Source organism: Streptomyces sp. WAC03905, assembly GCF_057371075.1.
The window spans coordinates 3,542,501-3,597,266 of the sequence record NZ_JBXYDZ010000003.1 but is presented as its reverse complement, the minus strand read 5'-3'; the positions used below and the strand labels follow the sequence as shown (position 1 = coordinate 3,597,266).

Below are 54,766 nucleotides of genomic sequence, written 5' to 3'. Positions count from 1 at the left end.
CTCACGACCGCCGACCTGGTCGACCTGAACCGGAAGGTGGACGCCGAGCGCGCCAAGCCCGCCGACGTCGCGAAGAGCTACCTGGAGTCCAAGGGCCTTCTGAAGAAGTAGTGCCTACGGGTTGGTGGAGGAATGTGGGGTAACTGCCCGGGAACAGATTGCCGGGTGGGTATCCCACACGACCTCTACGCCCTGTAAATTTCAGGCCATGCCCCGAGGACGCCACCGCAATCCCGAACCCCTGCACCGGCTGCTCACCCCGACGGCCGTCGCCGCGGTCTCCGTCGCCAGCGCCGGATCGGCCTGGCTGCTGGCCGGCCCCGACGACGCGACCGCGCTGAGGCTGCTCGTGGCCGTCGCGGCTGCCGCCGGGATCGCCGGCGCCGTCATGATGCGGTCCTGGGACCGCGCGGCGGGCCGCCGGGTCGCGGAACTGGCCCGCGAGCGCGTGAAGGACGAGTGGCGGACCGACGAGCGGATAGCCGAGCTGGAGTCCGACCTCGAAGAGGCCCGGATGCTGCGCGCCCGGCTCGACGCCAAGCTGCGCGCCAAGCGCGTCGAACTGGCCGGCCTGCGGGGCGAACACGCCGCCCTGCTGCGCCGGTACGCGACGGCCGAGACCGAGCGCGCCAGCGCCCTGGAGAAGCGCCGGCTGCTGGCCATCGAGGCCGCCGCGGCCCCGGCGACGGCCGATCCCAAGCAGCTCCCGGCCGTCTCCGAGGAGCGCACCTCGGCGGGCGCTCCCACCTCCCTCGGCTATGCCCGGGCCCACGCAGCCATGGCCGCCCTGGCCCGCAAGGCCCAGGAGCGGGCGCTGCCCACCGCGCGGGCGGTGGGCGAGCTGCCGGTGTCGGCGACCGGCACGGGCTCCGTCCCGGCACGCCGCCAGGCGGCGGCCGTGGCCCCGTACGCGGCGCAGCGGCGCACGGCCTCCCGCGTCGAGGGCGGCTTCGACTTCTTCGGCACCAAGAACTCCGCCCAGGCCCGCGCGGCGATCGAGGCGGTCCAGAACGAGGACCTCGCGGACGTGGTGGGCGCCGAGGCGCTCGCCGTGCACAAGGCGGAGGCCGCCCAGGTGACGGCCGAGCCGGAGTTCAAGCCGCCGACCGAGGAGACCCGCGCGGTGGGCCAGGTCATCGACCTGACGGCCCACGACGAGACCGAGCCGATCGACGTGGTCCGCCTGCGCACCGCGATCTCGTAGCGGCTCCCTCAGAAGAGCGGCAGCTGCCCGGGGAATTCGGGCAGGACGAAGCCGTCCAGCGTCGGGGCGGCGGCGCCGAGCACCACCCGGGCCCGGGATCCGGGGCAGGACACCAGGTCCGCGCGGTCCCGTGGGGCGGGAGGGTCGTGGCGGGCGATACGGCCCGCGGTGACGGCGCAGTCGCGTCCGCAGACGGGGCAGGCCCGGCGGGGGGAGTGGGACATGCCCCCCAGTCTGCCCTGTCGTACCGACCATCAGTCCCGCACGGGCTCCGTGTCCGCCCGCCGCCGGGCCAGCCACACTTCGTGGACCCGTTCCACCCGGGCCCACAGGGCGGACCGGTCGGCGGAGGTCAGGTCGCGGAGGTCCAGCCCGAAGAGCCCGCCCAGGACGGCGAGCAGCTCTTCCGGTCCGGACAGCACCCGTTCGTGCGCCTGCTTCCCGTGCTCCAGGCGGGTCAGGACCTTCCCGCGCAGGGCGTCCGCGCCGCCCGCGTCCCGGCGGAACACCGCGAAGACCCGCACGAACGGCGACTCCTCGTGCGTGGACAGCCACGTGTGCATGCCCTCGAAATCGGCCGTGGTCGCGGGGGCGTCGCGGAAGTTCATCCGTCGCGCCCCTCCCGCGGAGGCGAAGAAGGACCAGCCCGGGCCTTCGCCCTCCAGCGGGTCCAGCCGTTCCAGGGTGTAGGTGAAACCACTGCGGTCGTACGTGCCCGCACGCAGCGGCAGCGGCTCGTGCGGGCCCATGTCCCCGAGCCCGGCGTCCACCCAGTACTCCTCGCCCCCGACCCGGACGGTCAGGGCGAGGTGGTCGCCGCGGACCTCCCGCGACGAGGCGTCGGCACTCACGGCGCCGACGTGCCGGGTCACGTCGTAGCCCAGGGATTCCAGGAGGAGGGCCAGGGCGCCGTTCAGGTGGAAGCAGTAGCCGCCCCGCCCCGCGGCGAACCTCCGCACCGACAGCTCGGGGTCGATGCCCGGCGGCCGGCCGAGCTGGATGTCGACGTTCTCGTAGGGGATGCGTTCCAGGTGTGCGCGCTGGAGGGCGAACAGCCCGGCGGCACTGGGAGCACCGGGGGCGGTGACGCCGAGGCGGCGCAGGTAGCCCTCGAAGGAGTCTGGGATCATCCGGCCACGCTACGGGCGGAATGCTCTACTCCCTTTGAATTGAGGCTACTTGTCGATGTCGCCGACCACGAAGAACAGCGAGCCCAGGATCGACACCATGTCCGCGACCAGCTGCCCCGGCAGCAGGACGGCCAGCGCCTGGATGTTGTTGTAGGAGGCACTGCGCAGCTTCAGCCGGTAGGGGGTCTTCTCGCCCTTCGAGACGAGGTAGTAGCCGTTGATGCCCAGCGGGTTCTCGGTCCAGGCGTAGGTGTGTCCCTCGGGCGCCTTCAGGACCTTGGGCAGGCGCTGGTTGACCGGGCCCGGCGGGAGGGCGTCCATCCGGTCCAGGCAGGCCACGGCGAGGTCGAGGGAGTTGTGGGTCTGCTCCAGCAGGCATTCGAAGCGGGCCAGGCAGTCGCCCTCGGTGCGGGTGACGACCTTCAGGACGTCCTGCAGCTCGCCGTAGGCCAGGTACGGCTCGTCGCGGCGCAGGTCGAAGTCGACGCCGGAGGCACGGGCGATCGGGCCGGAGACCCCGTACGCGTGGACGGCCTCGGCGGGCAGGACCCCGACGCCGCGGGTGCGCCCGCGGAAGATCTCGTTGCCGTGGACCAGCTTGTCGTACACGTCCATCCGGGTGCGGACGTCCGCGATCGCGGCGCGGGCCCGGCCGAGCCAGCCGGCCGGGAGGTCCTCCTTGAGGCCGCCGACGCGGTTGAACATGTAGTGCATGCGGCCGCCGGAGATCTCCTCCATGACGGCCTGCAGCTCCTCGCGCTCGCGGAACGCGTGGAAGATCGGAGTGATGCCGCCCAGTTCGAGCGGGTACGAGCCGAGGAACATCAGGTGGTTCAGCACCCGGTTCAGCTCGGCGAGCAGCGTCCGCATCCACACCGCCCGCTCGGGGACCTCCATGCCGAGCATCCGCTCGACGGCCATGACCACGCCGAGCTCGTTGGAGAACGCGGACAGCCAGTCGTGGCGGTTCGCGAGCATCACGATCTGGCGGTAGTCGCGGGCCTCGAAGAGCTTCTCGGCGCCGCGGTGCATGTAGCCGACGACCGGCTCGGCGCTGGCGATCCGCTCGCCGTCCAGGACGAGGCGCAGGCGCAGCACGCCGTGCGTGGAAGGGTGCTGGGGGCCGATGTTGAGCACCATGTCGGTGCTCTCCGCCGCGCCGCCGATGCCGACCGTGGTCTCCGTCATGCGGGCATTGTCTCAGTCCTAAGGTGGGGGAATGGATACGGGGACGAAGGGTGGGACGGGCGACCTGCGGTGGGTGGGACTGCCCGGTGGACTGCTCACCATGCGGCGGACGCTGCTCGTGGTCTGGGCCGGTCTGCTGGCGCTCGCGACCGCGCTGCCGCTCGGGCTGTTCGCGGGCCCGGGGTGGGCGGCGGTGGGCGGGGTCTGGCTCGCCGCGGGCGCCTGGGGCTGGGTGCTCCTCGGCCGGAACTGGCGGTCCTGGCGGTACGCGGAGCGTCCCGACGACCTGCTGATCAGCCGGGGTGTGCTGTGGCGGGAGCAGACGGTGGTCCCGTACGGCCGGATGCAGCTCGTCGAGGTCACCTCGGGCCCGGTGGAGCGGCGATTCGGCCTGGCCTCCCTGCAGCTGCACACGGCCGCGGCGGCCACCGACGCCCGGATCCCGGGTCTGGTGCCGGCCGAGGCGGAGCGGCTGCGCGACCGCCTCGCCGCCCTCGGCGAGGCAAGGTCGGCGGGCCTGTGACCTCCGGTCCGGCGGACGACGAGCCTGTGACCTCTGGTCCGGCGGGCGACGAGCCGATGCCCTCCGGTCCGGCGGGGGACGAGCCGGTGTGCCCGGGGCCGGTGGGGGGTGGGTCCGTGACCTCGGGTTCGGCGGGCGACGAGCCGGTGACCTCTGGTCCGGCGGGCGACGAGCCGGTGACCTCTGGTCCGGCGGGCGACGAGCCGGTGACCTCCGGTCCGGCGGACGACGAGCCGGTGACCTCTGGTCCGGCGGGCGACGAGCCGATGCCCTCCGGTCCGGCGGGGGACGAGCCTGTGACCTCCGGTCCGGCGGGCGATGACCCGGTGACCTCCGGTCCGGCGGGCGACGAGCCGATGACCTCCGGTCCGGCGGGCGACGAGCCGGTGGGCCCGGGTTCGGTGGGCGGTGGGCCGGTGACCTCTGGTCCGGCGGGGGACGAGCCTGTGACCTCTGGTCCGGCGGGCGACGACCCGATGACCTCCGGTCCGGCGGGCGACGAGCCGGTGGGCCCGGGTTCGGTGGGCGGTGGGCCGGGGAGTTGTGGGGCGGGTGGGGAGTCGTCGGCGGCGGTGGCCGAGCGGCGGCTGCATCCCTTCACGCCGTTGCGGCGGGCCTGGGTGCCCATCGCGGCGACCGTCGGCGTCCTCGCCCAGCAGGGCGACCGGGCGGCGCGCTGGGTCGCGGACCTGTCCTCGCTCCTGCGGTTGGCGACCCTGGTCGGCGTGATCCTGATGTTCGGCGTCTACGGCTTCCTGAGCTGGTGGTTCACCCACTACGCGGTCACCGACACCGAGCTGCGCATCCGCACCGGGCTGCTCTTCCGCCGCACCGCGCACATCCGGCTGGACCGGCTCCAGGCCGTGGACGTCACCCGGCCCCTGCTGGCCCGGCTGACCGGTGTCGCCAGCCTGCGGCTCGACGTCATCGGCACCGAGGAGAAGGACCGGCTGGCCTTCCTCGGAGAGCAGGAGGCCGTCGCCCTGCGCGCCGAGCTCCTGGCCCGCGCCGCCGGCTTCGCCCCCGAGGAGGCGGTGCGCCTCGGGGAGGCCCCGCAGCGCGAACTGCTGCGCGTGACCCCGCGCGAACTCGCCGTGTCGCTGGCGCTCAGCCTCGGCGTCTGGGCGGCGCTGGCCGGCGGGATCGTCGCCCCGTTCGTCGTGTGGTGGTTCAGCTCCAGCCCGTGGGTGGCCGTCGCCACCCTGCTGCCGATGCTGGGCGCGGTCTGGGCGGGCACCGTCGGCCGCTTCCTCACGGAGTACGACTGGCGGGTCGCCGAGTCCCCGGACGGGCTGCGCCTGGACCACGGGATGCTGGACCGGGCCCACGAGACCGTGCCACCGGGGCGCGTGCAGACCGTACGGATCGTGGAGCCGCTGCTGTGGCGGCGCTCCGACCGGGTCCGGGTGGAGCTGGCCGTGGCCGGTTCGAAGAACGAGGTCCTGGTGCCGGTGGCCTCGCGGGCCGCCGCGCACGCCGTGATCGCCCGGGTGCTGCCCGGGGTGGACCTGGCCGGCCTGTCCTTCTCCGGCTCCCCGGGCACCGGTTCGCGCTGGGTGGTCCCGGTGTGGTGGAAGGGCTACGCCCTGGCGGTCTCCCCGGAGGTGTTCGCCGCCCGGCACGGCCGCCTGTGCCGCCGTACGGAGATCGTTCCGCACGCCAAGGTGCAGAGCGTCCGGTTCACCCAGGGGCCGTGGGCCCGCGCCCGGGGCGTCGCCGACGTGCACGTGGACACCGGCGCGAACGGCACGGTCACCGCGCGGCTGCGCGAGGCCTCCGGGGCCGCGCGGCTGCTGTACGAGCAGGCCGCCCGCTCGCACACCTCCCGCGCGGCGGCCCGCCCGGACCGCTGGATGACCGGGTCGGGCCCGGAGGGGTGACGCCGGGCGCACCCACCGTTCACGTCAACGGAACCTTGACAAGGTGATCATGTCAAGGTTTTCTTGACGCATGCTGATCTTGCGATCGAAGGACCGCGGGGACGACCGCCCCGCCGGCCCGTCCACGGCCGGCGCCCTGCCGCTGGGCGTGCTCCTGCCCGCCGTGTCGGTGATGTTCGGCGACCGGCTCGGCACCCCCGCCACCGTCGCCCTGATCCTCGCGGGCCTCGTGCTCATCGCCGGCACGGCCGGCCTGGCCGCCCGGGCCCACGCGCACTCGGAACGCGCCCGCCGGGACGAAGCCGTCCTCGACGCCCTCGAACCGCTCACCGGACTGCGCCGATGAGCGACGCACCCCTGCTGCGGCCGGCCGAGGCGGACCGGATCCGGGAGGGGATCGCCGCGGCCGTCCTCGGCGCCCCCGAGGGGCTGGCCGAGTCCCTCGAACACGACCCCCGCGGATACCTGCGGCTGGTGGACGCCTCGCGCGTCGGCGCCGAGGAGTCGAGCCGGCTGCTGCGCGAGGCCGTCCAGGGCGCCAGGGCCGCCGGCCACAGCTGGGACGCGGTGGGCCGGGTCCTGGGCGTGAGCCGCCAGGCCGCCCAGCAGCGCTTCGCGGGCAAAGCGGCGCCCGGCCCGGGCGCCCCGGCGGCGTCCGCAGACGGCCCGGACGCCCCGGAGCGGCGCACCCTCTCCGGCCTGTCCGCCTTCACCGAGATGGCCGCCCTGGAGGAAGCCGGACGCGACGGCTGGCACACGGTCGGCTACGGCCCCTTCTTCCACGAGGTCGAGGCGTCGAACCGGTCCTGGGAGCACTGCCGGGTGACGCTCCCCTCCGCCGCGCGGCACCGGCGGATGGAATCGGAAGGCTGGATCCCGGTCGGCGCGGGCTGGTTCCCCTGGCGCTACTACAAGCGCCCCCTCGAACCGGGCGCCTGAGGGCGCCGCCGAGGCGCACGGCCGGACCGGGGGTGCCCCCCTATCCGGCCCCGCCGCCCGCGCGGACCAGGCCCGTCTCGTACGCCAGGACCACCACCTGGACCCGGTCGCGCAGCCCCAGCTTGGTCAGGATGCGGCCCACGTGGGTCTTCACCGTCGCCTCCGACAGCACCAGCCGCGCCGCGATCTCACCGTTCGACAGCCCCTGCGCCACCAGCAGCATGACCTCGCGCTCGCGCTCCGTCAGCCGCTCGATCTCCTTGTGCTCCGGCTCCTGCGTCGTCGTCGGCAGCATCGGCGCGAAGCGGTCCAGCAGGCGCCGCGTCGTGGACGGCGCCACCACCGCGTCACCACTGTGCACCGAGCGGATCGCGCCCAGCAGTTCGGCCGGCGGCACGTCCTTCAGCATGAACCCGCTCGCACCCGCCTTCAGACCCGAGAAGGCGTACTCGTCCAGGTCGAAGGTGGTCAGGATGATCACCTTCGGGTGCTCCGCGGGCTCGCAGATCCGACGGGTCGCCTCGACGCCGTCGAGCCGGGGCATGCGGACGTCCATCAGCACCACGTCCACCTTCGTGGCCCGCAGCACCTCCAGAGCCTCCAGGCCGTCGCCCGCCTCGGCGACCACCTCCATGTCCGGCTGGGCGGCGAGCACCATCCGGAAGCCGGTGCGCAGCAGGACCTGGTCGTCGACCAGCATCACTCGGATGGACATCAGTTACCTCGTCCTCGTCCTCGTCAACTCTTCTTCAGGGGGAGCAGTGCGCTGATCCGGAAGCCGCCGCCGGGCCGCGGCCCCGCGTCCAGGGTTCCGCCGACCATACCGACCCGCTCGCGCATGCCGATCAGCCCGTGTCCGGCGCCGTCCGCGCCGCCGTCCTCGTACAGCTCGTGGGCCGCGCCCCGGCCGTCGTCCTCGACCAGCAGGCCGAGCCCGTCGTCGAAGTAGACCAGCCGGACGCTGGCCCTGGCGTCGGGGCCGCCGTGCTTGCGGGTGTTGGTCAGGGCCTCCTGCACGATCCGGTACGCCGTCAGCTCGACGCCGCTGGGCAGTTGCCGCGGAGCGCCCTCGACCTCGAAGTCCACCGTGAGCCCGGCGGCCCGTACCTGCTCGACCAGGACCTCGATCTGCTCGACGTCGGGCTGGGGCACGTAGTCCTCGGACTCCTGCGGCTCGCCCGTGCGCAGGACGCCGAGCAGCCGGCGCATCTCGGCGAGGGCCTGGCGGCCGGTGCCGGAGATGGTCTGGAGGGCCTCCTTGGCCTGCTCGGGCGCCACGTCCATGACGTACGCGGCGCCGTCCGCCTGCACGACCATGACCGAGACGTTGTGCGCGACGACGTCGTGCAGCTCGCGGGCGATCCGGGCGCGCTCGGCGGCCACGGCCACCTTGGACTGGGCCTCGCGTTCCTTCTCCAGCCGCTGGTTGCGCTCGACCAGCTGGGCGTAATAGGCCCGCCGGGTGCGCAGGGAGTCGCCCAGCACCCAGGCCAGGACGAAGGGGACGATCATGAAGACGGCGAAGAGGACGTTGTCGACGTCGTTGCTGCCCTTGTCCACGCCGTGCCGCAGGAAGTACAGCGGCGCCGCCGCGAGCCCCCAGCCCAGGGCGGTGCGCGAGACCCAGCGCGGGACCTCGCTCGCGGCCACCGTGTAGAGGATCACGAACATCGCGATGTCCCAGAACCCGGCGATGATGCCCGCGCCCAGCTGGAGGAGGCCCGCCCCGAGGGTGAGCCAGAACGTCCCCTGCGTCCACTTCCGGCGCAGGGCCAGGGCCGCGCTCAGCGCGAGCACGACGGGAACCGCGACGATCTTGAGGGGGCGGCTGATGTCGGGCTCGCCCACGACGTTCAGCATCGAGACCCCGAAGAAGAGCACAGCCCAGAAGCTGTCGACGCCCGTCGGGTGTCTGCGGAGGAAGTCGTAGAGGCGCTGCACGTGACCCAGCGTAGGGAACGGCGATAGGTGCTGGAGTCAACCAGAGGTCCGAACCTGGCACCGGGGACATACTCCCCAAGGTGGAGGGTGAGCATAGCCTTCGGAGATGAGCACTCCTGGTGGACCCCGCGCGGCGGTCCGGTGGCGCAGCGCGATGGAAGCCGCGCTGTACGGTCCCGGCGGCTTCTACGTGCGCCCCGGCGGCCCGGGTCCGGCCGGCCACTTCCGTACTTCGGTGCACGCCTCGGCGCTCTACGCGGGGGCCGTGGCCCGGCTGCTGCTCCGGGTGGACGCCGACCTCGGGCACCCGGCGGAGCTCGCCCTCGTGGACGTGGGGGCAGGCCGGGCGGAGCTGCTGACCGGGGTGCTCGCCGCGCTGGACCCGGCGACGGCCGCGCGGGTGCGCCCGTACGCCGTGGAACGGGCGCGGCGGCCGGAGGGGCTCGACCCGCGGATCCGCTGGACCGGGGAACCGCCCGAGGCCGTGACCGGTCTGCTGTTCGCCAACGAATGGCTGGACAACGTCCCCCTGGACGTCGCCGAGGACGGCCACTACGTCCTGGTCGCGCCGGACGGTACGGAGGACCGGGGCGGCCCGCTGGAGGACGCGGACCGGGCCTGGCTGGAGCGCTGGTGGCCGGGCGGCGGCCGCGCCGAGATCGGCCGGTCGCGCGACGAGGCCTGGGCCGCGGCCGTCTCGACCCTGGAGCGGGGCCTGGCGGTGGCGGTGGACTACGCCCACACCCGGGAGGCGCGGCCCCCGTACGGCACCCTGACGGGATTCCGGGACGGCCGGGAGGTCCCGCCGGTCCCGGACGGCTCCTGCGACGTCACCGCCCACGTCGCGCTGGACGCCTGCGCCGGGCCGGACGCGGTCCTGCTGACGCAGCGCGAGGCCCTGACCGCCCTCGGGGTCTCCGGCGCCAGGCCACCGCTGGCCCTGGCCTCCTCGGACCCGGTGGCCTACGTCCGGGCGCTGGCCTCGGCCGGTGAGGCGGCGGAGCTGACCTCCCGGTCCGGTCTGGGCGCCTTCGGCTGGCTGGTCCAGCCGGTGGGCATCCCGCCCTGGCCGGAGCCGGAGCCGGAACCGGAGCCGATGCCTGGGTGGTGACCCGGGCTCCGGCATGCGGAAGGGGCCGGACGCCCTTCGGGAGTCCGGCCCCTCCGCACACCACCGCGCTACGGCGGCGGAGCGACTACTGGGTCACCTCGTCGTGGCCGGTGTGCAGGCCGCCGCCACCGCCGCTGCCGCCGGGGGTCGGCTTCGACACGACCGGCTTCGACAGCGGGGCGAGGTCGTGCGCGTAGTGGCCGACCGCGTTCGCGATGACGTCGACGTTGATGTCGAGCGCCTTCTGGTCGATGTTGGTGATGTCGTCGCCCGCGCCGTGGTAGTTCACGTCGTAGGCGACACCGGCCTGGCCGCCGAACTTCGCGGCCTCTTCGGGCGTCTTGATGCCCTCGGCGCCGGTGAAGGTGCCGCCCGACGGGATGCCCACCTCGATGAACGGGCCGTAGTCCGAGCGGCCGGAGAAGTCCGTGCCCGCGTGCGGGATCTTCTTGGAGTCGAGGAAGTCGGTGATCCCCTTCTCCAGCTGGGCGGAACCCTCCGGGCCGGGGCCCGAGCCGACGCCGTCGGAGTCGTCGCCGTCGTAGACGAAGTAGGCGGCGTTCGGCGAGGCGATCATGTCGAAGTTCAGGTACAGCTTGATCTGCTTCTTCTGGGCGTCCGTCAGGCCGGCGACGTACGCCTCGGAGCCGAGCAGGCCGAACTCCTCCGCCGACCACCAGGCGAACTTGACCTTGTTCTTGACCTTCTTCTGCTCGCTCGCGAGCCGCTGGGCGACCTGGAGGATGCCGGCCGAGCCGGACCCGTTGTCGTTGATGCCGGGGCCGGCCGCGACCGAGTCGAGGTGCGCGCCGAGGAAGACGGTGTTGTTCGCGTCGCCGCCCTTCGTCTCGGCGACGACGTTGAAGGTCTTGCGGTTCTCGCGCAGCTCGCGGATGTCGAGGGTGACCTCGACCGGCCCGGCGGCGGCCTCGGCGGCCAGCTTCTCGCCGTCCTCCTGGGTGATGCCGCCCGTGGGGACCTTGCCCGCGGTGGGGTCTCCTATGGTGCCGTTCAGGGCACCCGCGGTGTTGTTGTAGATGACCGCGCCGACCGCACCGGCCGCGGCCGCGTTCTGCTGCTTGATCGCGAAGGTGCAGCCGCCGCGCTTGACCAGCGCGATCTTCCCCGTGAAGGCGCCCGCGGCGAAGTCGCCCGGCTCGCAGCCGTTGGTCCCGTCCGCGTCGACCGGGGCGACGGCCACCGGGGCCGTCACACCGCCCTCCGGGGAGTTCGCCGTGTAGGTCATCAGGTGGATCGGCACGTCGCGCCCGCTCGCACCGTTCACCGTCAGCTTCTCTTCGATGGTCTCGACGAAGACGAAGTCGAACTCGTTGCGGCTGACCTGGTAGCCGGCCGCCTTCATCACGGCCTCGATGTACTTGGCCGACTGCTCGTGGCCCTTGGAACCGGCCGCCCGGTTGCCGTTGTTGTAGTCGGCGATCGACTGCAGGACCTTGAGGTGGTTGAAGGCTCCCTTGCCGGTCGCGTCCTTGACCAGCTTGCGGGCCAGCGCGTCGCCCTTGGCGGCGTCGCTCTGCGGGCTCCCGGTGGCACCGGCCGGTCCGGCGAGCAGCAGGGGCGAGACGAGGGCCGCGGCGGCCAGGGCGGCGGTGGCTGCGGCTATACGGCGTGAGGGCATGAAGGTCCTTCCACGACAAGGGCGAGCAGGGCAGGCGGAGCTGGGCACGACAGGGCGGAGCAGGGCGCGGCACGGCGGGACGCGAGTGCCGGGCCCCCGGATGCGGTGCGCGGTACGTGGGGGAACAGTGAGCGCACGTTAGACAGCAAGCGGCCATCCTGGCCAGAGTTTTCGCTGTTTTCGGTTTATGAATTCCGTATATCGGTGAATCCGGGCCGGTCACATCCTGCCAACCGCAGGCCCGTTGCTCCCCCCGGGCCGGGACGGGGCTACCGCAGGACGCCCTCGATGAAGTCGGAGCCGATCCGGGCGACCGCGGTCAGATCCAACTCGTGCTGGGCATAGCGGCCTTGCCTTCGCGTGTGCAGCAGACCGGCCTTCTTCAGGACGGCCAGGTGCCGCGAGACCTCCGGCGCGGTGATCCCGTACACGGTCGCCAGTTCGCTCGTCGTGTACGGGGCGCGGGCCAGGCTCCGGCACAGCTTCATCCGCATCGGGTGCGCCATTGCCTCCATCCGCCGCTGGAGCAGCTCCACCGAGCCCGGACCGGAGGCCGGTTCGGGGGTGCCGAGCGGATAGTGGACCACCGGCCGCCAGTGCGGTGCGTGCAGCACCAGCAGGTGCGGCCAGCCGAAGTTGGTCGGCACGAAGACGAGGCCGGCGCCTATTCGCGGATCGGTGGCCGTCGTCGTCCCGTGGACCATCTTGTCGGCGGTGATGGTGGTGAGAGCCCCGTCGACGTCCAGCGCCGAGGAGACGTCCTTCAGCGCGGCCGGCAGGCCCTTGCGGCGCAGCAGCTCGGCCTTGCGCCGGGCGTCGGCGCTCTGCCCCGGCTCCAGGCGCTTCCACGTCTCGGCGAAGAACGCCTCGTCGCAGTCCTCCAGGAGCCGGCGCAGCCACACCCGCACGGCCGCGGGGTCGTCCAGCAGCCGCACGGAGAAGTCCAGCCGGCGCGGGCCGCGGGCGGCGGCCACCTCCAGCGCCCTCGCCCGGGCCGCCGGGTCCTTCAGCGGCGAGGGCCCGCCGCCCTCGTTGTAGAGCGCCGGCCAGCAGTGCTCCAGGGCCGCCGCCACGAACCGCTCGTCGTCGAGGCGGTCCAGTACGTCGAGCTCCTCGGCCAGCGTCCCCGCCGGCCGCCCGGCGCCACCGGGGATCCCGGCGAAGGGCATGAAGACGTCGGAGAAGGAGCTGCGCCACATGAAGTCGGCCTCCAGCAGACGGTCCGCGAGAGTCGGGTCGAGCGCGGCCGACGTGGCGGTGGTCCAGGAGGCGAGCCGCGGGTGGTGCCCCGGCTGCGAGAGCGCGTGGAGGGCCATGCAGAGCTCCGCGAGCGGGGACGGCGCGAAGGTGATCCGCTCGTGGGGGAGACCGGCGATGTCGATGGTGACGCTCATCGGGCCATTCTGTCCGTTCCCGCACGTCGGGAGCGTCCGGCCCGGTCGCCCGGCGCCGCCGTACGGGTGGCCGGGCGGGGCCCGGCACGACGGCCGGACGAGTGGTCGTCCGCGCCCGGAGCGGCTTTCGGCCGGGACGGTTGACGCGGAACGTCAACCGTCGTGCGGGACGGGGCCGACGGGGTGAGGGTGGATGCATGACAGCGATCGAGCAGTACCTCATCGACACCTACCGCGCGTCCCAGCACGGCGCCCCGATGCCCCCGCCGCCGGGCCGGGACGACGTCGCCGTGGTCCGCGCGGCCCGCTCCTACCAGCAGTTCCGGGCCGTCGTGGACGGCGGCGAGGCCCGCCACCCCTGGAGGGCCGCCCTGCGCCGGATGCTGACCCGCCCGCGCCCGTGCTGACGCCCGGACCGCCCGCCCGCGGCGCCGGCACGGGCGCGGCCGGACGGCCCGGATCCCGCCCGTGACGGGAGGAAACCGGACCGTGCCGGCCGGGAGCCGGACCGTGACGGCCGGGAGCCGGACCGTGACCGCCTACTCGAAGTTCGGCGCGTTGCGCTGGTACACCAGCCGCAGGCCGATCAGCGTCAGCCACGGCTCGTGGTCGTCGATCACCGACGACTCGCCCAGCACCATCGGGGCCAGACCGCCCGTGGCGATGACGCGGACGTCGTCCGGGTCGCCGTTCGGCCCGGCCAGCTCCTTGGCCATCCGGGCCACGACCCCGTCGACCTGGCCCGCGAAGCCGTAGATCACGCCCGACTGCATCGCCTCGACCGTGGACTTGCCGATCACGTGGCGCGGCCGGGCCAGCTCGATCTTGCGCAGCTGGGCGCCCCGTACCCCGAGCGCCTCCATCGAGATCTCTATCCCCGGCGAGATCACCCCGCCCACGTACTCGCCCTTCGCGGACACCGCGTCGAAGGTGGTCGCCGTACCGAAGTCGACCACGATCGCCGGGCCCCCGTAGAGCTCGACCGCCGCGACCGCGTTGATGATGCGGTCCGCGCCGACCTCCTTCGGGTTGTCCATCAGGATCGGCACGCCCGTCTTGATGCCGGGCTCCACCAGCACCGCCGGCACGTCGCCGTAGTAGCGCCGGGTGACCTCGCGCAGCTCGTGCAGGACCGACGGCACCGTCGAGCAGATCGCGATGCCGTGGATCCCGTCGCCGAGCTCGGTGCCGAGCATCGGGTGCATGCCCATCAGGCCCTGCATCAGCACGGCCATCTCGTCGGCGGTGCGCCGCGGGTCGGTCGAGATGCGCCAGTGCTCGACGATCTCGTCACCGTCGAACAGGCCCAGGACCGTGTGGGTGTTGCCTACGTCGATGGTGAGGAGCACGGGTTACACCGCCTCGCGCAGATCGAGACCGATGTCCAGGATCGGCGAGGAGTGGGTCAGCCCGCCGACCGCCAGGTAGTCCACGCCGGTCTCCGCGTACGCCCGCGCGGTGTCCAGCGTGAGGCGGCCCGAGGACTCCAGCACCGCGCGGCCGGCCACCAGCGTGACGGCCTCCTCGGTCTCCGGGACGGTGAAGTTGTCCAGCAGGATCAGGTCGGCGCCCGCGTCCAGGACCTCGCGGACCTGGTGCATCGTGTCGACCTCCACCTCGATGGGGACCTCCGGGAAGGCCTCGCGCACCGCGGTGAAGGCCTGCGCGACCCCGCCCGCGGCGACCACGTGGTTGTCCTTCACCAGCGCCGCGTCCGACAGCGACATCCGGTGGTTGACGCCGCCGCCGCAGCGGACCGCGTACTTCTCCAGCGAGCGCAGGCCCGGCGTGGTCTTGCGGGTGTCGCGCACCTTGGCCTTGGTGCCCTCCAGGACGTCCGCCCAGCGGCGGGTGGCCGTCGCGATGCCGGAGAGCCGGCACAGGATGTTCAGCGCGCTGCGCTCGGCGGTCAGCAGGTCGCGGGTCCGCGCGCGGAGCGACAGCAGCACCTGGCCGGCCTTGACGGCGTCGCCGTCCTCCGCGTGCCGCTCCACCTCGAACGCCTCCGTGCAGACCACGGAGAACACCGCCTCGGCGATGCGCAGGCCCGCCACGACGCCGTCCTCGCGGGCGACGAAGTCGGCGACGGCCTCGGCGTCCTCGGGGACCGTGGCCACGGTGGTGACGTCCACGCCGCCGTCGAGGTCCTCGGAGAGCGCCATGTGGGCGATGTCCTCGACCTCGACGGGGTCCAGGCCCGCGTCGGCGAGCAGCTCGGCGAGCGCCGGGTCGAGGCCGCTCTCCTCGCCGTCGCCGCAGGCGCAGTCGTCGCCGCAGCCGCCGTCGTTCTGGTCGATGAGGGGGAGTTCGGGGGTGCTCACGGTCACTGCTCCAGGCTCGGGGTGCTCAGGGGGTGCACGGACGGGAAGTCCGCGGAGTCGGTGGGTACGACGACCAGGGCTCGCTTCTCGGTGGCCGAGAGCCGGACCACCAGGTGGCGGCGCCACCGGGCATCGTCCCGGTCGGGGTGGTCCTCGCGCCAGTGGCAGCCGCGGGTCTCCTCGCGGCGCTGCGCGGCGGCGACCAGGACCCGCGCCACGCACAGCAGGTTCGTGGCCTCCCAGGTGTCCACACCCGGCTCGGCGGTCTTGCCGTGCGCTTCGAGTTCGTTCAGGGCGGTCGCGTACAGCCCCTCCAGGGCCTCGGCCGCGGCGGCCAGCGACGCGGCGGAGCGGAGCACGCCCGCGCCGTCCGTCATGATCCGCTGGACCTCGTACCGGGCCCCCGCGGGCTGCAGCGGACCGGTCGCGGGGACCGGGACGCCGGGGCCGCCCCCGCCGTACTCCTGCGTGGCGATGTCCTCGGCGATCCGCTCGGCGAAGACCAGGCCCTCCAGCAGGGAGTTGGAGGCGAGCCGGTTCGCGCCGTGCACGCCCGTGCAGGCGACCTCGCCGCAGGCGTACAGGCCCGGGACGGTGGTGCGTCCGTGCAGGTCGGTGCGGACGCCTCCGGAGGCGTAGTGCGCGGCGGGCGCCACCGGGATCGGCTGCGTGACCGGGTCGATGCCGTGCGAGCGGCAGGCGGCCAGGATCGTCGGGAAGCGCTGCTCCCACATCGCCGCGCCGAAGTGCCGGGCGTCCAGGTACATGTGCTGCGCGCTCTGCTCCTGCATGCGGCGCATGATGCCCTTGGCGACGATGTCCCGCGGGGCCAGTTCGGCGAGTTCGTGCTGGCCCACCATGAAGCGGACGCCGTCCGCGTCGACGAGGTGGGCGCCCTCGCCCCGCACCGCCTCCGACACCAGCGGCTGCTGCCCCTCGGCGTCCGGGCCGAGGAACAGCACCGTCGGGTGGAACTGGACGAACTCCAGGTCGGAGACCTCCGCTCCGGCCCGCAGCGCGAGCGCCACGCCGTCGCCGGTGGACACCGACGGGTTGGTCGTCGCGGAGAAGACCTGGCCCATGCCGCCGGTCGCGAGGATCACGGCGGGGGCGTGGACGGCGCCGACGCCGTCGTGCTGGCCCTCGCCCATGACGTGCAGCGTCACACCGGCCGTACGGCCCTGTGCGTCCTGGAGGAGGTCGAGTACGAGCGCGTTCTCCACCGTCTCGATGCCCGCGGCGTGCACGGCCTCGACCAGCGCCCGCGAGATCTCGGCGCCGGTGGCGTCGCCGCCCGCGTGCGCGATCCGCCGGCGGTGGTGGCCGCCCTCCCGGGTCAGCTCTATCTCGCCGGTCTCGGCGGAGGTGTCGAAGACCGCGCCCGTGTCGATCAACCGCCGCACGGCGTCCGGGCCTTCGGTGACGAGGAGCCGTACGGCCTCCTCGTCGCACAGGCCGGCGCCCGCGACCAGGGTGTCGTCGAGGTGCTGCTCGGGGCTGTCGCCCTCGCCGAGGGCCGCGGCGATGCCGCCCTGGGCCCAGCGGGTGGAACCGTCGTCGAGCCGGGCCTTGGTGACCACGACGGTACGGCGGCCCGCGGCCGCGCAGCGCAGCGCGGCGGTCAGGCCCGCCACGCCGGATCCGACGACGACGACGTCGGCGTCGAGGGACCAGCCGGGCGCCGGCGCGTGCAGCCGTATGCCCGTGCTGCCGGCGGGGCCTCTGCCAGGGGTGCTCACGAGTGTGCTCCGAATTCCAATGGGATGTTGTCGATCAGCCGGGTCGAGCCCACCTTCGCGGCGACGGCCAGCACGGCCCGCCCGGTGAAGTCGGGACCGGCCTCGGTGAAGTCCTGGGGGTCCACCAGCGCCAGGTAGTCCAGCACGAGCGGCGGCTCCGACCGGGCCGCGTCCGCCAGTACGTGGCCCGCCGCGGCCCGCACCGCGTCCGGCAGGCCCGTGCAGGCCGCCGAGACGGCGTGCGCGTCCGCCGAGGCGCGGATCTCGCCCAGCCGGGCCAGGGCGGTGGCCCGCTCGTCGCTGGCCGGGGCGGCCTCGGCGCGGGCCCGCAGCGCGGCCTGCGCGGCGAGCCGGTCGCGCCCCGCGAAGAGGGCGCGCGACAGGGCCAGCGCGGTCTGCCGGTCCGCGGGGGAGAGGTAGCGGTTGCGCGACGACAGCGCCAGCCCGTCCTCCTCGCGGACGGTCGGTACGCCGACCACCTCGACGGGGAAGTTCAGGTCGGTCACCATCCGCCGGATCAGGGCCAGTTGCTGCGCGTCCTTCTGGCCGAAGAGGGCCAGGTCGGGGCTGGTCAGGTGGAGCAGCTTGGCGACGACGGTCAGCATCCCGTCGAAGTGCCCGGGCCGGGTGGCGCCTTCGAGGCGCTCGCCCATCGGGCCCGCGGTGATCCGCACCTGCGGGTCGCCGCCCGGGTAGACCTCGTCGACGGCGGGGGCGAACACCGCGTCGGCGCCCGCCCCTTCGGCGATCGCCAGGTCCGCGTCGAGGGTCCGCGGATACCGGTCGAGGTCCTCGCCCGCCCCGAACTGCAGCGGGTTGACGAAGACGGTGACGACGACCTGGCCCTCGGGCCCGGCCAGTTCCCGGGCGGTCCGGACCAGGGTGGCGTGGCCCTCGTGCAGGGCGCCCATGGTCATCACCACGGCCCGCCGCCCGGTGCGCGGAAGCTTGTGCAGCTCATCTGCGGTGTGCAGCAGCAGCTCGGTCACTGGTCGCCCCCGTCAGGGTCCGTGTCGGCGAGTACGCCGAGCAGGTCCTCGGCGAGTTCGGGCTTGAGCAGACCGTGCGCGAGGGCCCGGTCGGCGGTGGTGCGGGCCATCGCCAGGTATCCGGCGACCGTGCCCGGCGCGTGCCGGCGCAGCTCCGAGACGTGCGCGGCGACCGTCCCGGCGTCACCCCGGGCCACGGGCCCGGTCAGAGCCGCGTCGCCGGAGCGCAGGGCGTTGTCGAGGGCCGCGCCGAGCAGCGGGCCGAGCATCCGGTCGGGGTGCCCGACCCCGGCCTTGCGCAGCAGCTCCAAGGACTGGGCGACCAGCGTGACCAGGTGGTTCGCCCCGAGGGCCAGGGCCGCGTGGTACAGCGCGCGGTTCTCCTCCGCGATCCACTCGGGCTCCCCGCCCATCTCGATGACCAGGGCCTCCGCGGCCAGCCTCAGCTCGTCGGGGGCGGTGACGCCGAAGGAGCATCCGGCCAGCCGCTGCACGTCGACCTCGGTACCGGTGAAGGTCATGGCGGGGTGCAGGGCCAGCGGCAGGGCGCCCGCACGGCGCGCCGGGTCCAGCACGGCGGTCCCGTACCGGCCGGAGGTGTGCACGAGCAGCTGGCCCGGCCGGACCGCCCCGGTCTCCGCGAGCCCCTCCACGAGCGAGGGCAGCGCGTCGTCGGGGACGGTCAGCAGGACCAGGTCGGCCAGCTCCAGGACCCGCCCGGGCGGCACCAGCGGCACGTCGGGCAGCATCCGCGCGGCGCGGCGCACGGAGGCGTCGGACACTCCGGACACGGCGACGGGACGATGGCCCGCCTGCTGGAGCGCGCGGGCCAGAGCCGGGCCGACGCGGCCCGCCCCGACGACGCCGACGGCGAGCCGGGCAGGACGTGGCTGCTGTGAATGATTCACGCGGGGAATGCCTTCCGTTCCAGTCCGCGGGGGTACCGGACGATACGCCGCCATGCTAGCCCGTGGGGGTCTTGGCCGGTCGGGGGACGAGGGGTGAGGATCGGGGGTCATGAGCGACGGCAACGAGGAAACGGAACGTACGGCGCGGCTCGTGGCGGCCTGGCGGGCGGCGGAGCGGACCCTGACACGCAGCCCGCGCGAAGCCACGGTCGGCGAGTTGCTGGCGCGTCTCGCCGACGCCCCGTACGACATGGACGCGCCCGGCGACGTCTACGGCGACGGGATCGTCGCCGAGCTGGAGCGGCGGGTGGCCGAGCTGCTCGGGACGCAGGACGCGGCGTTCTTCCCCAGCGGCACGATGGCGCAGCAGATCGCGCTGCGCTGCTGGGCGGGCCGGACCGGCAACCCGGTCGTGGCGCTGCACCCGATGAGCCACCCGGAGATGTGGGAGGGCGAAGCCCTCTCGACGGTCTCCGGGCTGCGGGTCGTCCACCCGACGACCGAGGCGCGCCAGCCGACCCCGGAGGAGGTCGGCGACATCGGGGAGCCGTTCGGCACGCTGATGCTGGAGCTGCCGCTGCGCGAGGCCGGATTCCTGCTGCCCACCTGGGAGGAGCTGCGGGCCCTGGTGGAGGCCGGCCGCGAGCGGGAGGCCGCGATCCACTTCGACGGCGCCCGGCTGTGGGAGTCGACGGTCCACTTCGGCCGCCCGCTGCCGGAGATCGCCCGGCTCGCCGACTCCGTGTACGTCTCGTTCTACAAGTCGCTCGGCGGCCTGAGCGGGGCGGCCCTGGCCGGGTCGCGGGACTTCGTGGAGGAGACCAGGGTCTGGCGGCACCGCTACGGCGGCCAGGTCTTCCGCCAGTTCCCGCAGGCCCTGGCGGCGCTGGCCGGCCTGGACCGGGAACTGCCCCGGCTGCCGTCGTACGTGGCCCAGGCGCGGATGGTGGCCGGGGCGCTGCGCGAGGCACTGGCCAAGGCCGGCGTCCCCTGGTCGCGCGTCCACCCCGAGGAGCCGCACACGCACCAGTTCCAGGTGTGGCTGCCCTACGAGCCCGACCGGCTGACGGACGCCGGTCTGCGGCAGGCCGAGGAGACCGGCACGGTGTTCTTCCGCCGCTGGTCGCCCGGGGGTCCGCCGGGCCTCGCCGTGACCGAGGTGGACGTCACCGAGCCGGGCCTGTCCTGGACCGGGGCCGATGTCCACGACGCGGTCTCGGCCTTCGTGGCCCGTATCTGACCCGGCCCGCGGGGCGGGTACCGGCCGCGGTGACCCGTGTCCGGCGCTGCCCGCGGGCCGGAGCCGGCCCCGCCGCGGCCCGTCGGCGCGGGCAGGGCCGGTCCCCGCCGAACGGCCGTCGGCCTGCGACGGGCCGGCGCCGCCGATTACCACCCGCACCCCCGGAGGGAAGCGGCGAAACGCCGAATTGCGCGAAAGTCGCCGGTGAGGACCGGCCACGGAGTTACCGTCCCTTGACCGCATTTACCGGCCACCGTGCCCGGAGGAGACACCATGACCGCTCAGCCCGCGTGGCGGAAGTCCTCGTTCTGCGGCGACGGCGACGCCTGCGTCTACGTCGCCGTCACCCCCGGAGCCCTCGTGAAGGTCGCCGACCGGGTCGACCCGGCCCACCTGGTCCTCGCCACCACTCAGGCGGCGTGGGCGGACTTCCTGCGGGCGGTCAAGCAGACCGGCTGAGGCCCGGCCGCCGGGGGGCCCGCGCCGCGCCGGACTTGCCCCTCCTGAGGGGATTTTGTCCGATTAGCGCGTATCTTCGGCCTCATGCCCACGCCCTACGGATCCCGCGGCGGCATGGCGTTCAGCGCCGCCGAGCTGCACGTGCTCAGGCGTTCGCTCGCCCACGCCCTTCAGTCCTCCTCGGTGCCGCTGGCGGCCGAGGAGGTCCAGGACTGCCTGCGCCTCGCGCAGTCGGTGGACGAGGCGGTCCGGGAGGCGGGACGGCTCAGAGCCTTCCTCCTGGACGATCTGGCCCGCTACCGGCACGCCCTGCCCGGCAGCCTCCCGGGCTACCTGGAACTGCTCCGGGAAGCCCTCGCCGCGGGCTACGAGCCGACCCCCGACGACCTCGCCGCCCTGCGCGCGCTCCGCGCCGACCCGGCCGCCGCGGCGCTGCTGGAGCGGGCCCGGGTCGTCGCGGAGCGCTCCGTGCGGCGCCGCCTGACCACGACCCCCGGGCACCGCCCGCGCCGGCTGACCCTCGCGGGCGGCCGCGAGGAGCCGCCGCGGCCGACGCCCTCGCCCAAGGAGCGCCCGCGGCCGGAACGACCGGTGCCCACCCCCGGCGAGGTCTTCCCGCCGCGCCGCAAGCCCACCCCGCCCCCGCCGTCCGCGCCGTCCGGGCTCGCCGTCGTGTGAACGGGCCCGGGCCGCCCGGACCGGCCCGGGCCCGGGTGGCTACGCTGGGGGCATGGACTACGTCTCCGCGCTCGTGCCCCCCTTCGTGATGGCCGCGTTCTTCATCGCCCTCGTCGTGACGATCGTGAAGAGCCAGGGCGGCTCCAACAAGTCCAAGGAGGACGCGGCCGTCGACGCCGTGATCGCCCGGGCCGAGGCCGCCCGCCAGCAGCAGAACTAGGGGATCCCGCCCACGGGTGCGCGGCCGTACGGGCCGTGCGCCCGATTTTGTTGCGCGTTGCCGGGTGAATGGTCGGGCAATTCCGCACAAACCGCACTATCGTGCTGGTGTGCCTCGCCCCTTGGGAGAACTCGAAGACGCCGTCATGACGCGGGTGTGGCAGTGGAACCGCCCGGTCACCGTTCGGGAAGTCCTGGAGGACCTCCAGCAGGAACGGTCCATCGCGTACACCACGGTCATGACCGTTATGGACAATCTCCATCAGAAGGGCTGGGTCCGCCGGGAAGCCGAAGGCCGCGCCTATCGATATACGGCGGTCTCCACCCGCGCCGCCTACTCGGCCGCACTGATGAACGAAGCCTGGTCGACGAGCGACAACCCCGCCGCCGCTCTCGTCGCCTTCTTCGGCATGATGTCCGCGGAACAGCGCGAAGCCCTCCGCGACGCCGTCCGCGTCGTCCAGTACGACGGCGAGTCCGCCCCCGACACCTCCGCCGAACCCCCCTCCCCGCCGTCCGGTGAACCTCCCGCGGAACCTTCCCCGGAACCACCCGCGGAACCTTCCGCGCCACCGGAAGCCGAGGGGCGGTCCGCCGAGCACCCGGGGTCCCCGGGGCGATAGCGTCCGCAGCCATGGGAGAGTTTTCCTCTGCACACGCAGAAACAGTGACGATCCGTCGTGCCCGCACACGCGATGTTCCCGCGCTGCGCCGCCTCCTCGACCAGTACGTGCAGCAGCGGATCCTGCTCGACAAAGCGCCCGTCGTCCTTTACGAGGACATCCAGGAGTTCTGGGTCGCGGAACGCGACTCCGACTCACAGGTGGTGGGCTGCGGTGCACTCCACGTGATGTGGGAAGACCTCGCCGAAGTGCGCACTCTCGCCGTCGACCGCGACTTGAAGGGCGCCGGCGTCGGCCATCGGGTGCTCCAGCAGTTGTTGAGCACCGCCCGCACGCTCGGGGTGAGCCGGGTTTTCTGCCTCACCTTCGAAGTCGAGTTCTTCGCGAAGCACGGCTTCGTCGAGATCGGCGAGACCCCGGTCGACACCGATGTCTACATGGAGCTCTTGCGTTCCTATGACGAGGGCGTCGCCGAGTTCCTCGGTCTCGAACGAGTGAAGCCGAACACCTTGGGCAACAGTCGGATGCTTCTGCACCTCTGATCGATGGCCTCAGCTTTTCCGGCGCTCCGCGCACCTGTGGCCTATGTCCGAATCGCGCACGTTTCCCGCCCCGTAGCGGTCTCGAACCTCTCCCGGGGGGTTTGTGTTTTCCAGGCAAAAGCGGTTTCCTTTCCGCGTACTGCTTTTCGATGAAAGGAAATCCCGGTGGCACAGAAGGTTCAGGTCCTTCTTGTCGACGACCTCGACGGTGGCGAGGCGGACGAGACGGTGACGTTCGCTCTGGATGGCAAGACCTACGAGATCGACCTCACCACCGCCAACGCTGAAAAGCTCCGCGGTCTGCTCGACCCGTACACCAAGGGCGGCCGCCGCACCGGTGGCCGTGCCACCGCGGCCCGCGCCAAGGGCCGCGCCGCCGCTGCGACGGGCAACCCGGACACGGCCGAGATCCGCGCGTGGGCCAAGGAGAACGGCTACAACGTGAACGACCGCGGCCGCGTCCCGGCCGAGATCCGTGAGGCCTACGAGAAGGCCAAGGGCTGACGGACCCCGTTCGTACGCCGCCCCAGCCGCGCCCGGTGGCACTCCGTCGCCGCCGCCGCGACCAGGCGTACGAGATCGGGCCCGCGAGCGGGTCCTGCGGCCCGTCCGGGACCGGGCAGGGCCGGCAGCAGCGCCTCACACCCCTGCTCGGGGGGTCGCAGCCACACGGCGGCCCCCCGGGGGCTTCCTCCCAGGGGCAGCCCCGGGGGAGCCGGGGCGGTGATCCGTCCGCCCGCACCCAGGGCGGCCAGATCGAGGGCGACCCCGCCCCACTCCAGCCAGTCGAGCAGCCCGTCGAGCTCCTCCGCGCTCCCCGGGGCCACCAGGAAACGCATCCGGCGCCCCATCACGGCCACCGGACCGGTGGCGACCGGCCGGCGCAGCAGCGCCGTGCCGGCGTCCGACGGCAGCTCCAGCACGTCGAAGCCGATCCCGGTGACCAGCTGGACGGGCGGCCCGCCCGTGACGGTCCAGCCGAGCACCCTCCCGTACCAGGCGGCGTACGCGTCCTCCTCGGGCGCGGCACGGGGCGGCGGGACGGTCGGCAGGACGGTTGCGGCCATACCCGGAGCAACTGCGGAATCGCGCGGGGGTTACGGTAGGAGTCACGTTCCGCACTCGAAGATGTGCGGAACGTAAACCTCCACGGGGTGGAGTCCCACATTCGAGACGGAACTCTGTTCGCCCTCAGCGGAGGGAACCGGCGCCACCGGCATGGAGTGTCAGCCCTTACGGGTAAGACATTCCTAGTGGATCGGGGCGACACGCTGATTTGACCGGCTTCCGTTCGCCGTCGGCGTACACGCATGACGGGTATCTGCCTGGCCTGCGGGAACATCGTCTCGCACCATCGAGTTGGAGCAGTTGTCGGCTCTTCAAGCCGGTTTTCCCGCTGATGCAGGGGTGAGCCGTGGACGGATGTCGGCAGTTGGAATGAGCTGTCCCGCCCCACGGGACTAGCATGCGGAAGGACAGGGCGGGGACCGACCCCGAACTGCCCGACCGCTCTGAGGAGCGATAAACGATGTTCGAGAGGTTCACCGACCGCGCGCGGCGGGTTGTCGTCCTGGCTCAGGAAGAAGCCCGGATGCTCAACCACAACTACATCGGCACCGAGCACATCCTCCTGGGCTTGATCCACGAGGGTGAGGGTGTCGCCGCTAAGGCCCTGGAGAGCCTCGGGATTTCGCTCGAGGCTGTTCGCCAGCAGGTTGAGGAGATCATCGGCCAGGGCCAGCAGGCCCCGTCCGGCCACATCCCCTTCACCCCGCGGGCGAAGAAGGTCCTGGAGCTTTCGCTCCGAGAGGCCCTCCAGCTCGGCCACAACTACATCGGCACCGAGCACATCCTGCTCGGCCTGATCCGCGAGGGCGAGGGCGTCGCCGCCCAGGTCCTCGTGAAGCTGGGCGCCGATCTCAACCGAGTCCGGCAGCAGGTCATCCAGCTGCTCTCCGGCTACACCGGCGGGGGCAAGGAGTCGGCCACGGCCGGCGGCCCGGCCGAGGGCACGCCCTCGACCTCGCTCGTCCTGGACCAGTTCGGCCGCAACCTCACCCAGGCGGCCCGCGAATCCAAGCTCGACCCGGTCATCGGGCGCGAGAAGGAGATCGAGCGGGTCATGCAGGTGCTGTCCCGCCGTACCAAGAACAACCCGGTCCTCATCGGCGAGCCCGGCGTCGGCAAGACCGCCGTCGTCGAGGGCCTGGCGCAGGCGATCGTCAAGGGCGAGGTCCCCGAGACCCTCAAGGACAAGCACCTCTACACGCTTGACCTCGGCGCCCTGGTCGCCGGTTCCCGCTACCGCGGTGACTTCGAGGAGCGCCTGAAGAAGGTGCTCAAGGAGATCCGCACCCGCGGCGACATCATCCTGTTCATCGACGAGCTCCACACCCTCGTGGGTGCGGGCGCCGCCGAGGGCGCGATCGACGCCGCCAGCATCCTCAAGCCCATGCTGGCCCGTGGTGAGCTCCAGACCATCGGTGCCACGACGCTCGACGAGTACCGCAAGCACCTCGAGAAGGACGCGGCCCTTGAGCGCCGCTTCCAGCCGATCCAGGTGGCGGAGCCTTCCCTCCCCCACACGATCGAGATCCTCAAGGGCCTGCGCGACCGCTACGAGGCCCACCACCGCGTCTCCATCACGGACGAGGCCCTCGTCCAGGCGGCGACGCTGGCCGACCGGTACATCTCGGACCGCTTCCTCCCGGACAAGGCGATCGACCTGATCGACGAGGCCGGCTCCCGGATGCGCATCCGCCGGATGACCGCGCCGCCGGACCTCCGCGAGTTCGACGAGAAGATCGCGGCCGTCCGCCGGGACAAGGAGTCGGCCATCGACTCCCAGGACTTCGAGAAGGCGGCTTCCCTCCGCGACAAGGAGAAGCAGCTGCTCGCGTCGAAGACCAAGCGCGAGAAGGAATGGAAGGCCGGCGACATGGACGTCGTCGCCGAGGTCGACGGCGAGCTCATCGCCGAGGTCCTCGCGACCGCGACCGGCATTCCCGTCTTCAAGCTCACCGAGGAGGAGTCCTCGCGACTGCTCCGCATGGAGGACGAGCTCCACCGTCGGGTCATCGGCCAGAAGGACGCCATCAAGGCGCTCTCCCAGGCGATCCGCCGTACCCGTGCGGGTCTGAAGGACCCGAAGCGCCCGGGTGGCTCGTTCATCTTCGCCGGCCCGTCCGGTGTCGGTAAGACCGAGCTGTCCAAGACGCTCGCCGAATTCCTCTTCGGCGACGAGGACGCGCTGATCTCCCTCGACATGTCGGAGTTCAGCGAGAAGCACACGGTTTCCCGTCTCTTCGGTTCGCCCCCCGGTTACGTGGGCTACGAAGAGGGCGGCCAGCTCACCGAGAAGGTGCGCCGGAAGCCGTTCTCCGTCGTCCTCTTCGACGAGGTCGAGAAGGCCCACCCGGATATCTTCAATTCCCTTCTCCAGATCCTGGAGGACGGTCGCCTGACCGACTCCCAGGGCCGGGTCGTGGACTTCAAGAACACGGTCATCATCATGACGACCAACCTGGGAACCCGGGACATCTCGAAGGGCTTCAACCTGGGCTTCGCGGCGCAGGGCGACACCAAGACCGGCTACGACCGGATGAAGGCGAAGGTCAACGAAGAGCTCAAGCAGCACTTCCGGCCCGAGTTCCTCAACCGTGTCGACGACACGGTCGTCTTCCACCAGCTCACCGAGGAAGACATCATCCAGATCGTCGACCTCATGATCGCCAAGGTCGACGAGCGCCTCAAGGACCGCGACATGGGCATCGAGCTGAGCGGTGACGCCAAGCTCCTGCTCGCCAAGCGCGGCTACGACCCGATCCTGGGTGCCCGGCCGCTGCGCCGGACCATTCAGCGCGAGATCGAGGACGTGCTGTCGGAGAAGATCCTCTTCGGCGAGCTGCGCCCCGGTCACATCGTGGTCGTCGGCAAGGAGGGTGAGGGCGAGGAAGCCAAGTTCACCTTCCGCGGCGAGGAGAAGTCGGCCCTGCCCGACCTCCCCCCGATCGAGGCCACGGGCTCCGGCCCGGACCTGTCGAAGGGCGCGTAACGCGTAGGTGCCACCAGGCACCGCAAAGGGGCGGCCCCGGAACCGATCGGTTCCGGGGCCGCCCCTTTGCGCGCGGTCGGTACGGGCGCAGGGTCCGCAGCGACGGCGGGCGGACGTGTTCCATGACGCCCGCCGGCGTCCCGTTCGGCGCAGCGAGGCGGGTGCGTCCCGGAGGTCGAGGCGTAGCGCCGGTCACATTCACGCGGTCCCGAGTCGCGGGGCCCGGTGACAAGCCGCACAGGATAAATCGGACATACTAGGGGGTTTCGTAGGTGGGAGGGGCTGCCTGGGGAGGGCTCCGTCGCAGGTGAACCCAGTCAACGGGCCACGTCACCCCGGCACGGCTACGAGCCCCGGTAGTAAACGGGGAGGTTTGGGTTACTCCGGGCATCCGGGTTACCAAAGATGAGCCAACCCGGCACATGGCTGAGCGTGCCGGGTCACTTCATGCCCGAGACGGGCGTGATCGCCCATGTCCCCGGCCCCGGAGGTCTGCTCTATGTCCGCGAAGCGCGTCATCACCCGTTCTACCCGTATCACCGTCGGCGCAACCCTCGGTGCTGTGCTGGCTCTCGGGGCCGGGACGACCGCCGCCTTCGCCGACGCCCCGCAGGCGGCTCCCGCCGCGGCCACCGCCGACGCAGCCGCGGCGGCGAAGAAGAAGGCCGGTCTCTGGGACAAGCCGCTGGAGAAGTACACGCTGTCCGCCACCTTCGGCAAGGGCGGCAGCATGTGGGCCCGCAAGCACTCCGGCCAGGACTTCGCCGTCCCGGTCGGCACCCCCGTCAAGGCGGCGGCCGCCGGCGTCGTCGTCAAGGCCGGTCCGAACGGCGGCGGCGACGGCCCCGCCTACGGCAACGCCATCGTGATCAAGCACGCGAACAACACGTACTCGCAGTACGCGCACCTGTCGAAGATCCAGGTCAAGGTCGGCCAGAAGGTCACCGTCAAGCAGCGCATCGCCCTGTCCGGCAACACCGGCAACTCCAGCGGTCCGCACCTGCACTTCGAGATCCGTACCACCCCGAACTACGGCTCGGCCCTCAACCCGGTGGCCTTCCTGCGCACCAACGGCGTCAGCATCTGACCCGCGCGCCCCGCACCTGACCGACGCCGACCGGCCCCTGTGGCCGGTCGGCGTCGTCGTGCGAGGGATCGGATCCGGCCTGGCCCGGCCCGGCCCGGCCTGGCCAGGTCAGGTCAGGTCAGGTCAGGTCAGCAGCCAGGCGTGGGCCGGCTTCGGCGACGGGCCGAGCTTGCCCTGCTTGTACGCGGCGGCCTGCTCCGCCGAGAAGGCCGCGTTGTAGACCTTGATGTTGTGCAGCGCGCCCTGCCACGGGCCCGTCCAGATGTTGTGGTGCTTGGACCGGCCGAGCTGGAGCGGGCCGGGAGCCTGCCAGATGGGCGGCACCTCGGTCTCGCCGGCCTTCTTGCCGTCCACGTAGAGGGCGATGTTCTTCTTCTCCGCGTCGTACGTGGCCATCACCAGCGTCGGAGTCTTGAGGATGGTGAGCCCCTCGGCGGCGACGGTCTTCGTGGTCGCCGCGGCGCCCTTGTCGCCCGTCTGCACGCGGAAGATCCACGCCTGCTTGCCGTTGACCTCGTTCACGCCGAGCTCGAAGGAGAAGGACTCCCCGTCGCCCTGGCTCATGACGATCCGCGAGCCCTTGGTGGCGGAGCTGTAGGCGCGGGCCGTGATCGTGAAGCTCTTGGTGACGTCGACGACGGGCTCGGCGGACTGCCCCCACGAGTTGCCGTTGCCCTTGCCGACGACCTGGAACCGCTTGCCGAGCGGACCGACCTTGAGGTCGGAGCCCAGCCGGATGCCCATCGAGCCGTAGCTGTCGCGCAGCAGGGTGTCGTCACCCGCGACGGTCGCCGTGTAGGCGGCCGGCGACTTCGAGTCCTCCGGCTCGGGCGAGGCGGACACCGAGGGCTGGGCGTTCGTCCCCTCGTCACCGCCGCCGTCCCCGGCCAGCAGGAAGAACGTCCCACCGCCGGCCAGCAGCGCCAGCACGGTCGCCCCGCCGACCAGCGTCCACATCTTCTTCTTGCGCCGTGCCGCCTCGGAGCGGTCGGCCATGGCCTCCCAGTCCGGCTGGTCCGACGCGCCGGGTATGTCCGGACCGGCCAGCCGCGTGAAGCCCGGCTGGGCCGGCACCGGAGCGGGAGCCGGCTGCCACGGCTGCCCTCCCGCGTCCTGCTGGTACGGGTTCGGCTGCTGCCCGGACTGCGGATAGCCGTAGCCCTCGCCTCCGGACGGGTAGCCGTAGCCGCTCTGGGCGGGCGGTCCCGGCGGGAACCCGTATCCGCCGCTGCCGTGGGCGGGCTCGGGCTGCGGGCTGCTCGGGGGATTCGTGCCGTCGGTCATGGCAGGGAGCCTAAGACACGCACCCGTGCGGGGGCACGGCCCGGTCCCCGTCCGTCAGCCCTGGGGCGGTTTCAACACCAGGAAGCTGCCCGTCGCCGTCGGCGCGTGCTCCGGCAGCCACAGCACCGCAACCGCCCCGGCCGCCGCTCCGACGGGCGTGCCCTCCGCAGTCCCCGAGCGGTCCAGGACACCGGGGGCCGCCACGTTGCGGAAGGTCAACCGGGCGCCCAGCACCCGCGCCTGGCCCTCCGCGATGGTCAGCCCCAGCCCGTGTCCCACACCCGCGCGGTCCGTCGACCCGGTGCGGAACCGGCTCGGCCCCTCGCGCAGCAGCGCCTCGGGGAAGCCCGGCCCGTGATCGCGGACCCGCACGACCCGCCCCTCGACGTCGACCTGGACCGGCGGCCGCCCGTAGCGCGCGGCGTTGGCGAGGAGGTTGCCCAGGATCCGCTCCAGCCGCCGCGGATCGGTGCTGACGACCTCGTCCGCGACGATCCGTACGGTCGCCTCCGGCATCAGCACCTTCACGCGTCGGCTCACGAACTCGCCCAGGGCCACGTCCTGGAGCTCCGCCCGCTCCGAGGCGCTGTCCAGCCGGGCCACCTCCAGCACGTCCTCGACGAGGGCGCGCAGTGCCTGCGCACGGTCCCGGACCAGCTCGGTCGGTCGCCCCGGAGGCAGCAGCTCCGCCGCGGTGAGCAGACCCGTCACCGGCGTCCGCAGCTCGTGTGCGATGTCCGCGGTCACCCGCTGCTCGGCCTCCAGCCGCTGCTGGAGGGCGTCGGCCATCGCGTCCACGGCCCGCGCGAGGTCGTCCGTCTCGTCGCGCACGACACCGCCGACCGCGTCCCGTACCCGTACGTCGGGATCACCGTGGGCGACCCGCTGCGCGGCGGCGGCCGCCTTGCGCAGGCGGCGCGAGATCTGCCCGCCGATGAGCACGCCGAGCGCCGACCCGCCGATGACGGCGGCGAGCCCGCCGACGAGGAGCGCCCGGTCCAGGTCGGGGAGCAGGTTGGCGCTCTCCCGGAACGGCGTGTGCAGCGACAGCACCTGCCCGTTGCCGAGCGGCACGGCGGCCCACACCTCGGGCACGCCCTGCGGCCGCTCCTGGATGTAGGTCCCGCGCCGCCCCGACTGCGCCTTGTGCCGCAGCTCGGTGGGCAGTTCGGGGTCGTTGAGCTTGGCACCCATGGGGGGCTTGCGCCCGGCCTCGGCGTTGCGGGAGATGAACTGCACGCGCTCCAGCTGCACTTCGCGCGCGCTCTCCAGCATCGACACCCGGGCAGCGCTGTGCACCACCAGACTCAGCGCGATCGTGACGAGGGCGCCCACGGCGGCGATGGCGAGCGTGATCTTCCAGCGGATCCCCGTGCGCAGGGTGAACCGTCTCATGCTTTCAGCTTGTATCCGAAGCCCCGGACCGTCTCGATCCGGTCCTGTCCGATCTTGGTGCGCAGGCGCTGGACGTGGACGTCCACGACGCGGGTGTCGCCGCCCCAGTCGTAGTCCCAGACCCGCTCCAGGAGCCGGTCGCGGGACAGGACGGTGCCGGGCGCCGAGGAGAACTCCAGCAGCAGCCGCATCTCGGTCGGCGTCAGCGCCACGTGGGCGCCCGATCTGCGGACCTCCATGCCCTCGGTGTCCACTTCCAGGTCGCCGAAGGACAGCACCCCGCGCTCGGCGTCCGGGCCCTCGTCCGCGGGGCCGGCGGCGCCGTTCTGCGGGCCGCCGGAGTGGTCGAAGCGGCGCAGCACGGCGCGGATCCGGGCGACGAGCACGGAGCCGTCGAAGGGCTTGGTGACGTAGTCGTCGGCGCCCGCCTCCAGGCCCAGCACCACGTCGATGGAGTCGGCGCGCGCCGACAGCATGATCACGGGAACGGTCGACTCGTCACGGATGCGGCGGCACAGGCTCACGCCGTCCATGCCCGGGACCATCACGTCCAGCAGCGCGATGTCGGGCCGGTGCGCACGGAAGGACTCCAGGCCGGAGAGACCGTCGGGCATGGCCGTGACCACGAACCCGTCGCGCTCCAGCGCCAGGGTCGTGGCCTCACGGATGACGTCGTCGTCCTCCACGAACAGGACATGGGTCTCGGCCATGCGCAAGCCTCGCCTCGTTCTTCTTGCTCAGTGCTCAGTTCTTCTGACTCGTGGCCGGGGCCGGCTGGACGCCGCCGTCGACCACGTTGCTGTACTCCGAGTGCACCCGGTCCTGCTCGGTGAACCTCTCCCCGTTCCACCGGTACGTGATCACGTCCTCGCCCGACGGATAGGCGAGCGCGTCGCTCTTTCCGTAGACCTGCTTCGTGACCACCAGGTCGCCCCGGTCGATCTCCCCGTAGACGGGTGGCTGTTCGTCCGCGAACACATTCTCGTACGAGGCGCCGTCCGCCCGGTACACGTAGGTGCCGCGGCCCAGGGCGTCGGCGCAGGACAGGACGTTGACGACGATGTCCGCGACCGGGCCGCCGGTGACCTTCCCGTAGCTCACGTCCACCGGGTACTCCTTGCCCGTGCAGGGCTTGAGGTCCTTCTTGACGTCGGCGCCGACCTTGGGGTCCGCCATGAGCAGCCGGACCGGGTCCACCTTCTTCAGGGGCGTGCCGGAGGGGGAGGCCGAGGCCGAGGAGGCGTCGGCGGGGGACGAGCCGGACGGCGCGGTCCGGGCGACGGTGTCGGTACGGGCGGGGCCGCCGTCACGCAGTCCGGTCCCGCCCGTGGCGCAACCGACCGCGAACACGGCAGTGCCGACGAGGACGATGGTCCCCGCCGACACCAGCAACAGATTGCCCCGTCCCCGCAGTGCGGGGGGTAGCTCCTGCCGTTCAGATCTTGGCCGTTCAGGCCGCGCACCGCTCACGCCCCTCGTACCGCATGGTGTGGTCACCGCGCTCCAGCGCACGCATGTCGAGGTCCCGGCTCTCCAGCTCCTGCCGGAGGCGGGCCAGGGCGCGGTGCAGAGTGCTCTTCACGGTTCCCGCCGACATCCCGAGCGCCGCGGCCGTCTCCTCGGTGCTCATCTGCTCCCAGTGTCGCAGGACCACCACGCTGCGCTGCTTGGGCGCGAGCACCTTGAGGATGTCCATCAGCAGGGCGCGGTCGGCGCGCTGGTCGGAGCCGTCCTCGACGGACGCGTCGGGGAGCTGCTCGGTGGGGACCTCTTCGAGCTTGCGGGCGCGCCACCACTCCGTACGGGTGTTGATCATGACCCGGCGGAGGTAGGCGTCGGCCAGGGACTTGTCGGCGATGCCGTCCCAGCGGCCGTAGGTGCGCACGAGGGCCGTCTGGAGGAGGTCCTGGGCGTCGGTGGGGTCCGGGACCAGGCGCCGGGCACTGCGCAGGAGGGCGTCCTGCCGGGTGCGCACGTACTCTTCGAACCCGAGTACCTCGCCATGCGCCTGCACCATTTCAGACCGCCTCCGTTCCCGTCCGACCGCTCCACCGCTGTCTTACGGGGACGACGGTACGGAGGGGTTGTCACGGGCCTGTGCGAGCCAGCCTTCGGTGGGAGCACGGACACCCATAGGTTGTGTAACAGCGCCCGTGAGCTGGGGTTTGGCGAATACAAGCGGAATCTCTGACTCGACTTCAGGTGCCGCTACGGGCGGTGGCGGCCCGGTGCACGGTCCGTTCCCGGACCGCCCCGGCCGCCCCCGGGTCACGTCCGCGGCCGACGCCCGGTCACGTCCGCGGCCGCCCCTGTGGCAGTCGGTAGAGGCCGCCGTCGAGGGGTTCCACCAGCCCGTCCGAGACCAGCCCGTCGAGCGCGCGCGCCCGCTGCACCGGCTCGTTCCACACCGTGTCGAGCACGGCCTGCGGAACGGGCCCCATCGCCTCGCGCAGGACGGCCAGGAGTTTGCCGCGCACCTGCCGGTCGGTCCCCGCGTACGTCTGCCCGCGCCGCGGCGGCCCGTCGTGCGCGGGCTTCCCCGCCAGGCGCCACGCGCACAGGCCGGCCACCGGGCAGCGCGCGCAGTCCGGGCTCTTCGCGGTGCACACGAGCGCGCCGAGCTCCATCGAGGCCGCCGCCCAGCGGGCCGCGGTGGGCTCGTCCTCGGGCAGCAGTTCGCGGGCCAGGCGCCGCTCGGCGGCCGTGGTCGCGTTCGGCGGGTACTCGACACCGGTGGCCGCGCGCGCGAAGACCCGGCGGACGTTGGTGTCGAGGACGGCGTGCCGCTGCCCGTACGCGAAGGAGGCCACCGCCGCAGCGGTGTACTCGCCCACTCCGGGCAGCGCCAGGAGCTGTGCGTGCTCCTGCGGCACGTCGCCGCCGTGCCGCTCCGTTATCGCGGCGGCCGCGCCGTGCAGGCGCAGGGCCCGCCGCGGGTAGCCGAGCCGCCCCCAGGCCCGTACGGCCTCGCCGGGGGCCTCGGCGGCCAGGTCGGCGGGGCGGGGCCAGCGGGCGATCCACTGTTCGTAGACCGGCAGGACCCGGCTGACCGGGGTCTGCTGGAGCATGAACTCGCTGACCATGACGCCCCAGGGGCCGGCCTCGGGGCGGCGCCAGGGCAGGTCGCGGGCGTGCTGCTCGAACCAGGCGATGACGGGGGAGTGCAGCGCGTGGGAGGAGGGGCCGGCGGACGCGTCGAGGACGTCGGGGGACACGTCGGGGGACAGGTCGGGGGAGGAAGGGGGGGATGAAGTCATGGCGTACGGCATCCTGGCACGTTTCGGACCTCGGAGGCGGACTCGCCGCCCGGACCCGGCCCGGTCAGCCACGCGCCCGCCCGCATCCCGCGGGCCCGCGTCCCGCCCGGCGGCGTCCCGCCCGCCCGCACCGCGCCGACCCCGGCGGCGGCCGGGCCGGTGAGCGCGAGGACGAGGAGGGCGGCGACGCAGCCGCCGAGCAGCAGGCCCAGTGCCACGTCGTGCGGATAGTGGACGCCGACGAACACGCGGGAGAAGGCCATCAGCAGGGCGAGCGGCACCACCAGCGGCGCGAGCCGGCGTACGGCGATCACCAGGGAGACGGCCGCGGCGCCCGCGATGGCCGCGTGGTTGCTGGGGAACGACCCGTCGCCGGGCGGCGGGCAGCGCACCAGCGAGGCCGCAGCACCGGCGACGGCACGGCACGGACGCTCCTCGTCCACCAAGGACTTCACGGTCTCCGAGACGGCGTAGGCGACGGCGGTGGCCGCCGGGGCGAGCAGGGCCTGCGCCACCGCCCGCGCGTCGCCCCCGCCGCGCGCCCGCCACCAGACGACGGCGAAGAGCACCCCGCAGAGCAGCAGGCCGTAACCCGTCCAGACCTCGAACGCCCGCTGCACCCACACGGGTGCGGAAGCGGCGGAGCCGGTGACGACGCGGTAGAGGCCGGAGGTGTCCATGGTCACCGAACGTACACAAGCCGGATTAATCTCCATGTCAGCCCTTTGGCCGGTTCTCACCGCCTCCGCTTGGGCCCGCAGGATGATCATCGGCAAATCGAGTCCCGGACGCGGCATGTGGGGCACTGATCGGGCCGCGAACTCTCGTAAGGTTCCCTCCGTGGGATCTCTGCGCAATCCGGTCGGGCCGCTCCCCTCCTCCATCTACTGGCGACGGAGGGCTGTGCTGGCGTCCGTCGTCGCGCTCCTCGCGCTCCTCGCCGTATGGACCGTCAGTTCCGGCGGGGGGAAGACGAGTACGAACGGGAAGGGCGGCGGCCGCCCCGATCCCGTCACCTCGATCACGCCCGGCCCGTCCGGTACGGGTCCGGCCATCAGCGCCGCCCCCGGCGGGCGACCCGAGTCCGGTGGCGGCGGGACGACGGGGTCCGAGGGCGGCTCCGGCGGCGGCGCGGGCAAGAACGGCGAACCGGGCAGCGGCACGGGCGCGGGCGGTGGTTCGGGATCCGCCGGCAGCGGCGGCGCGGCCGGCCCGGCGGCGGTCCCCGCGGACTCCCCGCTCCCCACGTGCGCGACGAGCGCGCTGCAGTGGGAGGTCAAGAGCGCGAAGAACGAGTACGAGGCGAACGAGAAGCCCCGCCTCGAACTGGTCGCCCGCAACATCTCCGGAACCACCTGCAAGGTCGATCTCGGCCCGAAGCAGGCCGTCCTGACCATCCTTCAGGCAAGCAGCAACAAGGCGGTGTGGTCCTCGGCCGACTGCCCGACGGGGGCGGGCAACGCCTTCTTCCGCGTCCCGGCACAGGGCGAGACGAAGCAGGCGCTGGACTGGGACCGCAGGTTCAGCGCGGCCGACCAGTGCCAGTCGCCCCCGGCGGGGTCGGCGGCCCCGGACACCTACGTCGTCGAGGCCAAGTCCCCCGGCATGCCCGTGGCCCGCACCTCGTTCGTCCTCAAGCAGGACTGAAGCCGGAGCCCCGGAGCCCCGGTGGCGAGCCGAAACCGCGGCGGGCGGCATCCCGGCGCCCGCCGGCGTCTGAGTCGCGGGGGCCGGGGCGGAGCCCAGGGACGGCGGGCGCGCCGAACAGCACCGGACCCCGCGGCGGTCGGCCGGGCAGAGCCGCGGGCTAGACGTACCGTTCCAGGATCGACGACTCCGCCAGCCGCGACAGCCCCTCGCGCACGCTCCGTGCCCGCGCCTCGCCCACGCCGTCCACCGTCTGCAGGTCGTCGACGCTCGCGGCGAGCAGCTTCTGCAGACCGCCGAAGTGCTCCACGAGCCGCTCGATGATCGCGCCCGGCAGCCTCGGCACCTTCGCCAGCAGCCGGTAGCCGCGCGGCGACACCGCCGAGTCCAGCGTCTCCGGCGAGCCGGTGTAGCCCAGGGCCCGCGCCACGATGGGCAGTTCCAGGAGCTCCGGGTGGGTCAGGGCGTCCAGCTCCGCCAGCGCCTCGTCCACCGTGCGGGAACGCTTCGCCGTCGGCTCGGGCACGTAGTCCCGGATGACCAGCTCCCGCTCCTGCTCGATCCCCACCGTCAGCTCGTCCAGCTGGAGGGACAGCAGTCGCCCGTCCGTGCCCAGTTCGACCACGTACTCGGCGATCTCGGTCGCGATCCGGCGGACCATTTCCAGCCGCTGCGCGACCGCCGTCACGTCGCGCACCGTGACCAGGTCCTCGATCTCCAGCGCCGACAGCGTGCCCGCCACCTCGTCGAGGCGCAGCTTGTACCGCTCCAGCGTGGCCAGCGCCTGGTTCGCCCGCGACAGGATCGCCCCGGACTCCTCCAGGACCCGCCGCTCGCCGTCCACGTACAGGGCGATCAGCCGCATCGACTGCGACACCGACACCACCGGGAAGCCGCACTGCTTGGAGACGCGGTCGGCCGTGCGGTGGCGCGTACCCGTCTCCTCCGTGGGGATCGAGGCGTCCGGGACGAGCTGGACGCCGGCCCGCAGGATCTTGGTGAGGTCCTTGTCGAGGATGAGCGCGCCGTCGAGCTTGCACAGCTCGCGCAGCCGGGTCGCGGTGAACTCCACGTCGAGGACGAAGCCGCCCGTGCACATCGCTTCGACGGCCTTGTCCATGCCGAGGACGATGAGGCCGCCGGTGTTGCCCCTGACGATCCGCTCCAGGCCGTCGCGCAGGGGCTGACCAGGTGCGACCGCGCTCAGCGAGGCGCGCATGAGCGCGTCGTGCTTGGAGCTCGCGCCGGACTTCCCGGGTGCTGATGCCCCGTCCTTGGCTGCCACTGCACTCCTCCGGTCGCGGGTTGCGCCGCCCAGCGCGGGGGCACGAGGACGTGCGTACGGCCGGGCGGACCAGCACAAAGTCTACCGGCGCGCGCTGCGGCCCCGCCGTGGCTTGGCCAGGTAGGGCCCGGCGGGGGCCCGCACGGACCCCTGACCAGCGGGGCGACCGGCCGGTCGGCCGGGTCGATCATGACGGCCGGACGCTTCGATCACGGCCGGGCGCCCGGTCGGTCACCCGCCGGGGGCCCGGTCGGTCACCCGGCCGTGTCCGGCGCGGACCGGAGCGGCGAAGGGGGCCCTACTCCGCGGCCGCCGCCCGCTCCTTGGCCGGCGTACGGGCGCGTCCGCGCGGCAGCACCCGGAGCGCGTCGCCCATGTCGGCGACCTCGGTGACCTTCATCCCCGGCGGCACCTTGCCCGGGTCCGCCGGCACCAGCGCGTGGGTGAAGCCCAGCCGGTGAGCCTCCGCCAGCCGCCGCTGTACGCCCGTCACCCGCCGCACCTCGCCGGCCAGGCCGACCTCGCCGATGGCCACCAGGTTCTTCGGGAGCGGGACGTCACTGGCGGCGGAGGCCAGCGCGAGCGCGATCGCCAGGTCCGCGGCGGGCTCGGTGAGCTTCACGCCGCCCACGGTGGCGCTGTAGATGTCGCGCTTGCCGAGCGCGGTGATCCGGCCGCGCTGCTCCAGCACGGCCAACATCATCGAGACGCGCGAGGTCTCCAGGCCGGAGGTGGTCCGCCGGGGTGAGGGGATCTGCGAGTCGACGGTCAGCGCCTGTACCTCGGCGACCAGCGGCCGCTTCCCCTCCAGGGTCACGGTCAGGCAGGTCCCCGGAACGGCCTCGGCGCGCCGGGTCAGGAACAGCCCGCTCGGGTCGGCGAGCCCGGTGATGCCCTCGTCGTGCAGCTCGAAGCAGCCGACCTCGTCGGTCGCCCCGTACCGGTTCTTCACGCCGCGCACGAGCCGCAGCCGCGCGTGCCGGTCGCCCTCGAAGCTCAGCACCACGTCGACGAGGTGCTCCAGCAGGCGGGGACCGGCGATGGCGCCGTCCTTGGTGACGTGGCCGACGAGGAGGGTGGCCATGCCCCGCTCCTTGGAGGCCCTGATCAGCGCGCCCGCCACCTCGCGCACCTGGGCCATGCCACCGGGCGCCCCGTCGATCTCGGGGGAGGCGACGGTCTGTACGGAGTCCAGGACGAGGAGCGACGGATTCACGGCGTCGAGGTGGCCGAGCACGGCCGACAGGTCGGTCTCTGCGGCGAGGTACAGGTGGTCGCTCAGCGCCTTGATGCGGTCGGCCCGCAGCCGCACCTGGCTCGCCGATTCCTCGCCCGTGACGTACAGCGTGCGGTGGGTGTCGCTGGATGCCTTCGCCGCGACGTCCAGCAACAGCGTCGACTTGCCCACGCCGGGCTCGCCGGCCAGCAGCACGACGGCGCCGGGCACCAGCCCGCCGCCGAGGACGCGGTCCAGCTCGTCCACGCCGGTGCTGCGCGCGGTCGCCGTCCGCCCGTCGACCTGGGCGATCGGCAGCGCGGCGGTCGAGACCCGGCCGGCCGCTGTGGTGCGTACGGCGGGCGCCCCCATCTCCTCGACGGTGCCCCAGGCCTGGCACTCGGGACACCGGCCGAGCCACTTGGCCGTCGTCCAGCCGCATTCGGTGCAGCGGTACGACGGACGGTCCTTGGCGGATGAGCGAGCAGTGCGGGCAGCCATGCCGCTCACGGTAGCCGCCCGCACCGACAGCCCCGTGCGCGGTGCGGGCCGGGGCGCCCGCCGCCGGGGCCGTACCGCAGACGGGGGCGCCCGCCGCGGTGGTCGTCCCGCCGACGCGGTCGCCGTCGTCAAGCCCGTCGTTGAACCCGTCGTCAAACCCGCCGTCAGGCCCGCCGTCAGCGCGTCAACGATCTGTTCACCCATAAGGGCTAAAACCGGGGAAGGCTTCCAGGGCGCCCCCGGCGCGCCGCCTACGGTCGCCAGGTGAACAGCAGCGACCAGGCACCACCCTCACCGCGCACCGGCGCACACCGGGCGCACGGGCGCACGCACCAAGAAGAGGAGCCGCCGCGCCCCTTCCGGCACGAGCCGTACCTCGACGGCCTGTTCACGTACTGCCTGTCGGTCCTCTGTGATCACGACACCGCCACCGACGTGCTCGGAGACGTCCTGGCCGTGGCCGAACGCCATCCCGGCCGCTGCCCCGACGAGGGCGACCGGCGGGCCTGGCTGTACGCGCTCGCCCGCTGGGGCTGTCTCCGCCGCCTGGCGGAACAGCGGCGCGTACGCCAGGGAGCGCATTCCGCCCGGCGTGCGCCGGAGCACGCAGAGGGCGGCCGAGCGCCGGGGGGTGCGGCGGACGACGGCCCGTCCGCCGAGGGCCGTCGGCAGCTTGACGTCAGCGCCTACCGCCGCACCGAGCTGGCCCGGCTGGCCTGGCCGGAAGCCGCGGGAACCACCCCCGCGCAGCGCGAGGCACTCGAACTCGCCGTCCGCCACCGCCTCGGCGTCCCCGAACTCGCCGCCGTCCTCGGCACGCCCCCCGCCGCCGCCCGCGAGCTCCTGACCGGAGCCGCCTGCGAGGTGGAACGCACCCGCGCCGCCCTCGCCGTCGTCGAGACCGGCAGCTGCCCCGGCGTCTCCCAGCTCACCGGCGGCGACGCGGACGGCAACGGCGGCCACGGCGACGTGCTGCTGTCCAGCACCCTGCGCGCCGAACTCGTCCGCCACGTCGACGACTGCCCCCGGTGCCGGCGCGTCGCCGAACGCGTGGGCGCCGCCGCCCCCTGGCCCGGATCGGGCGGCGTCAACACCGCCGCGCTGCCCCTCGTACCCGCCCCCCGCACCGCGGTCCACGCGGCGATGCTCCGCTCCGGCCGGGGCCGCGGCCGCAGCCCCGGCCCCCGCTTCGACCGCACCGGCTTCCCGATGGACCCCAGGGACCGCGCCGCCCGCCGCGACCGGCTGCGGGCCCGCGCCGTCACGACCACCGTCGTCGCCACCGTCGTCGCGGCCCCGGTCCTGGCGCTGTGGGCCTCGTACCGCAGCGAGCACGGCACGGGCGAATCCGCCGGCAACGGCTCCACCCGTATCTCCGCCAGCGAGAGCGAGCTGCCGACCTCCCGCATCGACGGCCGGCCGCTCACCGCCTACGAGAACACCGGAAACGCCACCGGCACCACCAGCAGCCCCGGCTTCGCCGAGAGCAGCGACTCCTCCGACGTCTCCGTCGAGGTGATCAGCACCGGCCCGCCGGCCACCCCCGACCAGGCCGGCACCCCCGGCCACCTCTCGGTCGGCGCCTCCTCGCGCGGTGCCCTCACGCTGCTCACCCTCACCGCCTCGGGCGGCGCCCCGGTGGACTGGCGGCTCTGGTCCGACGCGCCCTGGCTGCGCGCGAGCCGCACCGCGGGCACGCTCGCGCCCGGAGAATCGGTCACCCTGCACATCGCCGTGGACCCCGAGGCGCAGCCCGTCGGCGCCTGGACCGCCCGCGTCGGGGTCGATCCGACCGGTGCGGTGGTCTCCATCCGCGGCCGCGGCCGGCCCGCGTCGACCCCGACCCCGCAGCCCGAGCCGACGCAGCCCACGAGCCCGACGCCGACGCCGGACCAGACGCAGGGGCCCACGCCGACGGCCGCCCCGACGGAACCGACGATCCCGCCGCCGTCCCCGACACCCGCGCCGACCCCGACGGACGGCCCAGGCGGAACGGTTTCCCCCGCGCCCGACCCCGCACCGTCGGGCCCCGCGGGCGGCTGAGCACGCGGGGCGGCTGCTTCCGGGGGGCGGACCCTAGGGCGCCGGGTCAGCCGGGTGCGGAGCCATCGGCAGCAGCGACGCCAGCCGGGCCTCGCACAGCTCCACCAGCGCCTCGTAGCCCTCCTTGCCCATCAGCTCCGTCAACTCGGCGCGGTACGACACGTACACCGGGTCACCGGCGCCGTGCGCCGACGTCGCCGACGTGCACCACCAGTGCAGGTCGTGGCCGCCGGGGCCCCAGCCGCGGCGGTCGTACTCGCCGATCGACACCTGCAGCACCCGGGTGTCGTCGGGCCGGTCGATCCAGTCGTACGTCCGGCGGATCGGCAGCTGCCAGCACACGTCCGGCTTGGTCTCCAGCGGCTCCCGGCCCTCCCGCAGCGCCAGGATGTGCAGCGAGCAGCCGGACCCGGCGGGGAAACCGGGCCGGTTCAGGAAGATGCACGCGCCGTCCCAGCGACGGGTCTGCTTCTCCCCGTCGTCGTCGTTCTGCGTCCACCCGCTCTCGCTGCCGACGTCGTGGAACTGCCACAGCTCCGGCGTCAGCCGGGCCACGTGCTCCGCGACGCGCTTCTCGTCGTCCTCGTCGGAGAAGTGCGCGCCGAGCGTGCAGCAGCCGTCCGAGGCCCGGCCCGCCTGGATGCCCTGGCAGCCGCTGCCGAAGATGCAGGTCCAGCGGGAGGTCAGCCAGGTCAGGTCACAGCGGAAGACCTGCTCGTCGTCGGCGGGGTCGGGGAACTCCACCCAGGCCCGGGGGAAATCGAGCCCCTTCTCATCAGCCACGGCCTTGCCCTTCCCGGCCTTGCCGCCCTTGGCGCCGCCCGTGCTCTTGATCGGGTTCTTGCCTGAGTCCTTGCCCGTGTCCTTCTGCGACCGGGTCTTGTTGGCCTTCTTCGTATTTGGCACAAACCCAAGCCTAAGCGCCCCTTACACAACCCCTGAGTGTTCCTCGCAGTAGCGTTTCCCCCTATGAGACTCGGTGTCCTTGATGTGGGTTCGAATACCGTCCATCTGCTGGTGGTGGACGCGCACCCCGGTGCGCGCCCGCAGCCCGCGCACTCGCACAAGGTGGAGATAAGGCTGGCGGAGCTCCTCGACGACGCCGGCGCCGTCACCCCCGCGGGCGTCGAGCGGCTCCTCTCGGTCGTCAACGAAGCGGTGCAGGCCGCCGAGGACAAGGGCTGCGAGGACGTGCTGCCCTTCGCGACCAGCGCGGTGCGCGAGGCCACGAACGCGGACGAGGTCCTGGCCCGGGTCAAGGCCGAGACCGGCGTCGACCTGCCCGTGCTGAGCGGCGAGGACGAGGCGCGGCTCACCTTCCTCGCCGCCCGCCGCTGGTTCGGCTGGTCCGCCGGGAAGCTGCTGGTCCTCGACATCGGCGGCGGCTCCCTGGAGATCGCGTACGGCATCGACGAGGACCCCGACGCGGCCGTCTCGCTCCCCCTGGGCGCCGGCCGGCTCACCGCGGGCTGGCTGCCGGGCGACCCGCCGGACGCCGTCGACATCCGGGCACTGCGACGGCACGTGCGGACGGAGATCGCCCGTACGGTCCGCGAGTTCAACCGCTTCGGAGCCCCGGACCACGTGGTGGCGACGTCGAAGACGTTCAAGCAGCTGGCCCGCATCGCGGGCGCGGCCCGCTCGGCCGACGGCCTGTACGTGCAGCGCGACCTCAGCCGCAAGGCCCTGGAGGAATGGGTCCCGCGTCTGGCCGCGATGACGACGGCCCAGCGCTGCACCCTCCCCGGCGTCTCGGAGGGCCGGGCGAACCAGCTCCTGGCCGGCGCCCTGGTGGCCGAGGCCACGATGGACCTCTTCGGGGTGGACGAGCTGGAGATCTGCCCGTGGGCCCTGCGCGAGGGCGTCATCCTCCGCCGCCTGGACCACCTCCCGACCCCGGCCGCGTCCCAGGCGTAGCGGGGGGCGGGGGGCCGGGGGGCGGTGCGGTGTACGGGGGTACGCGCGCCCGGCGCCTTCACCCCCGCGGCTCCCTCCCCCGGGCCGGGGGCTGCCCACCCCGCCCACGGCGGTGGTGTCGCGGGTGCCGGTCGGCTGCCGGGCGGTGGCTTCGGTGAGGTCGAGCCGCCCGAGCGGGGTCGGCGGCGTGCCGGGGTTTCCCGTCAGTCCCATCGTCTTCCGTGTCGGGCCGGTCCCTCAAGGGCGCTCCCTGCGGTCGCGTCGCTGCGCGATGGCCTTCGGCCACCCTTGACCGCCCGTCCCGCCACGGACAATCCGAGGACCGCCAGGAAGCCCCCGCAAGAACGGGCCGGGCGACAGGAGGCCTTCGGGCCCGTCGCACTGCCGGGCCGGGGCCCGGCACGCCTCGGATCGCTACGCGCTCCCGCCCTACGGCGTCTGCGAGCCTCCTGGGCCGGGCACAGGCCGCCCTCGATCGCTACGTGCTCCCGTCCGACCGCGTCCGGCGCTCGTCCGGGACTGGTTCGATGTTGTCCACCGCTGTGGAGAACTCACGGCCGGAGGGGCCCCGGATGTAGGCCAGTTCCATCCAGTGGGGGACGAGCGTGGTCGACACGTCCTCGTTGATCACGGCCATCAGTTCGCCTTCGACGCCGGACGCGATATCGCGTACGCGTCGACGGAGCAGCGCGTGCGGGACGTACTCGTAGCCTTCAGTCATCGATGCATCCGATGAACCGCTCCCAGCCGACTCGCGCCCGTTCGAGGAGTTCCTGGCTGGGGACGGGCAACCCGAGGCGGCACAGGCTTCGCACGGCCTGCTGCAAGTCCTCCGGCCAGGAGTCTTCGTCCTTCTCGGTCATGGGACCTCCATCTGTCCGTCGGGTACGGACAGATGGTGTTCCGCTGCACCTGCGCCAAGGGATGCAGGTTGTATCCCCGCAGGGGTTGCTCGCACGGCGCCGAAAACGCGGACATCGGCCTCGGGTCTGGGGCAGCTCCCGCCAGTACCGGCCGTGAGGTGTCCGGACTGGTCACGTGGGACGGCTCCGGAGAGGTTCTGCCGGTTGGATACTGCCGACCGCTGTGGAGAACTGACGGCCTGACGGCCCGCCCGCCGGGTCGCCAACCCACTCGACCAGCGCGCGCAGGACGTGCTCCGGCACCTCGGTGGTCATCCTGACCGGACGGCGGGGGCAGGATGGTGACCATGAGTCACGACATCTCCTGCTCGACGGCGGACAAGGCCGACGTGCTCGTCTACCTCGGCGGCAAGGGCGATCTCACGGCGGATCAGCTGCGGCGGCTGGGGCTCATGCGCGATCGGGCGCGGGCCCGCCAGGAGCGTCTCGACCAGCAGGGCCTGGACTGGGGGTTGTCGGTGCCCGAGGCGCTGGAGCACCTCGTGGCGGGGCACACCGACTCGGACGCGGCCTGTGCGGGCAACGCCTACACCACCGCCCTGCAGCTCGTCATCGACGCCAACGCCTCGGACGGCTCGCACCTGGGCACGTACTCCGGGCCGAGCACCTTCTTCGGGCTCGTCGACGACGAGATGCGCCGCCTCGGGGTGCCCGACGAGCTGTTGCCCCACCGGTTCCTCTACGGCGGGCCGCCCGCGGAATTCCCCGACGTCCCCTGGTCGGTGGACGGCTACCCGGCCATCGGGCACCTGCCGCTCGCGCGGACCGGGGACGCCGCCGACGCCTACCGGGCCGTCCTGGGCCGGATGGACCCGGACTTCCGCCACGACGTGCAGGAACTCGCCGACAGGCTCGAAGCCGAGCACGAGGAGTGGGAGCGCGCCACGAGGGACCTCGACTGGTACACCCAGGACACGCTCTTCTTCCGCCTCATGTGACGGCCGGAACCGGGTCCGCGTGGCGCCCGTCACGTACCGGGCGGGCGTCGGCCCCGTACCCTGTCCCCGTGGCAGAACCCGTCCGCATCCCCACCGCGAAGGTCGCCCTGTCCACCGCCTCCGTCTATCCGGAGTCCACGGCGACCGCCTTCGAGATCGCCGCGCGCCTCGGGTACGACGGCGTCGAGGTGATGGTGTGGACGGATCCGGTCAGTCAGGACATCGACGCGCTGCGCCGCCTGTCGGACCACCACCAGGTGCCGATCCTCGCCGTCCACGCGCCCTGCCTGCTGATCACCCAGCGGGTGTGGTCCACCGATCCGTGGGTCAAGCTCCAGCGCGCCCGCTCGGCGGCCGAGAGGCTCGGCGCGTCCACCGTCGTCGTGCACCCGCCGTTCCGGTGGCAGCGCCAGTACGCGCGGGAGTTCGTGTCCGGGATCTGGCGGATGTCCGAGGAGACCGACGTCCGGTTCGCGGTGGAGAACATGTACCCGTGGCGGTACCGCGACCGCGAGATGCTCGCCTACGCCCCCGAGTGGGACGTGACGAAGGACGACTACCGGCACTTCACCGTCGACCTGTCGCACACCGCGACCGCCCGCACGGACGCCACCGCGATGATCGACCGGATGGGGGACCGGCTCGCCCACGTGCACCTCGCCGACGGCAACGGTTCCGCCAAGGACGAGCACCTGGTGCCGGGGCGCGGTACGCAGCCCTGCGCCGAGCTGCTGGAACGCCTCGCCCGGAGTTCCTTCGACGGGCACGTCGTGATCGAGGTCAACACGCGGCGCGCGATGTCCTCCGCCGAGCGCGAGGCCGACCTGGCCGAGGCGCTGGCCTTCACGCGCCTGCACCTGGCCACCGCAGGCCGGCACGACCGGGCCCGCCGGCCGTGAGCGGGCAGGGCGCGCCGCGCCGCCGGGGTCCGGGCCGGCCGCGGCAGGACGAGGCCGAGGAGGGTCCGGGCACCCAGGAGCGGATCCGGCTCGCGGCCCGGGAGGTGTTCGCGGAACGCGGCTACGACAAGACGTCCGTGCGCGGCATCGCGAAGGTCGCCGGGGTGGACCCGGCGCTGGTGCACCACTACTTCGGCAGCAAGGACGACCTGTTCGCCGCGGCCATCGAGATGAGCATGGAGCCGGCCCTGGTCGTCCCGGCCGTGATCGGCGAGGGGCCGGACGGCATCGGCGAGCGCCTCGCCCGCTACTTCCTCGGCGTGTGGGAGAACCCGGTCACCCGGGCCCCGCTGCTCGCCGTGATCCGGTCCGCGCTCACGCACGAGGCGGCCGCGAAGGTGCTGCGCGGGCTGGTGCTGCGCAGGGTCCTGGAACGGGTCGCCGCCGACCTCGACGTGCCCGATCCGACGTTCCGCGCCGAGCTGGCCGCCTCCCACATGGTCGGCATCGCGATCCTGCGCTACGTCCTGCGCGTGGAGCCCCTCGCGTCGGCGGACCCGGAGGACATCGTGGCGCTCGTGGCCCCTACGCTTCAGCGGTACCTGACCGAGGACTGAGCCGCCCGTCCCGCCATACGGACACGCCGTCCGGATCGCGGGCGGTGGGCGTAGCCTCGTAGCTGAGCCATATCCGCAGTCGCGGCCGACCGTAGGGCCAGCCGCACTCATGGGGAGTGAACCGCATGCCCGAGCTGAGGTCCCGCACCGTCACCCACGGCCGCAACATGGCGGGTGCCCGCGCCCTGATGCGCGCGTCGGGCGTAGCGAGCGAGGACATCGGGAAGCCGATCATCGCGGTGGCCAACTCCTTCACGGAGTTCGTCCCCGGTCACACCCACCTGGCGCCCGTCGGCCGGATCGTCTCCGACGCCATCCGCGCCGCCGGTGCCATCCCCCGCGAGTTCAACACGATCGCCGTCGACGACGGCATCGCGATGGGCCACGGCGGCATGCTGTACTCCCTGCCGTCCCGCGACCTGATCGCGGACAGCGTGGAGTACATGGTCGAGGCGCACTGCGCCGACGCCCTGATCTGCATCTCCAACTGCGACAAGATCACCCCCGGCATGCTGATGGCCGCCATGCGCCTCAACATCCCGGCCGTGTTCGTCTCCGGCGGCCCGATGGAGGCCGGCCAGGCCGTCCTCGTCGACGGCACCGTCCGCAAGCTCGACCTGATCGACGCCATGGTGGACGCCTCCAACGAGAACGTCTCCGACGAGGACGTGCTCCGCATCGAGGAGAACGCCTGTCCCACCTGCGGCTCGTGTTCCGGCATGTTCACCGCCAACTCGATGAACTGCCTCGCCGAGGCCATCGGCCTGGCCCTCCCGGGCAACGGCTCGGTCCTCGCCACCCACACCGCCCGCCGCGCCCTGTACGAGGACGCCGGCCGCACCGTCGTGGAGATCACCAAGCGGTACTACGGGGAGGGCGACGAGTCCGTCCTGCCCCGCAACATCGCCACCCGCGAGGCCTTCGAGAACGCCATGGCCCTCGACATCGCCATGGGCGGCTCCACCAACACGATCCTGCACCTGCTGGCCGCCGCGCAGGAGGCGGGCCTGGACTACGACCTCAAGGACATCGACGCCGTCTCGCGCCGCGTCCCGTGCCTGGCCAAGGTCGCCCCCAACGTCGCGCCCGGCGGCACGTACTACATGGAGGACGTGCACCGCGCCGGCGGCATCCCGGCGATCCTCGGCGAGCTGCACCGCGGCGGGCTCCTCAACAAGGACGTGACGACCGTCCACTCCGAGGGCCTGGAGGACTGGCTCGGCACGTGGGACGCCCGCTCCGGCACGGCGAGCGACACGGCCATGGAGCTGTGGCACGCGGCCCCGGGCTGCGTGCGCTCCGCGACCGCCTTCTCCCAGTCCGAGCGCTGGGACACCCTCGACCTCGACGCCGAGGGCGGCTGCATCCGCTCCGTGCAGCACGCGTACTCCAAGGACGGCGGCCTGGCGGTGCTGCGCGGCAACATCGCCGTCGACGGCTGCGTCGTGAAGACGGCCGGCGTCGACGAGTCGATCTGGACCTTCGAGGGTCCGGCGGTCGTCTGCGAGTCGCAGGACGAGGCCGTCGACAAGATCCTGCGCAAGGAGGTCAAGGCGGGCGACGTCGTCGTCATCCGCTACGAGGGCCCGCGGGGCGGCCCCGGCATGCAGGAGATGCTCTACCCGACGTCGTTCCTCAAGGGCCGCGGCCTGGGCAAGGTCTGCGCGCTGGTGACGGACGGCCGTTTCTCCGGCGGCACCTCCGGCCTGTCCATCGGCCACGCCTCCCCGGAGGCGGCGTCCGGCGGTGACATCGCCGTCGTCGAGGACGGCGACCTGATCCGCATCGACATCCCGAACCGCTCCATCGAGATCGTCGTCGACGACGCCACCCTGGCCGCCCGGCACGAGGCCCTCGGCGGGGTCTACGCCCCGAAGAACCGCGAGCGCAAGGTCTCCGCGGCCCTGCGCGCCTACGCCGCGATGGCCACCAGCGCCGACAAGGGCGCGGTCCGCGACGTCACGCGGCTGGGCTGACCCCCCGGCAGGCCCCCCGACAGCGACGCCCCCGCACCGAGCCGGTGCGGGGGCGCCCGCGTGTCTGCGCTGCTGCGCGACCTCGCCCGCCGTCACTGCCCGGCCGGTCCGCCCGCCGTGACCACCTGGCCGGTCCGCCCGCCGTCACCACCTGGCCGGGTCGCCCGCGTCCACCGCGAACACCGAGCCGTCGGGCGCGCCCGCGAACACCCGCCCGCCACCGGCCACCGGCGCGGGCAGCGTCGAGGCGTAGGTGTCCCTGCCGTCGGCCATCCGCGCGCGGGTCTGGCCCACCGGCCGGCCGGCGGCGGCGTCGACGGCCAGCAGCCGGCCGTCCGGCGCCGTCAGCAGGACCCGGCCGTCGGCGACCACCGGCCGCGACGCCACCGTCACGCCGGTCTCCAGCCGCCACCGCTCTGTGTCGGCGCCGACCGCGACCAGCGCCCCGGAGGTCCCGAACAGGTACGTGACCCCGTCCCGGTCCACCGCCGCCTCCGCGTCGAACAGCGGCGCCGTGAGCCGCACCCGCTGTGCCGACTGCGCCGCGAGATCGGCGCGCACGACGGCCGTGGTCCGGCCTGACGCGTCGACGTCCATCAGGTACAGGGCCCCGCGGGCCGCCCCCACCGGCCGCAGCCGCCCCGCCGTCCGGAACTGCCGGGAGACGGTGCCGGTCGCCGGGTCGACCGCGGCGAGCTGTGTGGAACCGCCGGCGTCGGGCGTCGCCACGTACAGTTCGGGCGCGGCGCCGCCCTCCGGCCCGCCGCCGGTCCACCACACGGAGCCGACCCCGCCGATCTGCCGGGTCCACCGCGTCGTGCCGGCGGCCGCGTCCAGCGCGGTGACGCTGCCGTTCGTGCCCACCAGGAGCACCTGACCGCCCGCTGCCACCGGCTGCGCACCGGCGGGGAGCCCGTGCCGCCAGCGCTCCGCCCCCGTCGCCGGGTCCAGGGCCCGGAGCGTCTCGCTGCCCGGGACCACGACGAGGACCCGTCCGCCGGCGTGCAGGGGCGCGCCCGGCGCCGTCGTCCCCTTGGCCGGGGCGGAGGCGGGCGCCTCGACCCGCCACACCGCCGTGCCGTCCGCGGGGTCGAGCCGGGCCGCGGCGAGCCCCGGTCCGGCGCAGTAAAGGGCGTCCGCCTGCCAGGAGCAGGCACCGATGCGACTGCCCGTACCGGGCGTGCCCAGGGGGACCGACCAGGGGGCGAAGGCCTTTCCCGGCGCGGGGGCGGCCGCCGGATCGGCCTTCCCGGCGATCTGGGCGGGCGAGGCTCCGGCGCCCGGCCCGAAGTGCAGGTACCCGCCGACGGCGCCGCCCGCGAGCAGCAGCCCGGCCCCGGCCGCGAGGGCGATCCGTGCCCGCCGCCGGCGCGGCGTACCCGGTTCCGGTCCGTCCGGGACGCGCTCCCTGCGGTGGGTGAGCAGCTCGGCCCCGTCGGGCTCGCGCGGCCGGGGGATGAAGGCCTGGGTGTCCTCGGCCGTCGGGTACGCGACCGCCCGCATCTCCGCGATCAGCTCCGCGGCGGTGGGCCGGTCCTGCGGGTCCTTGGCCAGGCAGCGCTCGACGAGCGGTACGAGCTGCCGCGGCAGCCCGGTCAGATCGGGTTCGCTGTGGACCACCTGGTACGCCACGAGGTAGTGGCTGTCGGAGTCGAAGGGTCCGCGGCCCGTCGCCGCGTGCACGAGCACCGCGCCCAGGGCGAAGACGTCGGCGGCCGTCCCCACCTCGCGGGGCCGCTGGAACTGCTCGGGCGCCATGAACGGCGGCGTCCCGATGAGCTTGCCCGTCTCGGTCCGCAGGTCACTGTCGGCCGGCCGGGAGATCCCGAAGTCGATGACGCGTACGCCGTCGGGCGCCATCAGCACGTTGCTCGGCTTGAGGTCCCGGTGCACCACGCCCGCCCGGTGGATGTCCCGCAGCGCCTCCGCCAGCCCGGCGGCGAGCCGGGCCAGCTCACTGCGGTCCAGCACCCGCTCCCGTACCCGCTCGGCGAGCGTCGGCGCGTCGATGAACAGGGTGGCCATCCAAGGCCGTTCGGCATCGGGGTCGGCGTCCACGACGGGTGCGGTGAACGCCCCGCTCACCCGCCGCGCGGCCGCGACCTCCTGCCGGAAGCGGGCCCGGAACTCCGGGTCGACGGCGTGCTCGGCATGCACGATCTTGACGGCGAGTTTCAGCCCCGACCCGGACGTGGCGAGGTGGACGACGCCCATCCCCCCGGAACCGAGCACCGATTCGAGCCGGTACTGCCCGGCGTACTCCGGAAAGCCCGCGTAGTCCGCGCGCAGCGAATGCACCGCTCACCACCCCCGCCGGAGCCTAGTCGATGACCCGTACGCATCTCCAAGGTCCTGCTACCCTGCGCGAGTTGCGCCCGGCAACGCCCATGGGGGGAGATTTCGCATGTCGGTGGAGAACGATTCGAGCCAAGTCCAGAGCCTGACGTCCGGCTCCGGCTACCCGTCCTATCCGGTCGCTCCCGGCTACCGGCTGAACGTCCGCAGCGGTCCCGGCACGAACTACTCGGTGATCGACGTCCTGCCGCTCGGCGCGACCGTCACGCTGCGCTGCCAGACCGAGGGCACCACGGTCTCCGGCCCGTACGGCACGAGTGACATCTGGGACTGCATCGGCAACGGCCGGTTCGTCTCCGACACGTACGTGCGGACCGGCAGCGACGGCTTCGTGGTCACGCACTGCGGCTGACGCCCGGCCCGCCCGGCCCGCCCGCCCGGCCCGCCCGCCCGGCCCGCCCGCCGCGCCCGTCGGCCGGGTGGGCGACCGGTACGGGCGCGACCCGTCTGACACGTGAGACACACCCGGCCCGGCCGGCCCGGCGGGGGATAATCGCCGCTGTGAGCGACGACCAGCGAGACCAGACCCCCGCCGAGCCGGCGGCCGGGGCGCCCGCCCCGGCCCGGGCGGCCTCGGCCGCGCCCGCGCCCGCGCCGACGGTCCCCACCGGCCCGCAGCCCGAGCCGATCCGGTACTTCGGCACCACCTGGGTGAACCACGAGAGCGGCTACGGCCTGCGCCGCGCCGCCCTCGCCGTCGGCTCCCTGGTCACGGCCACCGCCGCCGCCGTGCTGCTGCGCCTGTCCTACGAGGGCCTGGAGATCGGCAACGTCGGCCCCTTCCTGAGCATCTCGGTCGTCGTCCTCTTCGCGATCTCCAGCGCCATCGCCTTCGTCAAGACCTGGGACGCCTACAACCGGCGTCCGGCCCCGTCCTCCGACGAGGCCGCCCTCAAGGGCCTCAAGACGATCGGTTTCATCGGCTCCCTCATCGCGTACTCCCTGCGCTGCCTCGTCGAGGCTCCCGGCGAGAAGGTCCGCCGCGGCGAGTACGAGCGCGCCCTGGCCGACTACGAGCGCCGCCGCAGCACCCGCACGGGCAACCCGGCCGCCCGCCGCCCCAAGCGCAAGAAGTAGACCTCCCGCCGATTGACGCCCCGGCACCGCCAGGAGCATTATTCATCACATGATGAATAAGCAGGCCGGTGCAGAACCGGCCGCCGCCGTGCACGCCCACGGCCTCACCGTCCGCCGCGGCACCGGCCGCACCCCGCGCACCGTCATCGACGACATCGCCTTCGACGTCCCCCGCGGCCGCATCACCGGCCTCCTCGGCCCCTCCGGCTGCGGCAAGTCCACCCTCCTGCGCGCCGTCGTCGGCACCCAGGCCCACGTCACCGGCACCCTCGACGTCCTCGGCCACCCCGCCGGCCACCCCGGCCTCCGCTCCCGCATCGGCTACGTCACCCAGGCACCCTCCGTCTACGACGACCTCACCGTCCGCCAGAACCTCGACTACTTCGCCGCGATCCTCGATCCCGGCCGGGCCGCCGCCGCCCGCCGCGCCGACGCCGTCGACCGCGCCATCACCGACGTCGACCTCACCGGCCGCGCGGGAGCCCTCGCCGGGAACCTCTCCGGCGGCCAGCGCAGCCGCGTCTCCCTCGCCGTCGCCCTGCTCGGCACCCCCGAGCTGCTGGTCCTCGACGAACCCACCGTCGGACTGGACCCCGTCCTGCGCCGCGACCTGTGGACCCTCTTCCACGACCTCGCCGCCACCCGCGGCGCCACGATCCTCGTCTCCTCCCACGTCATGGACGAGGCCGAGCGCTGCCACGACCTGCTCCTCATGCGCGCGGGCCGCATCCTCGCCCAGGACACCCCCGACGCCCTGCGCACCCGCACCCACTCCGCCACCGTCGAGGAAGGCTTCCTCCGCCTCGTCGACGAGGCCAACGCCCTCCCCGCCCAGGAGCAGACCCGATGAACGCCGCCCGGACCGCCGCCACCGCCGCCCGCGTCCTGCGCCAGCTCCGCCACGACCCGCGGTCCATCGCCCTGATGGTCCTCGTGCCCGTGCTGATGCTCACCCTGCTGCGCTTCGTCTTCGACGGCAGCCCCCGCACCTTCGACGGCATCGGCGCGTCACTCCTCGGGATCTTCCCCCTCATCACCATGTTCCTGGTGACCTCCATCGCCACCCTGCGCGAACGCACCTCCGGAACCCTCGAACGCCTCCTCGCCATGCCGCTCGGCAAGGGCGACCTCATCGCCGGCTACGCCCTCGCCTTCGGCGCCGTCGCCGTCGTCCAGTCCCTCCTCGCCACCGGTCTCGCCCTCTGGGTCCTCGGTCTCGACGTCGTCGGCTCCCCCTGGCTCCTCCTCCTCGTCGCGCTGCTCGACGCCCTCCTCGGCACCGCCCTCGGCCTCTTCGTCTCCGCCTTCGCCGCCTCCGAGTTCCAGGCCGTCCAGTTCATGCCGGCGGTGATCTTCCCCCAGCTGCTCCTGTGCGGACTCTTCGCCGCCCGCGACACCATGCACCCCGTACTCGAAGGCATCTCCGACGTCCTGCCCATGTCCTATGCCGTCGACGGCATGACCCAGGTCCTCACCCACACCGACATGACCGCCGACTTCGTCCGCGACGCCGTGATCGTCGCCGCCTGCGCCCTGCTCGTCCTCGCCCTCGGCGCCGCCACCCTCCGCCGCCGCACCCCCTGACCCGCCTGACCGCACTGCGGACACCGCGACCCCGCCACCGGTCCGGGTGCAAGGATGAGGACGCGTACGCGCACGCCTACGCAGCCCAGGCGGAAGAACAGTTCGGCGAGGTGAATCGGGCATGACCCAGACAGTCGCAGTCCTCGGTACCGGCAAGATCGGCGAGGCCCTGCTCAGCGGAATGATCCGCGGCGGCTGGCCCGCCTCCAAGCTCCTCGTCACCGCGCGCCGCAGCGACCGCGCCGAGGAGCTCCGCACCCGCTACGGCGTCGAGGCCGTCTCCAACGCCGAGGCCGCCAAGCGCGCCGACACCCTGATCCTCACCGTCAAGCCCCAGGACATGGCCAAGCTCCTCGACGAGCTCGCCCCGCACGTCCCCGCCGACCGGCTCGTCATCAGCGGCGCCGCCGGCGTCCCCACCTCCTTCTTCGAGGAGCGCCTCAGCCCCGGCACCCCCGTCGTGCGCGTCATGACGAACACCCCCGCCCTCGTCGACGAGGCCATGTCCGTCATCTCCGCCGGCAGCCACGCCACCGCCGAGCACCTCGCCCACACCGAGGAGATCTTCGGCGGCGTCGGCAAGACCCTGCGCGTCCCCGAGTCCCAGCAGGACGCGGCCACCGCCCTCTCCGGCTCCGGCCCCGCCTACTTCTACTTCCTCGTCGAGGCCATGACCGACGCCGGCATCCTCCTCGGCCTGCCCCGCGCCCAGGCCCACGACCTCATCGTCCAGGCCGCCATCGGCGCCGCGGTGATGCTCCGCGACAGCGGCGAACACCCCGTCAAGCTCCGCGAGGCCGTCACCTCGCCCGCCGGTACGACCATCAACGCCATCGTCGAACTGGAGAAGCACGGCGTACGGGCCGCCCTGATCGCCGCCCTCGAAGCCGCCCGCGACCGCAGCCGCGAGCTCGCCACCGGCAACAGCTGAACCACGGGTACGGGCCCCCGCCGTGCGGGGGCCGTCCTCCCGGCTACGGCGCGAGCAGCCCGATCGCCTCGTACGCGCGGTCCACCACGGGCCGCGCCAGCTCCCTGGCCCGCCCCGCACCCTCCCGCAGCGCCTTGTCCACCTGCGCGGGATCGGCCGCCAGCTCCGCGTGCCGCTCCTGCAACGGCCGCAGCAGCTCGACCACCGCGTCGGCCACGTCCCGCTTCAGCGCCCCGTACCCGCTGTACCCGCCGGCGAGCGCGGCCGGATCCCCGCCGGTGCACGCCGCCAGGATGTCCAGCAGGTTCGCCACCCCCGGCCGCGCCTCCCGGTCGTAGAGCACCCCGTCGTCCCCGCTGTCGGTGACGGCCCGCATCACCTTCTTGCGCACCACCCCGGGCTCGTCGAGGAGGTAGACGATCCCCGCCCCGTTCGCGTGGGACTTCCCCATCTTCGACGTCGGATCCTGCAGGTCCATGACCCGCGCGGCCACCGACGGCAGGGTGGCCCTCGGAACGGTGAAGGTGTGCCCGTAGCGCTGGTTGAAGCGCACCGCCAGGTCCCGGGTCAGCTCGACGTGCTGGCGCTGGTCCTCACCGACCGGGACCTCCGCGGCCCCGTAGGCCAGGATGTCCGCCGCCATCAGCACCGGATACGTGAGCAGGGAGAGCCGTACGCCTTCGCCGGACGCCTGCGCCTTCGCCGCCTTCTCCCTGTACTGGATCATCCGCCGCAGCTCGCCGTCGGTCGCCGTGCACTCCAGCAGGTAGGCCAGCCGCGTGTGCTCGTCGACGTGGCTCTGTACGAAGAGGGTGCAGCGCTGCGGTTCCAGCCCGGCGGCCATCAGCAGCGTCGCGGCCTGCCGGCTCAGCCGGCGTACGCGTGCCGGCTCGTGCTCGACGGTCAGGGCGTGCAGGTCGACAACGCAGAACAGGGCGTCGTCCGGCGCCTGATCGGCCGCGACCCACTGCCGGACCGCACCCAGGTAGTTCCCCAGGGTCATGTGACCGGTCGGCTTGATCCCGCTGAAGATCCTCGTCATGTCCTGCTCTCCCTGTGCGTGAGTGGTGTCGGGCCGTCGCCTCGGGCGGCCGGGCCACTCCCGGGAGGGAG

56 protein-coding genes (1 of these 56 only partly in view) are annotated in these 54,766 nt (G+C 73.2%); 29 read left to right on the top strand and 27 right to left on the bottom strand.

Annotated features, from left to right (window positions below; genetic code table 11):
- Together AC2RP6_RS18705 and AC2RP6_RS18700 are read left to right on the top strand one after the other, a co-directional pair.
- A protein-coding gene (locus AC2RP6_RS18705) for an ABC transporter substrate-binding protein (RefSeq protein ID WP_486447222.1) crosses the window boundary here: on the top strand, positions 1 to 111 show its 3' end. 867 nt of this gene lie to the left of the window's left edge; the window shows 111 of its 978 coding nt (coding positions 868-978); the start codon falls outside the window, past its left edge; the stop codon is at positions 109 to 111.
- A 97-nt stretch (positions 112 to 208) separates the two neighbouring features.
- Positions 209 to 1,204: a hypothetical protein gene (locus tag AC2RP6_RS18700; RefSeq protein WP_486447221.1), complete on the top strand. Its 996-nt coding sequence runs from the start codon at positions 209 to 211 to the stop codon at positions 1,202 to 1,204.
- Between the two features lie 8 nt (positions 1,205 to 1,212).
- Here AC2RP6_RS18700 and AC2RP6_RS18695 read toward each other — a convergent pair whose 3' ends face one another.
- From AC2RP6_RS18695 to AC2RP6_RS18685, 3 genes are read right to left on the bottom strand one after another with little or no spacing between them, the layout of a single operon-like run.
- A complete protein-coding gene (locus AC2RP6_RS18695; protein ID WP_030656464.1) occupies positions 1,213 to 1,428 on the bottom strand; it encodes a hypothetical protein in 216 nt (71 codons plus the stop codon).
- Between the two features lie 30 nt (positions 1,429 to 1,458).
- Positions 1,459 to 2,334, bottom strand: a complete 876-nt coding sequence (locus AC2RP6_RS18690) for an arylamine N-acetyltransferase family protein (RefSeq protein ID WP_486447220.1) — start codon at positions 2,332 to 2,334, stop codon at positions 1,459 to 1,461.
- 45 nt (positions 2,335 to 2,379) lie between these two features.
- Positions 2,380 to 3,522, bottom strand: coding sequence for an NADH-quinone oxidoreductase subunit D (locus AC2RP6_RS18685; RefSeq protein ID WP_486447219.1), 1,143 nt, complete (start codon positions 3,520 to 3,522; stop codon positions 2,380 to 2,382).
- Between the two features lie 31 nt (positions 3,523 to 3,553).
- Here AC2RP6_RS18685 and AC2RP6_RS18680 point away from each other — a divergent pair, with 31 nt between their 5' ends.
- The 4 genes from AC2RP6_RS18680 (at position 3,554) to AC2RP6_RS18665 (ending at position 6,864) form a co-directional block, all read left to right on the top strand.
- On the top strand, positions 3,554 to 4,045 hold the full coding sequence (locus AC2RP6_RS18680; RefSeq protein WP_486447218.1) for a PH domain-containing protein: 492 nt from the start codon (positions 3,554 to 3,556) through the stop codon (positions 4,043 to 4,045).
- A gap of 356 nt (positions 4,046 to 4,401) precedes the next feature.
- A complete protein-coding gene (locus AC2RP6_RS18675; protein WP_486450375.1) occupies positions 4,402 to 5,925 on the top strand; it encodes a PH domain-containing protein in 1,524 nt (507 codons plus the stop codon).
- A gap of 70 nt (positions 5,926 to 5,995) precedes the next feature.
- On the top strand, positions 5,996 to 6,271 hold the full coding sequence (locus AC2RP6_RS18670; RefSeq protein WP_486447217.1) for a hypothetical protein: 276 nt from the start codon (positions 5,996 to 5,998) through the stop codon (positions 6,269 to 6,271).
- Positions 6,268 to 6,864, top strand: a complete 597-nt coding sequence (locus AC2RP6_RS18665; protein WP_486447216.1) for a hypothetical protein — start codon at positions 6,268 to 6,270, stop codon at positions 6,862 to 6,864. The genes AC2RP6_RS18670 and AC2RP6_RS18665 overlap by 4 nt, the downstream gene beginning before the upstream one ends.
- Positions 6,865 to 6,904: 40 nt before the next feature.
- Here the strand turns inward: AC2RP6_RS18665 and AC2RP6_RS18660 are convergent, their stop codons facing one another.
- Positions 6,905 to 7,579: a response regulator transcription factor gene (locus AC2RP6_RS18660; protein ID WP_030846041.1), complete on the bottom strand. Its 675-nt coding sequence runs from the start codon at positions 7,577 to 7,579 to the stop codon at positions 6,905 to 6,907.
- Between the two features lie 23 nt (positions 7,580 to 7,602).
- Entirely contained in the window at positions 7,603 to 8,805 is a 1,203-nt protein-coding gene (locus AC2RP6_RS18655) for a sensor histidine kinase (RefSeq protein ID WP_486447215.1), read from the bottom strand.
- 106 nt (positions 8,806 to 8,911) lie between these two features.
- On the opposite strand from AC2RP6_RS18655, the gene AC2RP6_RS18650 reads away from it, so the two are divergent.
- Complete coding sequence (locus AC2RP6_RS18650) at positions 8,912 to 9,916, top strand: SAM-dependent methyltransferase (protein ID WP_486447214.1); 1,005 nt, start codon at positions 8,912 to 8,914, stop codon at positions 9,914 to 9,916.
- 85 nt (positions 9,917 to 10,001) lie between these two features.
- On the opposite strand, the gene AC2RP6_RS18645 is transcribed toward AC2RP6_RS18650, so the two are convergent.
- Together AC2RP6_RS18645 and AC2RP6_RS18640 are read right to left on the bottom strand one after the other, a co-directional pair.
- On the bottom strand, positions 10,002 to 11,555 hold the full coding sequence (locus tag AC2RP6_RS18645) for a M28 family metallopeptidase (RefSeq protein WP_486447213.1): 1,554 nt from the start codon (positions 11,553 to 11,555) through the stop codon (positions 10,002 to 10,004).
- Positions 11,556 to 11,824: 269 nt separating this feature from the next.
- The gene (locus tag AC2RP6_RS18640) at positions 11,825 to 12,949 is read right to left on the bottom strand and encodes a DUF5937 family protein (RefSeq protein WP_486447212.1); all 1,125 of its coding nucleotides are present in this window, start codon (positions 12,947 to 12,949) and stop codon (positions 11,825 to 11,827) included.
- A 197-nt stretch (positions 12,950 to 13,146) separates the two neighbouring features.
- On the opposite strand from AC2RP6_RS18640, the gene AC2RP6_RS18635 reads away from it, so the two are divergent.
- Positions 13,147 to 13,356, top strand: coding sequence for a hypothetical protein (locus AC2RP6_RS18635; protein ID WP_486447211.1), 210 nt, complete (start codon positions 13,147 to 13,149; stop codon positions 13,354 to 13,356).
- 132 nt (positions 13,357 to 13,488) lie between these two features.
- Here the strand turns inward: AC2RP6_RS18635 and AC2RP6_RS18630 are convergent, their stop codons facing one another.
- Genes AC2RP6_RS18630 through AC2RP6_RS18610 form a run of 5 tightly spaced genes read right to left on the bottom strand, consistent with a single transcriptional unit; the run spans position 13,489 to position 18,906 of the window.
- Positions 13,489 to 14,298, bottom strand: a complete 810-nt coding sequence (locus tag AC2RP6_RS18630) for a type III pantothenate kinase (RefSeq protein WP_486447210.1) — start codon at positions 14,296 to 14,298, stop codon at positions 13,489 to 13,491.
- 3 nt (positions 14,299 to 14,301) lie between these two features.
- On the bottom strand, positions 14,302 to 15,270 hold the full coding sequence (gene nadC, locus AC2RP6_RS18625) for a carboxylating nicotinate-nucleotide diphosphorylase (protein WP_486450374.1): 969 nt from the start codon (positions 15,268 to 15,270) through the stop codon (positions 14,302 to 14,304).
- Between the two features lie 2 nt (positions 15,271 to 15,272).
- Positions 15,273 to 17,009 carry an L-aspartate oxidase gene (locus AC2RP6_RS18620; RefSeq protein ID WP_486447209.1) on the bottom strand — a complete coding sequence of 579 codons (1,737 nt, stop codon included), beginning with the start codon at positions 17,007 to 17,009 and terminating at the stop codon, positions 15,273 to 15,275.
- Positions 17,006 to 17,998 carry a pantoate--beta-alanine ligase gene (panC, locus tag AC2RP6_RS18615; RefSeq protein ID WP_486447208.1) on the bottom strand — a complete coding sequence of 331 codons (993 nt, stop codon included), beginning with the start codon at positions 17,996 to 17,998 and terminating at the stop codon, positions 17,006 to 17,008. Before panC ends, AC2RP6_RS18620 begins: the two co-directional genes overlap by 4 nt.
- On the bottom strand, positions 17,995 to 18,906 hold the full coding sequence (locus tag AC2RP6_RS18610; RefSeq protein ID WP_486447207.1) for a Rossmann-like and DUF2520 domain-containing protein: 912 nt from the start codon (positions 18,904 to 18,906) through the stop codon (positions 17,995 to 17,997). The genes panC and AC2RP6_RS18610 overlap by 4 nt, the downstream gene beginning before the upstream one ends.
- 109 nt (positions 18,907 to 19,015) lie before the next feature.
- Here AC2RP6_RS18610 and AC2RP6_RS18605 point away from each other — a divergent pair, with 109 nt between their 5' ends.
- From AC2RP6_RS18605 to AC2RP6_RS18575, 7 genes are all read left to right on the top strand, one after another.
- Complete coding sequence (locus tag AC2RP6_RS18605) at positions 19,016 to 20,146, top strand: threonine aldolase family protein (protein ID WP_486447206.1); 1,131 nt, start codon at positions 19,016 to 19,018, stop codon at positions 20,144 to 20,146.
- A 273-nt stretch (positions 20,147 to 20,419) separates the two neighbouring features.
- Positions 20,420 to 20,605, top strand: a complete 186-nt coding sequence (locus tag AC2RP6_RS18600) for a DUF397 domain-containing protein (protein ID WP_381745362.1) — start codon at positions 20,420 to 20,422, stop codon at positions 20,603 to 20,605.
- Positions 20,606 to 20,689: 84 nt separating this feature from the next.
- Entirely contained in the window at positions 20,690 to 21,283 is a 594-nt protein-coding gene (locus tag AC2RP6_RS18595; RefSeq protein WP_486447205.1) for a hypothetical protein, read from the top strand.
- Between the two features lie 52 nt (positions 21,284 to 21,335).
- On the top strand, positions 21,336 to 21,503 hold the full coding sequence (locus AC2RP6_RS18590) for a hypothetical protein (RefSeq protein ID WP_030027391.1): 168 nt from the start codon (positions 21,336 to 21,338) through the stop codon (positions 21,501 to 21,503).
- 109 nt (positions 21,504 to 21,612) lie between these two features.
- On the top strand, positions 21,613 to 22,125 hold the full coding sequence (locus AC2RP6_RS18585) for a BlaI/MecI/CopY family transcriptional regulator (RefSeq protein ID WP_486447204.1): 513 nt from the start codon (positions 21,613 to 21,615) through the stop codon (positions 22,123 to 22,125).
- 11 nt (positions 22,126 to 22,136) lie between these two features.
- Positions 22,137 to 22,667: an amino-acid N-acetyltransferase gene (locus AC2RP6_RS18580; RefSeq protein WP_486447203.1), complete on the top strand. Its 531-nt coding sequence runs from the start codon at positions 22,137 to 22,139 to the stop codon at positions 22,665 to 22,667.
- A gap of 165 nt (positions 22,668 to 22,832) precedes the next feature.
- Positions 22,833 to 23,171 (top strand): histone-like nucleoid-structuring protein Lsr2, encoded by a 339-nt coding sequence (locus tag AC2RP6_RS18575; protein ID WP_030656421.1) that lies wholly within the window; start codon positions 22,833 to 22,835, stop codon positions 23,169 to 23,171.
- Here AC2RP6_RS18575 and AC2RP6_RS18570 read toward each other — a convergent pair.
- Positions 23,150 to 23,734: an SCO3374 family protein gene (locus AC2RP6_RS18570; RefSeq protein WP_486447202.1), complete on the bottom strand. Its 585-nt coding sequence runs from the start codon at positions 23,732 to 23,734 to the stop codon at positions 23,150 to 23,152. The two genes, AC2RP6_RS18575 and AC2RP6_RS18570, sit on opposite strands and share 22 nt — an antisense overlap.
- 461 nt (positions 23,735 to 24,195) lie before the next feature.
- Between AC2RP6_RS18570 and AC2RP6_RS18565 the strand changes: the two genes are divergently transcribed.
- Both AC2RP6_RS18565 and AC2RP6_RS18560 read left to right on the top strand, forming a co-directional pair.
- Positions 24,196 to 26,721: an ATP-dependent Clp protease ATP-binding subunit gene (locus AC2RP6_RS18565; protein ID WP_030656418.1), complete on the top strand. Its 2,526-nt coding sequence runs from the start codon at positions 24,196 to 24,198 to the stop codon at positions 26,719 to 26,721.
- A gap of 499 nt (positions 26,722 to 27,220) precedes the next feature.
- A complete protein-coding gene (locus tag AC2RP6_RS18560) occupies positions 27,221 to 27,808 on the top strand; it encodes a M23 family metallopeptidase (RefSeq protein ID WP_486447201.1) in 588 nt (195 codons plus the stop codon).
- A 123-nt stretch (positions 27,809 to 27,931) separates the two neighbouring features.
- Here AC2RP6_RS18560 and AC2RP6_RS18555 read toward each other — a convergent pair whose 3' ends face one another.
- The 7 genes from AC2RP6_RS18555 to AC2RP6_RS18525 all read right to left on the bottom strand — a co-directional run bounded on the left by AC2RP6_RS18555 (position 27,932) and on the right by AC2RP6_RS18525 (position 34,424).
- The gene (locus AC2RP6_RS18555; RefSeq protein ID WP_486447200.1) at positions 27,932 to 29,092 is read right to left on the bottom strand and encodes a LamG-like jellyroll fold domain-containing protein; all 1,161 of its coding nucleotides are present in this window, start codon (positions 29,090 to 29,092) and stop codon (positions 27,932 to 27,934) included.
- A 54-nt stretch (positions 29,093 to 29,146) separates the two neighbouring features.
- Complete coding sequence (gene cseC / locus AC2RP6_RS18550) at positions 29,147 to 30,487, bottom strand: two-component system sensor histidine kinase CseC (RefSeq protein WP_486447199.1); 1,341 nt, start codon at positions 30,485 to 30,487, stop codon at positions 29,147 to 29,149.
- Positions 30,484 to 31,197, bottom strand: a complete 714-nt coding sequence (gene cseB, locus AC2RP6_RS18545) for a two-component system response regulator CseB (RefSeq protein ID WP_486447198.1) — start codon at positions 31,195 to 31,197, stop codon at positions 30,484 to 30,486. Before cseB ends, cseC begins: the two co-directional genes overlap by 4 nt.
- A gap of 34 nt (positions 31,198 to 31,231) precedes the next feature.
- Complete coding sequence (locus AC2RP6_RS18540; RefSeq protein WP_486447197.1) at positions 31,232 to 31,873, bottom strand: hypothetical protein; 642 nt, start codon at positions 31,871 to 31,873, stop codon at positions 31,232 to 31,234.
- Between the two features lie 64 nt (positions 31,874 to 31,937).
- Entirely contained in the window at positions 31,938 to 32,504 is a 567-nt protein-coding gene (locus AC2RP6_RS18535; RefSeq protein ID WP_030027405.1) for a SigE family RNA polymerase sigma factor, read from the bottom strand.
- 274 nt (positions 32,505 to 32,778) lie between these two features.
- Complete coding sequence (locus AC2RP6_RS18530) at positions 32,779 to 33,744, bottom strand: HhH-GPD family protein (protein ID WP_486447196.1); 966 nt, start codon at positions 33,742 to 33,744, stop codon at positions 32,779 to 32,781.
- On the bottom strand, positions 33,741 to 34,424 hold the full coding sequence (locus AC2RP6_RS18525) for a phosphatase PAP2 family protein (protein ID WP_486447195.1): 684 nt from the start codon (positions 34,422 to 34,424) through the stop codon (positions 33,741 to 33,743). The genes AC2RP6_RS18530 and AC2RP6_RS18525 overlap by 4 nt, the downstream gene beginning before the upstream one ends.
- A gap of 160 nt (positions 34,425 to 34,584) precedes the next feature.
- Here AC2RP6_RS18525 and AC2RP6_RS18520 point away from each other — a divergent pair, with 160 nt between their 5' ends.
- Positions 34,585 to 35,391, top strand: coding sequence for a hypothetical protein (locus tag AC2RP6_RS18520; protein WP_486447194.1), 807 nt, complete (start codon positions 34,585 to 34,587; stop codon positions 35,389 to 35,391).
- A gap of 160 nt (positions 35,392 to 35,551) precedes the next feature.
- On the opposite strand, the gene disA is transcribed toward AC2RP6_RS18520, so the two are convergent.
- On the bottom strand, positions 35,552 to 36,676 hold the full coding sequence (disA, locus tag AC2RP6_RS18515) for a DNA integrity scanning diadenylate cyclase DisA (RefSeq protein WP_030817598.1): 1,125 nt from the start codon (positions 36,674 to 36,676) through the stop codon (positions 35,552 to 35,554).
- 298 nt (positions 36,677 to 36,974) lie between these two features.
- Complete coding sequence (gene radA, locus AC2RP6_RS18510; protein ID WP_486447193.1) at positions 36,975 to 38,393, bottom strand: DNA repair protein RadA; 1,419 nt, start codon at positions 38,391 to 38,393, stop codon at positions 36,975 to 36,977.
- Positions 38,394 to 38,657: 264 nt separating this feature from the next.
- On the opposite strand from radA, the gene AC2RP6_RS18505 reads away from it, so the two are divergent.
- Positions 38,658 to 40,436 (top strand): BACON domain-containing protein, encoded by a 1,779-nt coding sequence (locus AC2RP6_RS18505; protein WP_486447192.1) that lies wholly within the window; start codon positions 38,658 to 38,660, stop codon positions 40,434 to 40,436.
- Between the two features lie 33 nt (positions 40,437 to 40,469).
- Here AC2RP6_RS18505 and AC2RP6_RS18500 read toward each other — a convergent pair whose 3' ends face one another.
- Positions 40,470 to 41,270 carry a DUF3109 family protein gene (locus tag AC2RP6_RS18500; RefSeq protein WP_486450373.1) on the bottom strand — a complete coding sequence of 267 codons (801 nt, stop codon included), beginning with the start codon at positions 41,268 to 41,270 and terminating at the stop codon, positions 40,470 to 40,472.
- 135 nt (positions 41,271 to 41,405) lie between these two features.
- Here AC2RP6_RS18500 and AC2RP6_RS18495 point away from each other — a divergent pair, with 135 nt between their 5' ends.
- Positions 41,406 to 42,353, top strand: coding sequence for a Ppx/GppA family phosphatase (locus tag AC2RP6_RS18495; protein WP_486447191.1), 948 nt, complete (start codon positions 41,406 to 41,408; stop codon positions 42,351 to 42,353).
- A gap of 478 nt (positions 42,354 to 42,831) precedes the next feature.
- Here AC2RP6_RS18495 and AC2RP6_RS18490 read toward each other — a convergent pair whose 3' ends face one another.
- Complete coding sequence (locus tag AC2RP6_RS18490; protein ID WP_486447190.1) at positions 42,832 to 43,074, bottom strand: hypothetical protein; 243 nt, start codon at positions 43,072 to 43,074, stop codon at positions 42,832 to 42,834.
- On the bottom strand, positions 43,067 to 43,216 hold the full coding sequence (locus AC2RP6_RS18485) for a hypothetical protein (RefSeq protein ID WP_486447189.1): 150 nt from the start codon (positions 43,214 to 43,216) through the stop codon (positions 43,067 to 43,069). The genes AC2RP6_RS18490 and AC2RP6_RS18485 overlap by 8 nt, the downstream gene beginning before the upstream one ends.
- Positions 43,217 to 43,563: 347 nt before the next feature.
- Between AC2RP6_RS18485 and AC2RP6_RS18480 the strand changes: the two genes are divergently transcribed.
- The 4 genes from AC2RP6_RS18480 (at position 43,564) to ilvD (ending at position 47,706) form a co-directional block, all read left to right on the top strand.
- On the top strand, positions 43,564 to 44,214 hold the full coding sequence (locus AC2RP6_RS18480; RefSeq protein WP_486447188.1) for a DUF7691 family protein: 651 nt from the start codon (positions 43,564 to 43,566) through the stop codon (positions 44,212 to 44,214).
- 68 nt (positions 44,215 to 44,282) lie between these two features.
- Complete coding sequence (locus AC2RP6_RS18475) at positions 44,283 to 45,113, top strand: sugar phosphate isomerase/epimerase family protein (RefSeq protein WP_486447187.1); 831 nt, start codon at positions 44,283 to 44,285, stop codon at positions 45,111 to 45,113.
- Positions 45,110 to 45,730 (top strand): TetR/AcrR family transcriptional regulator, encoded by a 621-nt coding sequence (locus AC2RP6_RS18470; RefSeq protein WP_486447186.1) that lies wholly within the window; start codon positions 45,110 to 45,112, stop codon positions 45,728 to 45,730. Before AC2RP6_RS18475 ends, AC2RP6_RS18470 begins: the two co-directional genes overlap by 4 nt.
- A gap of 125 nt (positions 45,731 to 45,855) precedes the next feature.
- On the top strand, positions 45,856 to 47,706 hold the full coding sequence (ilvD, locus tag AC2RP6_RS18465; protein WP_486447185.1) for a dihydroxy-acid dehydratase: 1,851 nt from the start codon (positions 45,856 to 45,858) through the stop codon (positions 47,704 to 47,706).
- 144 nt (positions 47,707 to 47,850) lie between these two features.
- Here the strand turns inward: ilvD and AC2RP6_RS18460 are convergent, their stop codons facing one another.
- Positions 47,851 to 50,004 carry a serine/threonine-protein kinase gene (locus tag AC2RP6_RS18460; protein ID WP_486447184.1) on the bottom strand — a complete coding sequence of 718 codons (2,154 nt, stop codon included), beginning with the start codon at positions 50,002 to 50,004 and terminating at the stop codon, positions 47,851 to 47,853.
- A 106-nt stretch (positions 50,005 to 50,110) separates the two neighbouring features.
- Here AC2RP6_RS18460 and AC2RP6_RS18455 point away from each other — a divergent pair, with 106 nt between their 5' ends.
- From AC2RP6_RS18455 to proC, 5 genes are all read left to right on the top strand, one after another.
- Positions 50,111 to 50,413 carry an SH3 domain-containing protein gene (locus AC2RP6_RS18455; protein WP_486447183.1) on the top strand — a complete coding sequence of 101 codons (303 nt, stop codon included), beginning with the start codon at positions 50,111 to 50,113 and terminating at the stop codon, positions 50,411 to 50,413.
- Between the two features lie 275 nt (positions 50,414 to 50,688).
- On the top strand, positions 50,689 to 51,138 hold the full coding sequence (locus tag AC2RP6_RS18450; RefSeq protein ID WP_486450372.1) for a hypothetical protein: 450 nt from the start codon (positions 50,689 to 50,691) through the stop codon (positions 51,136 to 51,138).
- A 49-nt stretch (positions 51,139 to 51,187) separates the two neighbouring features.
- A complete protein-coding gene (locus tag AC2RP6_RS18445; protein ID WP_486447182.1) occupies positions 51,188 to 51,988 on the top strand; it encodes an ABC transporter ATP-binding protein in 801 nt (266 codons plus the stop codon).
- Positions 51,985 to 52,722, top strand: coding sequence for an ABC transporter permease (locus AC2RP6_RS18440; protein ID WP_486447181.1), 738 nt, complete (start codon positions 51,985 to 51,987; stop codon positions 52,720 to 52,722). The genes AC2RP6_RS18445 and AC2RP6_RS18440 overlap by 4 nt, the downstream gene beginning before the upstream one ends.
- A 121-nt stretch (positions 52,723 to 52,843) precedes the next feature.
- Complete coding sequence (gene proC / locus AC2RP6_RS18435) at positions 52,844 to 53,653, top strand: pyrroline-5-carboxylate reductase (protein ID WP_486447180.1); 810 nt, start codon at positions 52,844 to 52,846, stop codon at positions 53,651 to 53,653.
- A 43-nt stretch (positions 53,654 to 53,696) separates the two neighbouring features.
- Here the strand turns inward: proC and trpS are convergent, their stop codons facing one another.
- A complete protein-coding gene (trpS, locus tag AC2RP6_RS18430) occupies positions 53,697 to 54,695 on the bottom strand; it encodes a tryptophan--tRNA ligase (RefSeq protein ID WP_486447179.1) in 999 nt (332 codons plus the stop codon).
- Positions 54,696 to 54,766: the final 71 nt, after the last annotated feature.

Bases quoted from the DNA above. Each gene is read 5' to 3' on its own strand.
- AC2RP6_RS18700 (WP_486447221.1), top strand. From the start codon at position 209: ATGCCCCGAGGACGCCACCGCAATCCCGAACCCCTGCACCGGCTGCTC.
- AC2RP6_RS18695 (WP_030656464.1), bottom strand. From the start codon at position 1,428: ATGTCCCACTCCCCCCGCCGGGCCTGCCCCGTCTGCGGACGCGACTGC.
- AC2RP6_RS18690 (WP_486447220.1), bottom strand. From the start codon at position 2,334: ATGATCCCAGACTCCTTCGAGGGCTACCTGCGCCGCCTCGGCGTCACC.
- AC2RP6_RS18685 (WP_486447219.1), bottom strand. From the start codon at position 3,522: ATGACGGAGACCACGGTCGGCATCGGCGGCGCGGCGGAGAGCACCGAC.
- AC2RP6_RS18680 (WP_486447218.1), top strand. From the start codon at position 3,554: ATGGATACGGGGACGAAGGGTGGGACGGGCGACCTGCGGTGGGTGGGA.
- AC2RP6_RS18675 (WP_486450375.1), top strand. From the start codon at position 4,402: ATGACCTCCGGTCCGGCGGGCGACGAGCCGGTGGGCCCGGGTTCGGTG.
- AC2RP6_RS18670 (WP_486447217.1), top strand. From the start codon at position 5,996: ATGCTGATCTTGCGATCGAAGGACCGCGGGGACGACCGCCCCGCCGGC.
- AC2RP6_RS18665 (WP_486447216.1), top strand. From the start codon at position 6,268: ATGAGCGACGCACCCCTGCTGCGGCCGGCCGAGGCGGACCGGATCCGG.
- AC2RP6_RS18660 (WP_030846041.1), bottom strand. From the start codon at position 7,579: ATGTCCATCCGAGTGATGCTGGTCGACGACCAGGTCCTGCTGCGCACC.
- AC2RP6_RS18650 (WP_486447214.1), top strand. From the start codon at position 8,912: ATGAGCACTCCTGGTGGACCCCGCGCGGCGGTCCGGTGGCGCAGCGCG.
- AC2RP6_RS18645 (WP_486447213.1), bottom strand. From the start codon at position 11,555: ATGCCCTCACGCCGTATAGCCGCAGCCACCGCCGCCCTGGCCGCCGCG.
- AC2RP6_RS18640 (WP_486447212.1), bottom strand. From the start codon at position 12,949: ATGAGCGTCACCATCGACATCGCCGGTCTCCCCCACGAGCGGATCACC.
- AC2RP6_RS18635 (WP_486447211.1), top strand. From the start codon at position 13,147: ATGACAGCGATCGAGCAGTACCTCATCGACACCTACCGCGCGTCCCAG.
- AC2RP6_RS18605 (WP_486447206.1), top strand. From the start codon at position 19,016: ATGAGCGACGGCAACGAGGAAACGGAACGTACGGCGCGGCTCGTGGCG.
- AC2RP6_RS18600 (WP_381745362.1), top strand. From the start codon at position 20,420: ATGACCGCTCAGCCCGCGTGGCGGAAGTCCTCGTTCTGCGGCGACGGC.
- AC2RP6_RS18595 (WP_486447205.1), top strand. From the start codon at position 20,690: ATGCCCACGCCCTACGGATCCCGCGGCGGCATGGCGTTCAGCGCCGCC.
- AC2RP6_RS18590 (WP_030027391.1), top strand. From the start codon at position 21,336: ATGGACTACGTCTCCGCGCTCGTGCCCCCCTTCGTGATGGCCGCGTTC.
- AC2RP6_RS18580 (WP_486447203.1), top strand. From the start codon at position 22,137: ATGGGAGAGTTTTCCTCTGCACACGCAGAAACAGTGACGATCCGTCGT.
- AC2RP6_RS18570 (WP_486447202.1), bottom strand. From the start codon at position 23,734: ATGGCCGCAACCGTCCTGCCGACCGTCCCGCCGCCCCGTGCCGCGCCC.
- AC2RP6_RS18565 (WP_030656418.1), top strand. From the start codon at position 24,196: ATGTTCGAGAGGTTCACCGACCGCGCGCGGCGGGTTGTCGTCCTGGCT.
- AC2RP6_RS18560 (WP_486447201.1), top strand. From the start codon at position 27,221: ATGTCCGCGAAGCGCGTCATCACCCGTTCTACCCGTATCACCGTCGGC.
- AC2RP6_RS18555 (WP_486447200.1), bottom strand. From the start codon at position 29,092: ATGACCGACGGCACGAATCCCCCGAGCAGCCCGCAGCCCGAGCCCGCC.
- cseC (WP_486447199.1), bottom strand. From the start codon at position 30,487: ATGAGACGGTTCACCCTGCGCACGGGGATCCGCTGGAAGATCACGCTC.
- cseB (WP_486447198.1), bottom strand. From the start codon at position 31,197: ATGGCCGAGACCCATGTCCTGTTCGTGGAGGACGACGACGTCATCCGT.
- AC2RP6_RS18535 (WP_030027405.1), bottom strand. From the start codon at position 32,504: ATGGTGCAGGCGCATGGCGAGGTACTCGGGTTCGAAGAGTACGTGCGC.
- AC2RP6_RS18530 (WP_486447196.1), bottom strand. From the start codon at position 33,744: ATGACTTCATCCCCCCCTTCCTCCCCCGACCTGTCCCCCGACGTGTCC.
- AC2RP6_RS18525 (WP_486447195.1), bottom strand. From the start codon at position 34,424: ATGGACACCTCCGGCCTCTACCGCGTCGTCACCGGCTCCGCCGCTTCC.
- radA (WP_486447193.1), bottom strand. From the start codon at position 38,393: ATGGCTGCCCGCACTGCTCGCTCATCCGCCAAGGACCGTCCGTCGTAC.
- AC2RP6_RS18495 (WP_486447191.1), top strand. From the start codon at position 41,406: ATGAGACTCGGTGTCCTTGATGTGGGTTCGAATACCGTCCATCTGCTG.
- AC2RP6_RS18490 (WP_486447190.1), bottom strand. From the start codon at position 43,074: ATGACTGAAGGCTACGAGTACGTCCCGCACGCGCTGCTCCGTCGACGC.
- AC2RP6_RS18485 (WP_486447189.1), bottom strand. From the start codon at position 43,216: ATGACCGAGAAGGACGAAGACTCCTGGCCGGAGGACTTGCAGCAGGCC.
- AC2RP6_RS18480 (WP_486447188.1), top strand. From the start codon at position 43,564: ATGAGTCACGACATCTCCTGCTCGACGGCGGACAAGGCCGACGTGCTC.
- ilvD (WP_486447185.1), top strand. From the start codon at position 45,856: ATGCCCGAGCTGAGGTCCCGCACCGTCACCCACGGCCGCAACATGGCG.
- AC2RP6_RS18455 (WP_486447183.1), top strand. From the start codon at position 50,111: ATGTCGGTGGAGAACGATTCGAGCCAAGTCCAGAGCCTGACGTCCGGC.
- AC2RP6_RS18445 (WP_486447182.1), top strand. From the start codon at position 51,188: ATGATGAATAAGCAGGCCGGTGCAGAACCGGCCGCCGCCGTGCACGCC.
- AC2RP6_RS18440 (WP_486447181.1), top strand. From the start codon at position 51,985: ATGAACGCCGCCCGGACCGCCGCCACCGCCGCCCGCGTCCTGCGCCAG.
- proC (WP_486447180.1), top strand. From the start codon at position 52,844: ATGACCCAGACAGTCGCAGTCCTCGGTACCGGCAAGATCGGCGAGGCC.
- trpS (WP_486447179.1), bottom strand. From the start codon at position 54,695: ATGACGAGGATCTTCAGCGGGATCAAGCCGACCGGTCACATGACCCTG.